The following is a 57,671-nucleotide window of genomic DNA, read 5'->3' as shown; positions in this document are numbered from 1 at the left end:
GATCAAGCAGAAATACGGCCAGAAGATCTCCTGGGCCGACCTGATGATTCTGACCGGCAACGTCGCCCTGGAGTCCATGGGCTTCAAGACCTTCGGTTTCGCCGGCGGCCGCCGCGATATCTGGGAGCCGGAAGAGGACATCTACTGGGGGTCCGAGCGCGAGTGGCTGGCCACCAGCGAGAAGCCCAACAGCCGCTACAGCGGTGACCGTGACCTGGAGAACCCGCTCGCTGCTGTGCAGATGGGCCTGATCTACGTGAACCCGGAAGGCCCGGACGGCAACCCCGACCCGATTGCCGCAGCCCGCGACATCCGCGAAACCTTCGCCCGCATGGCCATGGACGACGAGGAAACCGTCGCCCTGATCGCCGGCGGCCATACCTTCGGTAAAACCCACGGTGCCGGCGATGCCGCCCATGTGGGAGCTGATCCGGAAACCGCCAGCATCGAAGCCCAGGGCCTCGGTTGGCACAGCAGTTTTGGCAGCGGCAAGGGCTCGGACACCATCACCAGTGGCCTCGAAGTCACCTGGACCCAGGCCCCGGCCCAGTGGAGCCACTACTTCTTCGAGAACCTGTTCAAGTACGACTGGGAACTGACCAAGAGCCCCGCCGGTGCCCACCAGTGGGTGGCCAAGGGTGCCGATGCGGTCATCCCGGATGCGCACGACCCGTCGAAGATGCACCGCCCGACCATGCTCACCACCGACCTGTCGCTGCGCCTTGACCCGGCCTACGAGAAGATCTCCCGTCGCTTCCTGGCGGATCCGCAGGCCTTCGCCGACGCCTTCGCCCGCGCCTGGTTCAAGCTCACCCACCGCGACATGGGCCCGCGTGCCCGCTACCTCGGCCCGGAAGTCCCGGCTGAAGAGCTGATCTGGCAAGACCCGATTCCGGCCGTCGACCACCCGCTGGTGGACGCGCAGGACATCGCCCAGCTCAAGGCACGTATCCAGGCCTCCGGCCTCTCGGTCAGCGAACTGGTGTCCACCGCCTGGGCCTCGGCTTCCACCTACCGCGGTTCCGACATGCGCGGCGGCGCCAACGGTGCCCGCATCCGCCTGGCACCGCAGAAGGACTGGGAAGCCAACCAGCCCGCGCAACTGGCTCGCGTGCTCAGCGTGCTGGAAGGCATCCAGGCCGACTTCAACCGCTCGCAAGCCGGCGGCAAGAAGATCTCCCTGGCCGACCTGATCGTCCTCGCCGGTGGCGTGGGCATCGAGCAGGCGGCCAAGGCCGCCGGGCAGGCCCTGGAAGTGCCCTTCACCCCGGGCCGCATGGACGCCTCCCAGGAGCAGACCGACGTCGAATCCTTCGCCGTGCTGGAACCCCTGGCCGACGGTTTCCGCAACTACCAGAAGGCGCGCTTCACCGTGACCGCTGAGGAGATGCTGGTGGACCGCGCCCAACTGCTGACCCTCACCGCCCCGGAAATGACCGTACTGGTCGGTGGCCTGCGGGTACTGGGTGCCAACGTCGGGCAGACCGCCCACGGCGTACTGACCCAGCGCCCCGGCACGCTCAGCAACGACTTCTTCGCCAACCTGCTGGACATGGGGACGGCGTGGAAGCCCACCAGCGAAGCCGCCGAGCTGTTCGAAGGCCGTGACCGCAGCAGCGGCGCCCTGAAGTGGACGGCCACCCGTGTCGACCTGGTGTTCGGTTCCAACTCGCAGTTGCGCGCCATCGCCGAGGTCTACGCCAGTGCCGACGCCCAGGCGAAGTTCACCCAGGACTTCGTTGCCGCCTGGACCAAGGTGATGAACCTCGACCGCTTCGACCTGGCCTGATCCACCGCTCCACGAAAAAGCCCCGCATCTGCGGGGCTTTTTCGTATCAGGCGCGGTCGCGCTCCAGCAACGGCTTGAGGAAGTGCCCGGTGTGGGACTGCGGCATCGCCGCCACCTCTTCCGGCGTACCGGTGGCGATGATCTGGCCGCCCTTGGAGCCGCCCTCCGGGCCCAGGTCCACCAGCCAGTCGGCGGTCTTGATCACGTCCAGGTTGTGCTCGATCACCACCACCGTGTTGCCGTGGTCCCGCAGCCGGTGCAGCACGTCCAGCAGTTGCTGGATGTCGGCGAAGTGCAGGCCCGTGGTGGGTTCGTCGAGGATGTACAGCGTCTTGCCGGTGTCGCGCTTGGACAGCTCGCGGGATAGCTTCACCCGCTGCGCCTCGCCGCCGGAGAGGGTGGTTGCTGACTGCCCCAGGCGGATGTACGAGAGGCCCACATCCATCAGCGTCTGCAGCTTGCGGGCGATGGCCGGCACGGCATCGAAGAACACGCGCGCCTCCTCGATGGTCATGTCCAGCACCTCGGTGATGCTGCGGCCCTTGTACTTCACCTCCAGGGTCTCGCGGTTATAGCGCTTGCCCTTGCACACGTCGCACGGCACGTAGATGTCCGGCAGGAAGTGCATCTCCACCTTGATCACGCCGTCGCCCTGGCAGGCCTCGCAGCGGCCACCCTTCACGTTGAAGGAGAAGCGGCCCGGGCCGTAGCCCCGCGAGCGGGACTCCGGCACGCCGGCGAACAGCTCGCGGATCGGCGTGAACAGCCCGGTGTAGGTCGCTGGGTTGGAGCGCGGCGTACGGCCGATGGGGCTCTGGTCGATGTCCACCACCTTGTCCAGGTGTTGCAGCCCGTCGAAGCTGTCGTGGGGCGCCGCTTCCAGGGTGGTGGCGCCGTTCAGCGCCGTGGCGGTGATGGGGAACAAGGTGTTGTTGATCAGTGTCGACTTGCCCGAGCCGGATACACCGGTGATGCAGGTCAGCAGACCGACCGGAATCTCCAGGTCGACGTTGCGCAGGTTGTTGCCACGCGCGCCCTTGAGCTTCAGCGACTTCTTCTTGTCGCGGGGCGTGCGGGTGGCCGGCACCTCGATCTTCACCCGGCCCGACAGGTACTTGCCGGTGAGCGAATCCGGGTGGGCCATCACCTCGTCCGGCGTGCCTTCGGCGACGATCCGGCCGCCATGCACGCCGGCACCGGGGCCGATGTCTACCACATAGTCGGCCAGGCGGATGGCGTCCTCGTCGTGCTCGACCACGATCACCGTGTTGCCCAGGTTGCGCAGGTGGGTGAGGGTGGCCAGCAGGCGCTCGTTGTCACGCTGGTGCAGGCCGATGGACGGCTCATCGAGGATGTACATCACCCCCACCAGGCCGGCACCGATCTGGCTGGCCAGGCGGATGCGCTGTGCTTCGCCACCGGAGAGGGTGTCGGCGCTGCGGTCCAGGGTCAGGTAGTCCAGGCCGACGTTCACCAGGAACTGCAGACGCTCGCGGATCTCCTTGAGGATCTTCGCCGCGATCTCGCCTTTGCGGCCCGGCAGTTCCAGCACCCCGAAGTAGTCCGAGGCCTCGCCCACCGGCAGCGAGGTCACTGCCGGCAGCGTCTTCTCGCCGACCCACACATGGCGCGCCTCGCGGCGCAGGCGGGTGCCGCGGCAATCCGGGCAGGGCTGGGTGCTGAGGAACTTCGCCAGCTCCTCGCGCACGGTGTTGGATTCGGTCTCGCGGTAGCGCCGCTCCAGGTTCGGGACGATGCCCTCGAAGGGGTGGGAGCGCTTGACGATGTCGCCGCGGTCGTTGAGGTAGCGGAAGTCCACGTCCTCGCGGCCGCTGCCCTGCAGGATCACCCGCTGGTGCTCCGGCGCCAGCGCGTCGAACGGTTCCTCCAGGCTGAAGCCATAGTGCGCGGCCAGGGAGCCGAGCATCTGGAAGTAGTAGACGTTGCGCCGGTCCCAGCCGCGTATCGCGCCCTCGGCCAGGGTCAGCTCGCCGTTGACCAGGCGCTTGGCATCGAAGAACTGCTTCACCCCCAGGCCGTCACAGGTGGGGCAGGCACCGGCCGGGTTGTTGAAGGAGAACAGCTTGGGTTCCAGCTCGCTGATGGAGTGGCCGCAATGGGGGCAGGCGAAGCGCGCGGAGAAGATGATCTCCTCGCCCGGCTCGTCGTCCATCGGCGCCACCAGCGCAATGCCGTCGGCGAGGTTGATCGCCGTCTCGAAGGATTCCGCCAGGCGCTGCTGCAGGTCGCCGCGCACCTTGAAGCGGTCCACCACCACATCGATGGAGTGCTTCTTCTGCTTGTCCAGCTTGGGCAACTCGTCCAGCTCGTAGAGGCGGCCGTTGACCCGTGCGCGGACGAAGCCCTGGGCGCGCAGCTCGTCGAACACCGCCAGGTGCTCGCCCTTGCGCTCGCGGATCACCGGCGCCAGCAGCATCAGCTTGCGGCCCTCGGGCATGGCCAGCACCTGATCGACCATCTGGCTGACGGTCTGCGCCTCCAGCGGCACATCGTGGTCCGGGCAGCGCGGCGTACCGGCGCGGGCGTAGAGCAGGCGCAGGTAGTCGTAGATCTCGGTGATGGTGCCCACCGTGGAGCGGGGGTTGTGGCTGGTGGACTTCTGTTCGATGGAGATGGCCGGCGACAGCCCCTCGATGGTGTCCACGTCGGGCTTTTCCATCATCGACAGGAACTGGCGGGCATAGGCCGACAGCGATTCCACGTAGCGCCGCTGGCCCTCGGCGTAGAGCGTGTCGAACGCCAGAGACGACTTGCCCGAACCGGACAACCCGGTGATCACGATCAGCTTGTCGCGGGGGAGGGTGAGGTCGACGTTCTTCAGGTTGTGGGTACGTGCCCCACGGATGAGTATCTGGTCCACAGCGGCCTCGCATGGCGAGCGGAAAACGCCCGAGTATACGGGCGCCCCCAGGGGCGCGGCAAAGCGGCACGGCAGTGTCCTGATGGGCCGGGACTGTTAGAATGCGCGGCATTTTTCCGGCGCAGGCAGCAGCCGCGCACCCGGGGACCGGGTGCCAGCGCCCGACGCGGGGCATGACGCATTCCCGCACTTCCTGTCACGAGGCATCTATGCACGATCCCCATTCCGAACGCATGAGCGGTCGCGAGACCCGCGCCGCCGGTGGCCTGGCGCTGGTGTTCGCCTTCCGCATGCTCGGCATGTTCATGGTATTGCCGGTCCTGGCCACCTACGGCCAGGACCTGGCCGGCGCCACCCCGGCGCTGATCGGCCTGGCCATCGGCGCCTACGGCCTGACCCAGGCGGTGCTGCAGATCCCCTTCGGCATCGTCTCCGACCGCATCGGTCGCCTGCCGGTGATCTACATCGGCCTGCTGATCTTCGCCGCCGGTGCTGTGCTGGCGGCCAATGCCGACTCCATCTGGGGCGTCATCGCCGGGCGCATCCTGCAGGGTGCCGGGGCCATCTCCGCCGCGGTCATGGCGCTGCTCTCCGACCTCACCCGCGAGCAGCACCGGACCAAAGCCATGGCCATGATCGGCATGAGCATCGGCGTCTCCTTCGCCGTCGCCATGGTGGTCGGCCCCCTGGTCACCCGCGCCTTCGGCCTGGCCGGGCTGTTCTGGATCACCGCCGCCATGGCCCTGGTCGGCATCCTGATCATCGCCCTGTTCGTCCCCCGGGCCGCCTCGCCGCTGCAGCATCGCGAATCCGGCGTGGCCCGCCAGGCGCTGCTGCCGACCCTCAGGCACCCCGACCTGCTGCGCCTGGACTTCGGCATCCTCGCCCTGCATGCCGTGCTCATGGCCAGCTTCGTCGCCCTGCCGCTGGCGCTGGTGGAAAAGGCCGGCCTGCCCAGGGAGCAGCACTGGTGGGTCTACCTCACCGCCCTGCTGGTGGGGTTCTTCGGCATGGTCCCGTTCATCATCTACGCCGAGAAGAAGCGCCAGATGAAGCGCGTGCTGGTCGGTGCCGTCAGCGTACTGGCCGCCTGCGAACTGTACTTCTGGGCCTTCGGCGACACCCTGAGCGCCCTGGTCATCGGCACCATCGTCTTCTTCACCGCCTTCAACCTGCTGGAAGCCTCGCTGCCCTCGCTGATCAGCAAGGTCGCCCCGGCCGGCGGCAAGGGCACCGCCATGGGCGTCTACTCCACCAGCCAGTTCCTCGGCGCCGCCCTCGGCGGCATCCTCGGCGGCTGGTTGTTCCAGCATGGCGGCCTGTCCGTTGTGTTCATCGGATGTGCGGCGCTCTGTGCGATTTGGGTCGCCATTGCTGTTACTATGCGCGAACCTCCGTACGTGACCAGCCTGCGCCAGCCGCTCGATACAGCGGCCCTCGGCGATGCGACGCTGGTCCCGCGTTTGCTGGCTTTGCCCGGAGTGGCGGATGCCGTGGTGGTGGTCGAAGAAGCCGCCATCTATATCAAAGTGGATACCGAAAAACTGGACCGCACGTCCCTGGAGCGCCTGATCAAGTCGGCGCCCGAACGTGCTGAAGCCTAGGAGAACGTTATGGCCCGTGGGGTTAACAAAGTCATTCTGGTCGGCAACGTCGGCGGCGACCCTGAAGTCCGCTACATGCCCAACGGCAATGCCGTGACCAACATCACCCTGGCCACCAGCGAGAGCTGGAAGGACAAGCAGACCGGCCAGCAGCAGGAGCGCACCGAGTGGCACCGCGTGGTGTTCTTCGGCCGCCTCGCCGAGATCGCCGGCGAGTACCTGCGCAAGGGGTCCCAGGTCTACGTCGAAGGCAGCCTGCGCACCCGCAAGTGGCAGGGGCAGGACGGCCAGGACCGCTACACCACCGAAATCGTCGTGGACATCAACGGCCAGATGCAACTGCTCGGCGGCCGTCCCGGCAACGATGGCGACTCCGCCCCGCGCGCCCCGCGTCCGCAGCGCGAGCCGCAACAGTCTGCCCCGCGCGAGTCCCGCCCGGCTCCGCAACCGGCCGCCCAGCCGGCCCCGGACTACGACAGCTTCGACGACGACATCCCGTTCTGAGTCGAGCCGTCCGGCACAGACAAAGGCGCAGCCACCAGGCTGCGCCTTTTTCGTTTCAGGAGGATGAAAAGCGGCGCCCACCGAGGTGGTTATCCACAGCCGCCCGCCGTCCTTTGGAGTGGCCTGCAGCCCGCGTGGGACGGGACTTTGTGAATGCAAAGTCACATTCAGGCCGGGCTCTGGACGCTGGCAAACCGCCTCTATAGGCTTGCCCAGCACTCCATCGACCGCCCTCCCGGAACCCACCATGAAACTCAACGGACTGACCGCCGTTCTGCTTCTGGCTGGCCTGCCCCTGTGCAGCATCGCCAGCCCCTACCAGACCCTCGCCCGTGACGCGGAAAGCAGTGCCCGCTGGGGCCTGCTCGGCAGTGCCGCCGAGCAGTACCGCGCCATCCTCGCCGACCCGAGCCAGAGTGCCAGCCACCCCCGTGCGCGCCTGGCCCTGGCCAAGGTCTATGCCGATGCCCTCGACTACCCCGCCGCCAAGGCCGAACTGGCGCAGCTCAAGCAGGACGCCCCCGACTCCGCGGAGGCCAAGGAAGGCGCCAAGCTGGCCAAGCGCATTACCAAGAAGCTCAAGACCCACACCTTCGGTGGCCGCATCGCCGTGGCCCGAGTGCATGACACCGACACCGCCAACGCCAGCGCCGGCATGACCCAGGACCCCTCGTTCGATGACGAAGACGACGAAGACGACGAGGGCGACGAGGGCATGGACGACATGGCCTTCGAGGACGACGACAGCCTCGACGACCTGCTCGACGACATCGACCTGGACGAGGACGACCTGGCCGACGACGGCGAAGACGAAGACGACGACACCGCGCCCACCCCGGTCGCCAAGCCCAAGTCCACCGTCCACGACAACCGCTGGCAGGCTGCTGGCAGCCTGCGCTACGGCTACGGCTTCGACGACCGTGGCAGCCGCTGGACCCTCGGCGCCAACATCGCCCAGGCCCGCCAGGACGACCGAGACGAACTCAACCGGCAGACCTGGGCGGTCTCCACCGGTCCCACCTTCGTCATCCCGGCCTGGCGCCTGAAGGTCAACGCCGCCGTCACCTACCTGCAGCTCTACAAGGACCACCAGTACGACCTCTCCAGCACCATCTGGACCCTCGGCGCCAGCCACAAACTGAACCGCGTGCTGGAGCTGTACAGCCGCTACAACTACGAGAACCGGGGCCTGGAGAACGACAGCCCGCTGGACATCGAAGTCGACACCTTCAAGCTCGGCACCCGCTTCAAGCCCACCGGCAAGGACAGCTTCGACCTCAGCTACTCGCCCAAGGTGGAAGACAGCGACACGCGCAACAAGGACAAGGAGCAGGAAAGCTGGAAGATCAGCTACGCCCGCAAACTGCCCTGGGACAGTTTCGCCAGCGTCGCCTACAGTCGCCGCCACACCGACTTCAAGCACGACCCCACCGGCAAGGAAGAGGACGAGACCAAGCACGTCGTCACCCTCGGACACAAGCTCACCAAGGACCTGGTGATGACCGTCAGCTACGAGCACAAGGACAAGGATTCCAACCTGCCCGGCCGCGATAAGAACAACGAAAGCACGGCCCTTGGCCTGAGCTACACGTTCTGACCCGCAGCCAAGAGCTGCCTGGGTTTTGGGAAGCATCCTCTACCGGGCGCGGGCCGAGCGATGCTCGCGCCGCCCAGGCGCGGACGAAAAAAAGGGCGGCCCTGCTCGCAGGGCCGCCCTAAATCACGGAGTTGCTTACATCGCGTGGCCGCGATGACTTGCGGCCACGGGTGTTGGATTACTTCTCCAGGATTGCAGTCACACCCTGACCGCCCGCCGCACAGATGGAAATCAGCCCACGCCCCTGGCCTGCCGCGTCCAGCAGCTTGGCCAGGTTGGCGACGATGCGACCACCGGTCGCCGCGAAGGGATGGCCGGCGGCCAGGGAGCTGCCCTTGACGTTCATCTTGCTGCGGTCGATGACGCCCAGCGGCTGTTCCAGGCCAAGGCGGGTCTTGCAGTACTCAGCGTCTTCCCACGCCTTGAGGGTGCACAGCACCTGAGCGGCGAAGGCCTCGTGGATCTCGTAGTAGTCGAAGTCCTGCAGGGTCAGCCCGTTGCGCGCCAGCAGGCGCGGCACGGCGTAGACCGGCGCCATCAGCAGCCCTTCCTTGCCACCGATGAAATCCACCGCCGCCGCTTCGCCGTCCTTGAAGTAGGCGAGGATCGGCAGGCCACGCGCCTTGGCCCACTCCTCGCTGGCCAGCAGCACCACCGAGGCGCCGTCGGTCAGCGGGGTGGAGTTGGCCGCAGTAAGGGTGCCGCGCGGGCCGCGTTCGAACACCGTCTTCAGGGTGCCGAGCTTCTCCAGGTTGATGTCCGCCCGCAGGTTCTGGTCGCGGGTCAGGCCGAGGAACGGGGTCATCAGGTCGTTGTGCCAGCCCTCGGCATAGGCCGCCGCCAGTTTCTGGTGGCTGGCCACGGCGAGCTTGTCCTGCTCGTCGCGGGGGATGGCCCAGGTCTGCGCCATCAGCTCGCAGGACTCGCCCATGGACAGCCCCGTGCGCGGCTCGCCGTTACGCGGGATGTGCGGCGCCAGGTGGCGCGGGCGCACCTTGAGCAGGGTCTTGATCTTGTCGGCGGTGGTCTTGCCGCGATTGGCTTCCAGGAGAATCTTGCGCAACTCCTCGTGCACCCCGATGGGGGCGTCGGAGGTGGTGTCCACGCCACCGGCGATGCCGCTCTCGATCTGCCCCAGGGCGATCTTGTTGGCCACCAGGATGGCTGCCTCCAGGCCGGTGCCGCAGGCCTGTTGGAGGTCGTAGGCGCTGGTTTCCGGCGCCAGGCGCGAGCCGAGCACGCATTCGCGCGCCAGGTTGAAGTCCCGGGAGTGCTTGAGCACCGCCCCGGCGACGAATTCGCCGATGCGCTCGCCGTGCAGGTTGTAGCGCTCCACCAGGCCTTCCAGCGCGCTGGTCAGCATCTGCTGGTTGCTGGCGGTGGCGTACACCGTGTTGGAACGGGCGAACGGAATGCGGTTGCCGCCGACGATGGCGACCCGGCGCAGCTGGGTCATGGGTGACTCCTTGCCTGGGAAATGGATGCGGGGTGCAGCAGGTGGGCACAAGACTAGCCGCCAGGCCATCCCTCGCATTGGCCGCCTTGCCGGCGCGGCGGGCAACGCGGTCAATTGCGGGCCGGCGCTGTCTGCGTAGAGTGGCCCCACTTCTTATGCGTGCAGGAGCCTGCCCCCATGTCCGACCGTTATCTCGCCTTCGCCAACTCCTCCGCCGGCCGACGCCTGGTCGGCGCCCTCGGCCTGCCCGCGCCGCTGCGCCTGGAGCGCTGGACCGCAGGGCGCGTGCGGCCGGTGGACGGTGCCCTGCTGCTGGGCGGCGAGGGGGCCCTGGCCGACGCCGCCAGCGCCGTGCTGAACAAGCTCACCGACCAGTCCTACGCCGCCGAAGAAGGCCGCTTCGGCCTGCCACGCTGGACCGCCGAGCACGGGCCAAAGCTCAAGGCCCTGGTGTTCGACGCCAGCGGGCTGACCCGCTTCGAGCAACTGATCGAGCTGCGCAACTTCTTCCAGCCCACCTTCAAGGGCCTGGGCAAATGCCCGCGCGTGGTGGTGCTGGGGCGCCCGCCGGAAAGCCTCAAGGACCCGATCGCCGCCAGCGTGCAGCGCTCCCTGGAGGGTTTCACCCGCTCCCTGGGCAAGGAGATCCGTCGGGGCGGCAGCGTGCAGCTGGTGTACGTCGGCAAGGGCGCCGAGGACCAGCTCGAAGGCGCGCTGCGCTTCTTCCTCTCGCCCAAGAGCGCCTATGTCTCGGCCCAGGTGCTGCGGCTTGCCGCCAGCAGTGCCCAGGTCAAGGACTGGAGCCGCCCCCTCGGCGGCCAGCGCGCGCTGGTCACCGGGGCCTCGCGGGGCATCGGCGCGGCCATCGCCGAGACCCTCGCCCGGGACGGCGCGGAGGTGGTGCTGCTGGACGTGCCCCAGGCCAAGGACGCCCTCGAAGCCCTGGCCGCTCGCCTCGGCGGCCGCGCGGTGGCCCTGGACATCTGCGCCGAGGACGCCCCCGCGCGCCTGGTGGAGGCGCTGCCCGACGGGCTGGACATCGTCGTGCACAACGCCGGCATCACCCGTGACAAGACCCTGGCGAAGATGAGCGAAGCCTTCTGGGACTCGGTGATCAACGTCAACCTCAAGGCCCCCCAGGTGCTGACCCAGGCCCTGCTGGACGCCGGCAAGCTGCACGACAACGGCCGCGTGGTGCTGATCGCCTCCATCAGCGGCATCGCCGGCAACCTCGGGCAGAGCAACTACGCGGTGAGCAAGGCCGGGGTCATCGGCCTGGCCCAGGCCTGGGCCCCGGCGCTGGCCAAGCGCGGCATCACCATCAACGCCGTGGCACCCGGCTTCATCGAAACCCAGATGACCGCCGCCATCCCGCTGACCATCCGCGAAGCCGGCCGGCGCATGAACTCCATGAGCCAGGGCGGCCTGCCCCAGGACGTCGCCGAAGCCGTGGCCTGGTTCGCCCAGCCCAGCTCCGGTGGCCTCACCGGCCAGGTGATGCGGGTCTGCGGGCAGAGCCTGCTGGGGGCCTGACCCGCCGGCGGCCGCTTCAGGCCGCCTGTGCCGCCAGCGCCGCGCCCCGCTGGGCGTAGCGCTCGGCCATCACCGAACAGACGATCAGCTGCATCTGGTGGTACAGCATGATCGGCAGCAGGATCAGCCCCAGCGCGGGGTTGGCGCCGAAGATGATCCCCGCCATCGGCGCACCGGCGGCGAGGGATTTCTTGGTGGCGCAGAACACCGCTGCAATCTCGTCCTCATGGCTGAAATCCATCGCCCGCGCCGTGCGGGTGGTGGACCAGAGCATCAGCGCCAGCACCAGCGCACTGCCGACGAAGGCGATGGCCAGGGTCTCCGGCCCCTGCTGTTGCCAGATGCCGGCGGCCACCGAATCGCTGAACGAGGCGAACACCAGCAGCAGGATCACCAGCTTGTCGAACACCGAGGTGTAGCGCTTGTAGCGGGCGAAGAAACGCCCCCACAGCGGGCGCAGCCCCTGGCCCAGTACCAGCGGCAGGAGCAGCAGCAGGCTCAGGTCCAGCAGCGTCCTGCCCAGGTCCATGCCGCCGTTGGCATCGGCCACCAGGCTCACCAGCCAGGGCGTGATGAACACCCCCAGCAGGCTCGACAGGCTGGCGTTGAGGATCGCCGCCGGCACGTTGCCGCCGGCGCTGCCGGTCAGCGCCACCGACGAGGAAATGGTCGAGGGCAGCGCACACAGGTAGAAGAAGCCCAGCATCAGCGCCGTCGGCAGGTGGGTGCCCAGCAGGCGGTCCGCCGCCAGCCACAGCAGCGGGAAGGCGGCGAAGGTGAACAACTGCACCATCAGGTGCAGGCGCCAGTTGCCCAGCCCCTTGCGGATTTGCTCGGTGGAGAGGTTGATGCCGTGCAGGAAGAACACCAGGAACACCCCGGCATTGATCAGGTTCTCCGCGTGCAGCACGCCGCCGTGACGGCCCAGGTTGGGGAACAGCCAGGCCAGCGCCACGGCCAGCAGCATGCCGCCGAGGAACCAGTCGGTGACCAGGCGCTTGAGGGGGTTGAGAGCGGACATCGGCGCCTCCGGGGCAGCGGGGGGATTGAGGCGGCAGGGTAGCGGGCGCAGAATCCGACCGTCTAACGACAAAGGATCAATCCATGTCGATAAACGGACAGCAGCGCGGCCCCGCCCGTCTGATCCCCACCCTCGATGCCCTGCCGCGCCCGCTCTACGCCCGCGCCGAGAGCCTGCGCGCCGGCTCCTGGACGCCGCGCCACCGCCACGACTGGGTGCAGTTCTCCTACGCCATCAGCGGCGTGCTCGGCGTGCACACCGCCGACGGCAGCTTCTTCGCCCCGCCGCACTGGGCCGTGTGGGTGCCGGCCGGGCTGGAGCATGAGGTGGTCAGCTCCATGCACGCCGAGATGCGCAGCCTCTACGTGCGCCGCGATGCCTGTGCCTGGGCGCCGGAGCAATGCCGCGTGCTGGAGGTGACCCCGCTGGCCCGCGAGCTGATCAAGGCCTTCTGCCTGCTGCCGGTGGAGTACCCCGAGGGCGACAGCGCCGAGGCGCGCCTGGTAGCGGTGTTGCTGGACCAGTTGCGGGCCCTGCCCGAGGCCGGCTTCTCCCTGCCCATGCCGGCCGCCGGCCGCCTGCGGGTGCTCTGCGACGAACTGGCCGCGCAGCCCGACCTGGCCCACGGCCTGGGCGAGTGGGCAGCCCGGCTCAACACCTCGGAGAAGACCCTCAGCCGCGCCTTCCTGCGGGAGACCGGCCTGAGCTTCCGCCAGTGGCGCCAGCGCCTGCGCCTGCTCGCCGCGCTGCAACCGCTGGAAGGCGGCGCCAGCGTCACCGAAGTGGCCCTGGCCAGCGGTTACGAATCCCCCTCGGCGTTCATCGCCGCCTTTCGCGGGCTGTTCGGCGTCACCCCCGGCGAACTGTTTCGCTGAGCCGCCCGGTCCCCGTCGGCTGGCTAAGCTGAAGCGATCAAGACCGCCATATCAGGGACCGAACATGCTGCAACTGCTCGGCCGGCTGGTGCTGCTCCTGCTGCTGGCGAGCAGCATCTGCCAGGCCGCCGAACCGTTGGAATTCTCCACCGCCGAAGCCCGCTGGCTGCTGGAGCACGGGCGCATCCGCGTGGGCCTGGAGCGCAAGGGCTGGCCACCGTTCGACCTGATGGGCGAGGACGGCAGCTACCAGGGCATCAGCGCCGACTTCCTGCGCCTGCTCGGCGAGCGCCTCGGGCTCGGCGTGGAACCGGTCTACTTCGACGACTGGCCCCAGGCCCGCGAGGCCCTGCGCCGGGGCGAGGTGGACGTGTTGCCCTCGGCTGGCAAGACCCCGGAGCGGGAGCACTGGATGGCCTTCAGCGCCCCCTACCTGACCACCACCAGCCTCATCTATTCCCGCCGCGAAACGCCCTACCGCAGCCTTGACGAACTGGCCGGACGCCGCGTGGCCGTGGAGCGCGACTACGCCATGCAAGACCGCCTGCGCCAGCGTGGCCGTGACCTGCAACTGGTGGAAACGAGCGACACCGAGGCCGCCTTGCGGGCGCTCTCGTCCGGGCGGGCCGATGCCTACATCGGCAACATGATGGCGGCCGGCTACCTGATTCACCGGCTCAACCTCAGCAACCTGGAGGTCAGTGGCGACCCCGGCCTGGCCGGCAGCGCCCTGCACTTCGCCGTGCACGGTGAGCAGGCGATGCTCGCCGAACTGCTCGACCACGCCCTGGCCAGCGTCACCCACGGCGAGCGCGAGGCCATCCTGGCGCGCTGGCTGCCCCCCCTCTACAGCCTCGACTGGCGCGAGCTGCTGGCCCTGGGCTGGCCCTACGGGATCGCCGTGCTGGTGCTGGTGGTCTTCGTACTGGTGTGGAACCGCCGCCTGGCGGTGCAGGTTGTGGAACGCCAGCGCGCCGAAGCCGAGGCCCAGCGCCAGCGCAGCACCCTGCAGGCGCTGGTGGACGCCATCCCCGACCCGATCTGGTTCAAGGACACCGGCGGCCGCTACCTCGGTGCCAACCAGGCCTTCGCCGAACTGATCGGCCAGGACCTCGACGGCCTGGTGGGGCGCACCGATGCCGAGCTGCTGCCCACCGAGCGCGCCCGCCTGCGGCTGATCCAGGACCAGGCCGCGCTGGCCATGAGCCGTCCCATGGAAAGCGAAGACTGGGTGCTCCAGCGCGACGGCCGCAAGCTGCTCTACGCCACCGTGCGCGCCACCTTCGACGATGAAGACGGACACCTGCTGGGGCTGGTGGGCGTCAGCCGCGACGTCACCGCGCGCAAGCAGAGCGAAGAGGCGCTGGAGCGCGCCAAGGAACTGGCCGAAGAGGCCGCGCGGGTGAAGTCGGACTTTCTCGCCAACATGAGCCACGAGATCCGCACGCCGATGAACGCCATCGTCGGCATGACCCACCTGGCCCTGCGCGCCGGTCCCGAACCTCGCCAGCGCGACTACCTGGAGAAGATCCGCCAGGCCAGCCAGCACCTGATGGGGCTGATCAACGACATCCTCGACTTCTCCCGCATCGAGGCCGGCAAGCTGGAGGTGGAGCAGATCGACTTCGACCTCATCCTGGTGCTGGAGAACCTCGCTGCCCTGGTGGGTGAGCGGGCTGCCGACAAGGGGCTGGAACTCATCTTCCGCATCGACCCGCAAGTGCCCCGCCACCTGGTGGGCGACCCGCTGCGCATCGGCCAGATCCTGATCAACTTCGCCAACAACGCGGTCAAGTTCACCGAGCGCGGCGAAGTGGAGGTGGCTGTGCGCGGAGAGGCGCGCGACGGCGGCTGGTTGCTGCAGCTCTCGGTGCGCGACACCGGCATCGGCCTGGACGCTGCCCAGCAGGCGCGGCTGTTCGAATCCTTCCAGCAGGCCGACACCTCCACCACCCGCCGCTACGGCGGCTCCGGCCTCGGCCTGGCCATCTGCCGGCGCCTGGCCGAGGCCATGGGGGGCGACGTGGGGGTCGACAGCCAGCCCGGCGAAGGCAGCCTGTTCTGGTGCCGCCTGCTGCTGCCCATCGCCCCCGAACAGCCCCAGCCGGACCTGCTGCGCCCCGACCTGCTTGGCCTGCGTGCCCTGGTGGTGGATGACAACCCCAGCGCCCGACGTGCCGCCAGCGACCTGCTGGCCAGCCTGGCGCTGCGGGCCGAGCACTGTGGCGACGGCGAAACCGCCCTGGCCCGCCTGCAGGAGGCCGACACCCAGGGCAACCCGTTCAGCCTGGTGATACTCGACCGCCATATGCCCGGGCTCGACGGCCTGGAAACTGCCCGACGCCTGGTAGCCCTGCCCCTGAGCAAGACACCGTGGGTGCTGCTCGCCAGTACGACAGGGGAGAGTGAGCCCAGTGGCGACGGCATCGACCAGCACCTGGAGAAGCCCCTCACCCTGCCGCGTGTGCTGCACGCCATCCACGCCTGTCAACTGCATCGCCGGGTAGACGTGCCGCGCAGCGACGCGCCCCTCATGCCGCAGTTCGACGGCCAGCGCGTGCTGCTGGTGGAAGACCACCCGCTGAACCGCGAGGTGGCCGGCGAGCTGCTGGAGATGGCCAACCTCCAGGTGGACCTGGCGGAGAACGGCCTCGACGCCCTCGACCGCCTGTGCTGGCAGCCCGACGGCCACTACGCGCTGGTGCTGATGGACATGCAGATGCCGGTGCTCGACGGCCTGGAAGCTACCCGCCGGCTGCGCCAGGAAGGGCGCTTCGCCCGCCTGCCGATCATCGCCATGACCGCCAACGCCCTGGTCGATGACCGCGAGCGCTGCCTGGCGGCCGGCATGAACGACCACATCGCCAAGCCCATCGAGCCCCGCGAACTGTGGGGCACCCTGTCGCGCTGGCTCGGCCCCCGCCCGGCAGCCGCGCCCCCCGTGGCGCCACCGCTGCCGGCCTGGCACCTGCCGGGCGTCGACATCGCCGACGGGATACGGCGTGCCCTGGGCCGCGAGGACGCCTACCGCCGACTCCTGGCGCGCTTCGCCGAGGGTCAGCGCGACTGCGGCCGGCACCTGCGCGAAGCCCTGGCCAGCGGCCAGCGCAACCTGGCCGAACGCCAGGCCCACGACCTGCGCGGCCTGGCCGGCAACCTCGGTGCCCATGGGCTCAAGGCCCAGGCGGCCACCCTCGAAAAGGCCCTGGCTGAGGCGGCGGAGCCGGCCCGCATCGAGCACCTGCTGGCCGAGCTGGAACCGCCATTGCAGGCGCTGGTCGGAGCCATCGAGGCCCTGCTGCGCGAGGCAGGCGAGCCGCCCCCGGCCCCCGCTTGGGACGCCGCCGCGCTGGCGCGCACCTGCCGCCGGTTGGCCCGCCTGCTGGAGGAAGACGACCCACGGGCAGCGCGGCTGCTCGACGAGCAGGCCGGAATGCTGCGCAGCGCCTTTAATGAAGGCTACGGGGCCCTGGAATCGGCCGTGCGGGCCTATGACTTCGAGACAGCGCACCAAGCGCTGCGCGCGCTGGCCGACCAGCGCGAAATCACGTTATGACGAGGTGCCGTGATGACCGGGATGCTGGACAGACCCGAGCGTGAAGTGGTGCTGGTGGTGGACGACACGCCCGACAACCTGGCGCTCATGAGCGAGCTGCTGATGGACCGCTACCGGGTCAAGGTCGCCGGCAGTGGCGAGAAGGCCCTGCGCATCGCCGGCGGCCGGCAGCCGCCGGACCTGATCCTGCTGGACGTGATGATGCCGCAGATGGACGGCTACGAAGTCTGCGCCCGGCTCAAGGCCGACCCGGCCACCCGCGACATCCCGGTGGTGTTCCTCACCGCCCGGGGTGAAGCGGCGGACGAGCAGCACGGTTTCGACCTTGGCGCGGTGGACTACATCACCAAGCCCATCAGTCCGCCCATCGTCCTCGCGCGCATCCAGGCCCAACTGCAGCTCAAGGCCAACGCCGACTTCCTGCGGGACAAGAGCGAATACCTGGAACTGGAGGTGCGTCGCCGCACCCGCGAGATCAGCCACCTGCACGAAGCCACCATCGAGGCCCTGGCGAACCTGGCCGACCTGCGCGACAACCCCGCCGGCAACCACCTGGTGCGCATCGAGCTGTACATGCGCCTGCTCGGCGGCGCCCTGGCCCGGCAGCAACCGGCCCTGGCCGACGAACTGACCCCGGACAAGGTGGCGCTGATGGCCAAGTCGGCGCAGTTGCACGACATCGGAAAGGTGGCCCTGCCGGACCGCGTCCTGCTCAACCCCGGCGCGCTGGAGGGCGACGACCTGCGGCTGATGCAGAGCCACACCCGCCTGGGCCGCGAAGCCCTGGAGCGCGCCGACCGGCGCCTGGCGGGCGGCGAGGGCGAGGGTTTCCTGAGCTACGCCCGGCAGATCATCCAGTCCCACCACGAGCGCTGGGACGGCGACGGCTACCCCGACGGTCTGCGGGGCGAGCAGATCCCCTTGGCGGCGCGGCTGATGGCGGTGGCCGACCACTATGACGAACTCACCGCACCGCACCCGTACCGTCCCAGGGTGGGCGGCGACGAGGCGGTACGGCGGATCAGCGCTGCCAGCGGCAGCCACTTCGACCCGCTGGTGGTCATGGCCTTCCTCGAAGTGGCCGACGGCTTCGCCCGCATCGCCGAACGCCACGGCGACGATCAGGCCGCCCTGGAAGGCGAGCTACAGCGCCTGGAAAACTCCCTGGCCGAGACCATCGAGCTGACCCTGCCCGATGTGCAGACGCCGCCGGTGGACGCCTGAGTTCGCCGGCCGCCGGTGTCGGTCACGGAGAGGGGGAGGGGGCGGCGGCCGGCATAGAGCTCGATCTCGCCGTCCCGGGTCTGGTATTCGCCGGGAATCATGGGTCAGGCGTTGAAGAGCGTCTTGTAGTAGATGGCGTTGGCCCGGTAGGTGCCATCCGGGCCGCAGGCGTAGTCGGGCAGGCCGCCGATGCAGGTGTAGCCGAGGCGCTGGTAGAGGGCCTCGGCATCGCTGCCGGCTTCGGTGTCCAGGTACAGCAGGCCGCGCCGGGCGGCCAGGGCCTCGGCCTCCAGGCGCTGCATCAGCGCCTGGGCAATGCCCTGGCGGCGTGCGGTGCTGAGCACCAGCAACTTCTGCACCTCGGCGCGGTTCAGCCCATTGGGCTTCTGGCACAGGCCGAGCTGCACGCTACCGAGTACCTGGCCCTGGCGCTGTGCGATCCACAGCCACTGCGCGCCTGCGTCCAGGGCCTGCTGCACCTGGTCGAAGTAGGTCCCCGCCGCGTCGGCATCCAGGTCGGCGAGGAACCCCACCGAGGCGCCGTGGCCGACACTGTCCAGCAGCAAGGCCACCAGCGCCGGGCGCTGCCGGGCCAGGCCGGCGGCGTCGAGCCGGTCGATCTGCAGGGCCGGCGTCACGGGGTTTCGCCCAACTGGCGCTGCATGAAGGTCAGGTCCAGCCAGCGGCCGAACTTGCGCCCCACCTGCGGCATCTGCCCGGTGACGACGAAGCCGAGGCGCTGGTGCAGGTGGATGGAAGCGCTGTTCTGCGTCTCGATGGCCGCCACCATCACATGCAGCCCGGCCTCCTGGGCGCGGTGCACCAGGGTTTCCAGCAGGTGCCGGCCAATGCCCTGGCCGCGCAGGCCGTCGCGCACGTAGACCGAGTGCTCCACGGTGTGGCGGAAGCCTTCGATGCTGCGCCAGGTGCCGTAGGTGGCGTAGCCGAGCACCTCGCCAGCGGGGGATACCGCCGCCAGCACCGGGAAGCCGGCGGCACGGCGCTCGGCCAGCCAGGCCTGGCGGTTGGCCAGGTCCACCTGGGTTTCGTTCCAGATCGCTGTGGTGTGGGCCACGGCGTCGTTGTAGATGGCGAGGATGCCGGGCAAGTCGGCGTCCCGCGCGTCATGGATGACGTAGGGCATGGCGACCTCAGGCGATGGGCTGGTGGACGCTCACCAGCTTGGTGCCGTAGCGCATCAGTTGGGCCAGGGCCTGGCCGTCGCGGGCACCCTCCAGCCGGACGGCGGTGAAGATCAGCAGCTTGTCTTTCTCGCGGGGCGACAGGTCCATCTCAAGTACTCCAGGTTCGCGGGGGCTTGGCCTCGCGGCCGAGCAGGGCAGGGCGCAGCAGGCGCCAGAGTTCGATGAGCCAGGCACGGGCCTGCAGGGCCTCGGGGCCCAGGCAGCAGGCCGGGACCAGGCCGGGCCATTGGGTGAGGACGCCACGCCCGTCACAGTGGATGTCGAGAGCGGCCTGGTAGTGGCCGTCGCCGAAGCGCTCGCCGGCAGCGGGGCGGCCGAGGGCCACGATGTCCCAGTAAAGCAGACGGACATCGCCGTGCAGGTCGATGCCGCCGGGCGGGTGGACGATGACGGGCTGGCACACCTCCGGGCCTTCTGCATGCAGGTGTTTTTGCACCCTCAGGGGGCCGAGGTGGCGGTCCGGCACCGGAATGGTGCATTCCCCCCGGCGGGCATGGGCCAGTTCCAGTTCGGCGGGCCAGCTCGGCGTGAACGGGGTGGCAGGCAGCTTCATGGGGCGGTGGCGTTTCCCGGAATAGTTGACCGAGTGGGCAAGCAAGAGGCGTGCCCTGAACCGATTCGGTGCAGATTTGACGCTCAAAGAGTCCGGTTGATCTGCGAGTTCTGTGGAGGTTTCTGGTTTCGCCCCGCCGGGGGAGTTTCTTTTTTCAGTCGCGGTGTGTGTCAACGTACCTGTCGCCTTGCTACAGCTCTGGCAGCCCACTGCGCTCGGTCTTCTGAAGGGGCCGTTTCCCCGCCCCACCTTGTGTGCCAGGCACGATCACCGTGTGCGCTTCGGGGGCTCAAGTGACAAGTCACCCATTGCTTTTCAGATGGCCACCAACCCTCTCACCCCTTCGGCCTCCATGTGTTCCCCGCGCCCCTGCTGGATGACTTCGCCCCGGCTCATCACCAGGTACTGGTCGGCCAGTTCGGCGGCGAAGTCGTAGAACTGCTCCACCAGCAGGATGGCCATGTCGCCGCGTTCGGCCAGCGTGCGGATCACCGCGCCGATCTCCTTGATCACCGAGGGCTGGATGCCCTCGGTGGGCTCGTCGAGGATCAGGAGACGCGGCCGGCTGGCCAGGGCGCGGCCGATGGCCAGTTGCTGCTGCTGGCCGCCGGAGAGGTCGCCGCCGCGGCGGTGCTTCATCTCGCGCAGCACCGGGAACAGCGCGTAGATGGATTCGGGCACGGCCCTGGCGTCACGGGCGCTGAAGCGGGACAGGCCCATCAGCAGGTTTTCCTCCACGGTCAGGCGGCCGAAGATCTCGCGGCCCTGGGGCACGTAGGCGATGCCGGCGTGCACGCGCTGGTGCGGCTTGAGCCCGGTGATGGCGCGGCCCTCCCAGTTCACCGTGCCTTCCCTGGCCGGGATCAGGCCCATGAGGCATTTCAGCAGGGTGGTCTTGCCCACGCCGTTGCGCCCGAGCAGGCAGGTGACTTCGCCGATCCGGGCTTCGAAGGAGAGGCCGCGGAGGATGTGGCTGCCGCCGTAGTACTGGTGGAGCTGGTCGACTTTGAGCATGTCGATGTCCTTGTCTTTGCGTGGGGAGGATCGCGCTTCATCGATCCACCGTGCCTTGCCGGGGGGATGGGAAAAGCGTCATCCCCCCTGGGTTCGTTCCTCAGCGGCCGAGGTACACCTCGATCACCTGTTCGTTGGCCTGGACCTGGGCGAGGGAGCCTTCGGCCAGGACGTGGCCCTGGTGGAGCACGGTGACGTGGTCGGCGATGCTGCCGACGAAGCCCATGTCGTGTTCCACCACCATCAGCGAGTGCTTGCGCGCGAGGCCCTTGAACAGCTCGGCGGTGAATTCGGTCTCGGCGTCGGTCATGCCCGCCACCGGCTCGTCGAGCAGCAGCAGTTGCGGGTCCTGCATCAGCAGCATGCCGATCTCCAGGAACTGCTTCTGGCCGTGGGAGAGCAGGCCGGCAGGGCGCTGGCGCGCGCTGTCCAGGCGGATGGTGGCGAGCACCTCGTCGATGCGGTCCTGCTGCTCGCCAGTGAGGCGGGCGCGCAGGCTGGCCCACACCGACTTGTCGGTCTTCTGCGCCAGCTCCAGGTTCTCGAACACGCTGAGCGCCTCGAACACCGTGGGCTTCTGGAACTTGCGGCCGATGCCGGCCTGGGCGATCTCGACTTCGCTCATGCGGGTGAGGTCGAGGGTTTCGCCGAACCAGGCCTGGCCGGTGTCAGGGCGGGTCTTGCCGGTGATGACGTCCATCAGCGTGGTCTTGCCCGCGCCGTTGGGGCCGATGATGCAGCGCAGCTCGCCGACGCCGATGTACAGGTTGAGGTCGTTGAGCGCCTTGAAGCCGTCGAAGCTGACGCTGATGTCTTCCAGCGTGAGGATGGTGCCGTGGCGGGTGTTCAGCCCCTGCCCGGCAGCCTGGCCGAGGCCCAGGGCATCGCGACTGCTGCCGGCGTCGCGGTTGGGGTCGTAGGCGGGTTCGAGCATGAAGTTCGGGGTGGCACGCATCACTTGCCCTCCTTCTTCAGCAGGCCGATCACGCCCTTGGGCAGGTACAGGGTGACGAGGATGAACAGCGCGCCGAGGAAGAACAGCCAGTACTCAGGGAAGGCCACGGTGAACCAGCTCTTCATGCCGTTGACCAGCCCGGCGCCCAGCAGCGGGCCGATGAGCGAGCCGCGCCCGCCGAGGGCGACCCAGACGGCGGCCTCGATGGAGTTGGTGGGGGACATTTCGCTGGGGTTGATGATGCCCACCTGGGGCACGTACAGGGCGCCGGCCAGGCCGCAGAGCACGGCCGACAGCACCCAGATGAACAGCTTGTAGCCGCGCGGGTCGTAGCCGCAGAACATCAGCCGGTTCTCGGCGTCGCGCAGGGCGGTGAGCACCCGGCCGAACTTGCTCTTCGACAGGCGCCAACCGAGCACCAGGGCGCTCACCAGCAGCGCCACCGTGGCCAGGAACAGCACGGCGCGGGTGCCCGGCGCGGTGATGTCGAAGCCGAGGATGCGCTTGAAGTCGGTGAAGCCGTTGTTGCCGCCGAAGCCGGTCTCGTTGCGGAAGAACAGCAGCATGCCGGCGAAGGTCAGGGCCTGGGTCATGATCGAGAAGTACACGCCCTTGATCCGCGAGCGGAAGGCGAAGAAGCCGAACACCAGGGCCAGCAGACCGGGGGCGAGCACCACCAGGCACAGCGACCAGAGGAAGCTGGAGGTGCCGGTCCAGTACCAGGGCAGTTCGTTCCAGACGAGGAAACTCATGAAGGCCGGCAGGCCGTCACCGGCGCTCTGGCGCATCAGGTACATGCCCATGGCGTAGCCGCCGAGGGCGAAGAACAGCCCATGGCCCAGGGACAGCAGCCCGGCATAGCCCCAGACCAGGTCCAGGGCCAGGGCGACGATGGCGTAGCAGAGGATCTTGCCCACCAGGGTCAGGGTGTAGGCGGAGACCTGCAGCGGGCTGTCGGCCGGCAGCAGGTGCAGCAGCGGCAGGGCGATCAGCACGGCGAGCACCAGGGCGCCGACGCCCAGGGTGACTTTCGGGCCGGCCTTCTGCGCGGCGGTGAGGGTCAGGGGCTGGTTCATCAGTCGATCACCCGTCCTTTGAGTGCGAAGAGCCCTTGGGGCCGCTTCTGGATGAAGAGAATGATCAGCGCGAGGATCAGGATCTTGCCCAGTACGGCGCCGATCGAAGGTTCGAGGATCTTGTTCGCCACCCCCAGGCCGAAGGCCGCCATCACGCTGCCGGCCAATTGGCCGACGCCGCCGAGCACCACCACCAGGAAGGAATCGATGATGTAGCCCTGGCCGAGGTCGGGGCCGACGTTGCCGACCTGCGACAGGGCCACGCCGCCGAGCCCGGCGATGCCGGAGCCGAGGCCGAAGGCGAGCATGTCCACGCGGCCGGTGGGCACGCCGCAGCAGGCGGCCATGTTGCGGTTCTGGGTGACGGCGCGGACGTTGAGGCCCAGGCGCGTGCGGTTGAGCAGCAGCCAGGTCAGCGCCACCACGAACAGGGCGAAGCCGATGATGACGATGCGGTTGTACGGCAGCACCAGGTTGGGCAGCACCTGGATGCCACCGGAGAGCCAGGCCGGGTTGGCCACTTCGACGTTCTGCGCGCCGAACACCACGCGCACCAACTGGATCAGCATCAGGCTGATGCCCCAGGTGGCCAGCAGGGTTTCCAGCGGGCGGCCGTAGAGGTGGCGGATCACCGTGCGCTCCAGGGCCATGCCGATGGTGGCGGTGACGCAGAAGGCCACCGGCAGCGCCACCAGCGGGTAGAGGGCAAGCAGGTCGGGGGCCAGGCGCTGGAAGGCGAGCTGCACCATGTAGGTGGTGTAGGCACCGAGCATGAGCATTTCGCCGTGGGCCATGTTGATCACCCCGAGCAGGCCGAAGGTGATGGCCAGGCCCAGGGCGGCCAGCAACAGGATGGAGCCCAGGGACAGGCCGCTGAAGGCTTGGCCGAGCACTTCGCCCAGGGCCAGCCGACGCTTGACCTGGGCCAGGCTGGTTTCGGCGGCGGTGCGCACGGCAGCGTCGGTTTCCACGGCCGGGTCGAGCAGCGCCTCCAGGCGGGTGCGGGCCAGCGGGTCGCCGGTCTCGCCCAGCAGGCGCACGGCGTTCAGGCGCACCCCTGGGTCGGGGTCGACCAGTTGCAGGTTGGCCAGGGCCAGGGACAGGGCGTCGCGCACGGCGCCGTCCGCTTCGGCCACCACGCGGGCATTGAGCAGGGCGAGCTGCGCGGGCTTGGCGCTCTTTTGCAGTTCGCGGGCTCCGGCCAGGCGCAGGGTCGGGTCGCTGGCGAGCAACTGGTGGCTGGCCTGGGTGGTGATCAACAGGCCGCGCAGGCGGTTGTTCAGGCGCAGTTTCTTCGGCGTGGCGGCGGGGGCGGTGTCGCCCTCGGCGGCCTGCCAGGTGCCGTCCTGTTCGAAGTAGGCCAGCTTGGCGTCGATGGCGAAGCGATTCTGTTGCAGGGCATCGAGCAGCGGTTGGCGCGCGGCGTCGGGCTCGGCGGCCCAACGCTCCAGCAGCCGGGCCTGCTGGCTCGGATTGGCGGCAGCGAAGTCGTTGGCGTCACCGGCCCGGGCCGCCAGGGGCAGCAACAGTGCCAGGGACAGGAAGATTCGGAGAAGGCAGTTGGGCATGGAGAGGGAGGCTCCGTATCGGCGGGGGAGGCCGAAAGCCGGAAGCCCGAAGCGGGAAGTGGCGCGCGTGGACGTCCAGCTTCCGGCTTCAGGCCGCCAGCTTTTGGGTTAGTTCTTCACCGCGTAGTCCGGCTTCTTGTCGTTACCGGAGATGAAGGGGCTCCAGGGCTGGGCGCGCAGCGGGCCTTCGGTCTGCCAGACCACGGAGAACTGGCCGTCGTCCTGGACCTCGCCGATCATCACCGGCTTGTGCAGGTGGTGGTTGGTCTTGTCCATGGTCAGGGTGTAGCCGGAGGGGGCGGCGAAGGTCTGGCCGGCCATGGCTTCGCGGACCTTGTCGACGTCGGTGGTGCCGGCCTTCTCGACCGCCTGGGCCCACATGTGGAGGCCGACGTAGGTGGCTTCCATCGGGTCGTTGGTCACGGCGGTGCTGTAGTTGGGCAGGTTCTTGGCCTTGGCGTAGGCCTTCCACTGCTCGACGAATTTGCTGTTGACCGGGTTATCCACCGATTCGAAGTAGTTCCAGGCGGCCAGTTGGCCCACCAGCGGCCTGGTGTCGATGCCGCGCAGTTCTTCCTCGCCCACGGAGAAGGCCACCACCGGGATGTCGGTCGCCTCGATGCCCTGGTTGGCCAGCTCCTTGTAGAAGGGCACGTTGGAGTCGCCGTTGACGGTGGAGATCACCGCGGTCTTGCCGCCGGCGGAGAACTTCTTGATGTTGGCGACGATGGTCTGGTAATCGCTGTGGCCGAAGGGGGTGTAGACCTCTTCGATGTCCTTGTCGGCCACGCCCTTGCTGTGCAGGAAGGCGCGCAGGATCTTGTTGGTGGTACGCGGGTAGACGTAGTCGGTGCCCAGCAGGAAGAAGCGCTTGGCGCTGCCACCGTCTTCGCTCATCAGGTATTCCACCGCCGGGATGGCCTGCTGGTTCGGTGCGGCGCCGGTGTAGAAGACGTTGGGCGAGAGTTCTTCGCCTTCGTACTGCACGGGGTAGAAGAGCAGGCCGTTGAGCTCCTCGAACACCGGCAGCACGGACTTGCGCGACACCGAGGTCCAGCAGCCGAAGACCACGTCGACCTTGTCCTTGGTCAGCAACTGGCGGGCCTTCTCGGCGAACAGCGGCCAGTTGGACGCGGGGTCGACCACCACCGGTTCGAGTTTCTTGCCGTTGATGCCGCCCTTGGCGTTGATCTCGTCGATGGTCATCAGCGCCATGTCCTTGAGCGAGGTCTCGGAGATGGCCATGGTGCCGGACAGCGAATGCAGGATGCCGACCTTGATGGTCTCGGCGGCCTGGATCGTCCAGGACAGGCCCATGGCGGCGATGGACGCGGAAAGGGTGAAGGCCTTGATCAGGCTGCGACGTTGCATGTGGCGATCTCCATTCTTTCGAGTATGTGAGTCACTGCGTTTATCGGTCTGTTGTCTGGGCAGTTTTCAACGGGTCCTGCTCGTCACCCTTGGGCGGGCTGCGGCCGTTGCCGAGCGCTGTGCAACATGTGCAGGGTGATCTTGCGTACTTCAGCCTTGCTGACCTCGATGTGGCTCTTCAGCAAGTGCTGTGCCTCTTCGCAGCGGCGCGACAGGATCGCGCCGAGGATGCGTGCGTGCTCTTCGTAGGTGATCTCCACGCGGGGGCTCTGGGTGAAGTCCAGGCGGCGGATGATCCGGATCTTTTCGCTGACTTCCGCGTGCAGCCTTGCCATCTCGCGGTTGCCGGCAGCCTGCAGCAGCAGGCAGTGGAAGGCCTCGTCGAGCTGCGAAACGGCGCGGCCGTCCTGCAGCCGCTCCTGCGGCAGCACCATCCAGGTGCGCTGGAGCTGTGCGAGGGCCTCGGGCAGCTCGTCCTGGGGGCGGCCGCTGAGGCGGCGCACCGCTTCCAGCTCCAGCAGGATGCGCACTTCGTAGAGCTCCTCGAAGTGGGTGAAGTCGAAGGGCCGGACCTGCCAGCCGCTGCGGAAATACACCTCCAGGTAGCCTTCGCGCTCCAGGCGGTACAGCGCCTGGCGCACGGGCGTGCGGCTGACCGCCATGCGTGTGGCGATCTCGCCTTCGGAGAAGCGGTCGCCGGGCAACAGGCGGAACTCGAAGATGTCGTCCTTGAGCTGGGCGTAGATGCGTTCGGCGAGATTCTCCGGGCGCTCCTTGCCGCGTTTGTCCGGGTCGACCAGTTGCATCTCAGGCGGCCTCGCTGGGGTCGAGCAGCAGCAGGGCGTCGCCCGGGGTCACCGCCTTGCCCGGCTGGCAGCGCACGGCCTTGACCCGCCCGGCCACCGGTGCGGTGACCGCCAGCTCCATCTTCATCGCCTCCACCACCAGCAGCGGGGTTCCCGCCTCGACGTGCTGGCCGGGCTCGACCAGTACCTTCCAGACGCTGCCGCACATGTCGGCGCTGACCAGGTGGCCGTCGAGGTCGGCCTCGTCGTCCTGGGGGGCGGCCAGCGGCGTGGCGGCTGCAGGGTCGTCGTCGCGCCAGAGCTGCACCTCGGCGTCGAAGGCGGCCTTCTGGCGCGCCTGGAAGGCCTGGATGTCCTCGGCGTTGGCGGCGAGGAAGCGGTTGTATTCGGCGAAGTCGAACAGGCCGTGCTCGATGCGGATCTCGGCGCGACCTTCGCGGAAGGCCTCGCGGAAGGTGTCCAGCTCGGCCTCGCTCACCGGGTAGAAGCGCACCTGGTCGAAGACGTGCAGCAGCCAGGGCTGGCCATGCTCGAACTGGGCGTTCTTCACGTACTTGTTCCAGATCGGCAGGGTGCGGCCCACCAGTTGGTAGCCGCCGGGGGAGTCCATGCCGTAGATGCACATGTACAGGCCGCCGATGCCCACGGTGCCCTCGGCGGTGTAGGTGCGTGCCGGGTTGTACTTGGAGCTGAGCAGGCGGTGGCGCGGGTCCAGCGGCACGGCGCAGGGGGCGTCGAGGTAGACGTCGCCCAGGCCGAGGATCAGGTAGCTGGCGTCGAAGAGGATGTCGCGCACCGCCTCGCGGCTGTCCAGGCCGTTGATGCGCTGCAGGAAGTCGACGTTGTTCGGCAGCCAGGGCGCTTCGGCGCGCACGGTTTCCCGGTAGCGCTCGACGGCGCCGAGGGTGGCGCTGTCCTCGAAGGCCATGGGCAGGTGGATGATGCGGGTCGGCACCTGGAGCCCGGCCACATCGCTCAGGCGCTGTTCCAGGCGCAGGAGGTGCTGCAGCAGCGTCTGCTGGTGCAGCACGCGGCTGTCATAGCGCAACTGCAGGGAGCGCACGCCGGGGGCCAGTTCTTCCAGGCCAGCCAGGGGTTCGGCCTTGAGGGCCTCCATCAGCAGGTGCACGCGCAGGCGCAGGGCGAGATCGAGGACGTTGTCGCCGTACTCCAGCAGCAGGTAGGCATCACCGGCCTGGCGGTACACCACCCGTGGCCGCGTGCCTTCGGCGGGCAGTTCGGCGAGCACGGTGGCCGAGACGGTAGCGCCCGGCTGCAGGCTGGGCGCCGGCAGGGGCATGGCGCTGATGGCGGCCAGCGCTTCGAGGCTGCCCAGTTGCGCCTGCTCCAGGCTCTGGGCCTGCTGGAAGCCGATGGGGTGGAAGCGCAGCCTGTCGCCGGGCTTCACCTGGCCGACCTTCCACAGTTCGGCCTTGGCGATGGTCACCGGGCAGACGAAGCCGCCGAGGCTCGGGCCGTCCTTGGTGAGGATCACCGGGAAGTCGCCGGTGAAGTTGATTGCGCCGATGGCGTATTCGCAGTCGTGCACGTTGGAAGGGTGCAGGCCGGCTTCGCCGCCGTCGGCACGGGTCCAGCTCGGCTTGGGGCCGGACAGGCGCACGCCGAGGCGGTTGGAGTTGTAGTGCACCTCCCATTCGGCGGCGAAGAACGCCTCGATGGCCTCGGCGGTGAAGAAGTCCGGGGCGCCGTGGGGGCCGTAGAGCACACCGATGTCCCAGGTGCTGCCGTAGCGGGGGATGAGGCTCGGGTCGGCGGCCTGGGGTGGCGCCACCGGGGCCGGGGTGGTGCAGGCCGGCAGGGCGGGCTGGGAGATGGCCAGCATGTCCGCCGGGCGCAGGGTGCGGCCGGCGTGGCCGCCGAACTGGCCGAGGGCGAAGGTGGAGCGGCTGCCCAGGTAGAGCGGCACGTCCAGGCCGTTGCGCACCGCGAGGTAGGTGCGGCAGCCGTGGGTGGCGCGGCCGAGCTTGAGCACCTGGCCGGCCTTGATGGCGAGCGGTTGCCAGTAGTCCACGGGCTCGCCGTCCAGTTCGGCCGGGCAGTCGGCGCCGGTCAGGGCGATCAGCGCATCGCAGTGGAAGCGCAGCGTCGGTCCCTGCAGGGTGAACTCCAGGCCGGCGGCACTGGCGTGGTTGCCGACGATGCGATTGGCCAGGCGGAAGGCGAAGTCGTCCATCGGGCCGGAGGGCGGCACGCCGATGTCCCAGTAGCCGAGGCGGCCGGGGTAGTCCTGCACGCTGGAGTAGGTGCCGGGCTCCAGCACTTCGATGGCGCTGGGGCGGAAGGCGAAGTCGTCGAGCAGGCGGGTGGAAACCTGGCCGCTGGCCAGGCGCGGGTCGGCCACCACCTGGCGCAAGTAGTCGAGGTTGCTGGCGATGCCATGCAGGCGGGTTTCGCCGAGGGCCTTGCGCAGCTTGCCCAGGGCTTCGTCGCGGTCACGGCCGTGGACGATCAGCTTGGCGATCATCGGGTCGTAGAAGGCCGAGACCTCGCTGCCGGTGCTGACCCAGCCGTCGAGGCGGACGTCGTCGGGGAAATGCACGTCGGTGAGCACGCCGGGGCTGGGCATGAAGTTCTTCAGCGGGTCTTCGGCGTAGATCCGCACCTCCATCGCGGCGCCTTGTGGCGCGCGTTGCAGGGTGGGCCAGTCGAGTGCGTCGCCGGCGGCCACGCGGAGCATGCATTCGATCAGGTCGAGGCCGGTGACCATCTCGGTGACCGGGTGTTCCACCTGCAGGCGGGTGTTCACTTCGAGGAAGTAGAAGGCGTCGCGCGCGGCGTCGTAGATGAATTCCACGGTGCCGGCGCTGCGGTAGCCCACCGAGGCGCCCAGCTCGATGGCGGCGGCGTGCAGGCGCTCGCGGGTGGCCTGGGGCAGGTTGGGGGCGGGGGTTTCCTCCAGCACCTTCTGGTTGCGCCGCTGCAGCGAGCAATCGCGTTCGCCCAGGGCGACCACGCGGCCCTGGCCGTCACCGAAGATCTGCACTTCGACATGGCGGGCCTGGTCGACGAAGCGTTCGAGGAAGACCCCGGCATCACTGAAGAACTGCTCGCCCATGCGCTTGACGCTTTCATAGGCATCGCGCAGTGCCTGGGCGTCGGCGCAGCGGGTGAGGCCGATGCCGCCACCGCCGGCGGTGGTCTTGAGCATCACCGGGTAGCCGATGTGCTCGGCGGCTGCCAGGGCGTCGTCCAGGCCCGGCAGCAGGCCGGTGCCGGGGGCCATGGGGACGCAGGCGGCAGCGGCCAGTTCGCGGGCGCGGTGCTTGAGGCCGAATTCGCGGATCTGCCCGGGGGTGGGGCCGACGAAGGCGATGCCGGCGGCTTCGCAGGCCTCGGCGAACTCCGCGCTTTCGGAGAGGAAGCCGTAGCCGGGGTAGATGGCCTGGGCGCCGCTTTGCGCGGCGGCGGCGAGGATCTTGTCGATGCGCAGGTAACTGTCGGACGGCTTGTCGCCACCCAGGGCGATGGCCAGGTCGGCCTCATGGACGTGCTGGGCGTTGCGGTCGGCGTCGGCATACACGGCGACGCTCTTCACGCCCAGGCGCTTGAGGGTGCGAATGGCGCGGACGGCGATCTCGCCGCGGTTGGCGATCAGTACGGTGCTGAACATGACGGTCTCTCCCTAGTGTTTGTCGGTTGGCTGGCTGGCGATGAAGGCGCGCCAGCCGCCGAAGGCGGTGATGTCGCGGGCGCCTTCCAGAGCGTAGGGCTCGCAGATGAACCCCTTCACCCAGCGGCCGTCTTCCAGTTGCAGGTTGCCGATGCCCAGCGGTGGCGGGATCTCCGCGACGAACTCGCCGAAGCGCGCCAGGGGGATGTCCCAGAGCTCGACGATCAGGGGCGCGCCACCCTGGCTGCGGACCAGGCCCGGCTTGGGCGGCACGGTGCCGGGCAGGGCGAACAGGCGGTAGTCGGCCGTGGTGCGGGTCTGTTCCACCCGCACGGCGTCGCGGCTGGTGAGCTGGGCGTTGAGGGGCATGCCGGTGAGGTGCGCGCCCACCACTGCGACGCGGACGCAGCCAGGGGCCTGGGTCGGTGCTGCCTGGGGCGGCAGGGCGCGGCCGGTGGCGCCCAGGGGCAGGCCGAGGGCCGCCTGCCAGCGCTTGCCGAAGTCGGCCAGGGCGCTGTCGTGCCAGGCCGGGGCGAGCAGGGTGATGCCCGCCGGCAGGCCGTCGGCACGCAGGCCCGCGGGCAGGGCCAGGGCGCTGAGGTCGGCGAAGTTGGTGAAGTTGGTGTAGGTGCCGAACTGGGCGTTGAACCGCACCGGCTCCTCGGCCATCTCGGTGATGCGGCGGAGGGTGGGCGCGGTGGGCACCACCAGGGCGTCGAAGGGCGCGAGGGCGTCGTTGATGCGCCGTGCCAGTTCGGCGCGCAGGTACTCGGCGCGGTAGGCGTCGCAGGCGCTGTAGCCCAGGCCCTGGCCGAGGATGCTGCGCACCACCGGGTCCATGGCCTCGGGCTGGTCGCTGAGGATGGCGCCTGCGGCGACGGTGCGTTCGGCCACCCAGGGGCCCTGGTAGAGCTGTTCGGCCAGTTGGCGGAAGGGGCTGAAGTCGATCGGGGTGATCGTGCTGCCGAGGGCGCGAAGGCGCTCCAGGGCCGCGTCGAACACGGCACGGTTCTGTGCGTCGCCGAAGAACTCCAGGCTGTCCGGCACCGCCAGCTTGGGTGCGGCGGGCATGCCCACCGGGGCGCTATGGGGGTTCTGCCGCGAGTAGGGGTCTCGGACGTCGTAGCCGCCGGCGATGTGCGCCACGGTCTCGGCGTCGGCCACGGTCAGGGCGAACACGGAGATGCAGTCGATGCTGCGGCACGCCGGCACCAGGCCGGTGTTGGGCAGGCGGCCCTTGGTGGGCTTCAGCCCGACGATGTTGTTGAAGCCGGCGGGTACCCGGCCGGAGCCGGCGGTGTCCGTGCCCAGGGCGAAAGGCACCAGGCCACGGGCGACTACGCTGGCTGAGCCGGAGCTGGAGCCGCCGCTGACATAGGCGGGGTCGAAGGTGTTGGCTACTGCGCCGTAGGGCGAGCGGGTACCCACGAGGCCGGTGGCGAACTGGTCGAGGTTGGTCTTGCCGATGAGGATGGCGCCGGCTGCACGCAGGCGCTGGACCACGGTGGCGTCCTCGGTTGCCGGGTAGGCGAAGGCCGGGCAGGCGGCCGTGGTGGTCCAGCCGGCGGCGTCGATGTTGTCCTTGATGGCGAAGGGCACGCCGTACAGCGGCAGGTGCTCCCGGTCGCCGTCGACGGAGGCCAGCAGGGCGCTGAGTTCGGTGAGCTGGGCGTCCAGTTGTTCGGCGCTGGCGAGGCTGATCCAGGCGTTGTCTTCCCCGGTGAGGTGCCGGCGCAGGGTATGCAGCAGGTCGGCGGGTTGCAGCAGGTCGCGGTAGGCCTGTTGCCAGTCGGCCAGGGTGAAGGCGATGGGGGCGTCGGACATGTTCTGGGGTTCCATCTTGTATCCAAGTTGGAATTCCCTAGAGCAAGGGCGGTGCCAGGTCCGCCAAAGGCCCGTGGCTGCTGGCGTCCGGGGCTTTCAGCGGGGGCGCGGTGCGTGCGGTGGCGCACTGCGCTGGGGCGCGGCGGGCCGCTCCGGCAATGGGGTGGTGCACGCCGGGCTGCGGCTGTCACGCATTGCAGGACGGGTCGACCCCGCCCTGCGGATGGCCTGGTGGTGGCCGGTGCGCGGTCAGGGCACCAGGTAGTTCTTCACCCCGGTGAAGATGATCTGGGCGGCGAGGGCGCAGACGAACAGGCCCATCAGGCGGCTGACGATCTGCAGGCCCTGCTCGCCGAGGATGCGTTCGATGCGGTTGGAGAGGTAGAGCACCACGCCGACGGTGACACTGGCGAGGGCGATGGCGGCGAGGGCGGTGAACTTGTCGTTCCAGTGCACGTGGCCGGCGCCCATCACCAGCATGGCGCCGATGGTGCCGGGGCCGACGGTGAGGGGGATGGTCAGCGGCACGATGGTGACGTCCTGCTGGACGTTGTCGGCCTGCACCGCCGGCTTGCCCTGGGCCATGCCGAGGGCGGAGATGAACAGCACGGCGCCGGCGCCGATGCGGAAGGCGTCGATGGTGATGCCGAAGACGTTGAAGATGCTCTGGCCGAACAGGTAGAGCAGGGCGCTGGCCACCAGGGTGCCGAGGGCGACCTTCCAGGCGAGCTTCTTGCGCTCCTTCACCGTGTAGCCCCGGGTGAGGCCGATGAAGCAGGAGAGGACGAAGAAGGGGCTGTAGAGCACCAGCATCTTCAGGTACAGGCTGAACATCGTGGAGAGCATCGGACGGGCTCGCGAGGCAACGGTGGTGTGAGTGTAGGAGGCGCCGGGGGCCATACCCGTTGATCCGGGTCGCCCTGGCGAGGGGCAATCATACGCCGGCACGCCGCCGGATGTGGGGTGCGCGTCGTGTCAGCGCGGTGTGGGTACCGGGCGTGGCGCGGGGCAGAAGCAGGGTGGGCGTAGGGTGGGCGTAGGGTGGGCTTCAGCCCACCGCTCTCCCGGAGCCAGGCACATCGGCATGCCAGGCCCGACCCCACCTGGTGGATGAAAAGAGCGTCATCCACCCTGCGCAGCGGTCATGTCCGCGCGCGGGCGTGAGGCCTTCGTAGGGGCTACTTCAGTCGCCAAGCGGCGCGCAGCGCCGCCGAGCGAATTCATTCGTGATCGGAATCCCGGGCTACGGGAGCCTCAGGAATGCAGGGCGCTTCCCGGTTCGCGCAGGCGGCGCATTTCCTTTTCGGCGACCCAGTGCTCGATGAGTTCGCGCAACTGTGACAGTTCCACCGGCTTGGCCATGTGGCCGTCCATGCCGGCCTGGCGCGCGCGCTCCTTGTGCTCGTTGAGGATGTGCGCGGTGAGGGCGACCACCGGGGTGCGCGGGCGCTGGGCGTCGCGCTCCCAGTCACGGAGCATCTCGGTGGCGGAGAAGCCGTCGAGCACCGGCATCTCGCAGTCCATCAGCACCAGGTCGTACTGGCGCTCCTTCATGGCGCTGAGGGCCTCCTCGCCATTGCTGGCGGTGTCCGGCTGCAGGTTGAGCTTGCTCAGCATGCCGCGGATGACCTTGGTGGAGATGCTGTTGTCCTCGGCAACGAGGATGCGGAAGTCACCGGGGACGTTGAGCGGCGAGCTGACCTGGGAGCCGGGGAGGGTGGCGGCGCCGCCGGCGGCGCGCTGGACCAGCTCGTCGGCCAGGGTGGTCTTGAGGGTGTAGCCGGCCACCGGCTTGGCGAGGATGCGCTTGATGCCGGCGTTGCGGGCGATGATCTTGCTCGGCGCGTTGCTGATGCCGGTAAGCATGATGATCAGGATGTCGTGGTTGAGGCTCGGGTCTTCCTTGATCTTGGCGGCCAGTTGCATGCCGGTCATGCCGGGCATGTCCTGGTCCAGCAGCACTACGTCGAAGTATTCGCGCAGGTGGGCCTTGGTGCGCAGCAGGGCCAGGGCCTCCTTGCCGGAGGGCACGGCGCTGACCTGCAGGCCCCAGGCGCTGCATTGCTGCACGAGCACCTTGCGGCAGGTGTCGTTGTCGTCCACCACCAGCAGGCGCGCGCCCTGCAGCGGGCCGTCGAGGTCGGAGGCGGGCTGCTCCAGGCGTTCGCTGTCCAGGGGCAGGGTCAGCCACAGGGTGCTGCCCTGGTTGCCGCCGCTCTGGATGCCGAAGTCACCGTGCATCAGGCGCACCAACTGGCGGGCGATGATCAGGCCAAGGCGGCCACTGAGCTTGGTGGCGGAGAGGAAGTCCTTGCTGTGCAGTTCGGCGTTGAGCAGGGCGTCGCGCTCGCCGGCTTCCAGGGGACGGCCGCTGTCCTGCACGGCGATGCGCAGGCGTGGCTCGGCGCCGCTGGTGTCCAGGGCCACCACCAGCAGGATTTCGCCTTCGTCGGTCTGCTTGAAGGCGTTGTCCAGCAGGCTCAGCAGCACCTGGCGCAGGCGCGTCGGGTCGCCGCCCACCACGCGCGGCACCTGGGGCTGCATGAAGCTGATGAGTTCGACCTTCTGCTGCTCGGCCTTGGCGCGGAAGATGTCCAGGCAGTCGTCGATCAGGGCGTTGAGGTCGAACTGCACGTCGTCCAGTTCGATCTGCCCGGATTCCAGCTTGGAGATGTCGAGGATCTCGTTGATCAGGGTGAGCAGCTCGTTGCCGGAGCTGTGGATGGTCTGCACGTAGTCACGCTGCTTGGCCGACAGCGGGGTGCCCAGCAGCAGCTCGGTCATGCCCAGCACGCCGTTCATGGGGGTGCGGATCTCGTGGCTGATCTTGGCCAGGAACTCGCCCTTGGCCTTGAGTTCGGCGGAGCTGGCGGCCAGTTCGCGGCTGACCACGAAGTCGTCGAGGAGGATGCGCCGCTGGCGCTCGCTCATGGCCATGCTCATCAGCACGCCACTGACGCTGGTGACGCTGAGCAGGCCGAAGGCCAGCCACTCCGACCGCACGGCCCAGTAGCCGAACAGCGCTGGCAGCGAACCGAGGAAGGCCACGCAGAACACCAGCAGCGCCAGGGTGAACAGGCGCGCCGGACGGTAGCCGGCCCGCCAGTGGTGCACAGCGACGCCGAAGATGCTGAGCCCGGTGACGGCGCCCATGCCGTAGACCAGTTGGTTGAACTGCAGGTCGGTGGCCACCAGCAGGAGCAGACCGGTGATGCCGATCACCACGGCTTCGCTGATCAACAGGCCGTTGAGCGGGGTGTCGGGGCAGACGCGGCGGAAGAAGCCGCCAGCGAAGACCAGGGCGCAGACCATGGCAGCCAGCATGGAGAGGTTGGCCAACTGCGACTGGGCGCCGGGCCAGAAGTCCAGCCAGGGGCTGCTGATGCCCAGCAGCGTCAGCGCGGTGGCGATGATGCAGAGCTGGGTGGCGGCCAGCCACAGGCTGCAGCCGGCACGGGTGTAGGCGAAGCGCAGGACGTTGTGCAGCACCAGCATCACCAGGCTGCCCAGCAGCAGGCCGAAGAGCAGCGGGCGGCTGTCGTCGGCGGCCATCAGCGCGGCGCTCTGCAGGCTGATGGTGGGGCGCAGGGCGTGCTCGGAGGAGAGCCGCAGGTAGAGGTCCAGGGGCTCGCTGCGCTGGGGCAGCGGCAGCAGGAAGTCACGGCTGGGTAGCGGCCGCTCGGCGTAGGGCAGGCGGCTGCCGGTGCGGATGTGGTCGATCACCTCGCCGCCCCGTACCACGTACAGGTCGAGGTAGGAGAGGTAGGGGGCGAAGACCCGCAGCAGCCGTTCGTGCTGGCCGGCCGGCAGCGGATAGTGCAGCCAGAGGGCACTTTCGCCGCCGGGGGTGTAGAGGCGGTCGAGGTCGACGGGGCTGAACTGGGCGATGGATTGCTGGGCGCGCACGTCGTCCAGTTGGAGGCTGGCGGCGGGGTCGAGCAGGGCGCTCCAGCGCGGCGCCTCTGCGGCGTGCAGGGGATGCAGGCACAGCAGGGTCAGCAGCAGGCTGACGCAAAGTCCTATGGCATTCCTGAGCCGGTGCACGGCGAGGTCCCTTCATGAATGAGTGGCCGGATTATAGCCAAGGCCCAGCCGGCGGAATATGACAAAGGCGGCCACTTGGGCCGCCTTTGCGAGGTTTTACCGGAACTTTACCTACCTCAGCCTTCGCCGCGTTCGCGGGCGATGGCGCGGTAGCCGATGTCCTTGCGGTAGAAGCAGCCGTTCCAGCGGATCTTCTCCGCCAGGCGGTAGGCCTGCTGCTGGGCGTCGGAGACGCTGGCGCCGATGGCGGTGGCGCAGAGCACGCGGCCGCCGGCGGTGACTACCTGGCCGTCCTTGAGGGCGGTGCCGGCGTGGAACACCTTGCCGTCGAGGGCGGCGGCGTCGGCCAGGCCTTCGATGGCATCACCCTTGGCGTAGTCGCCCGGGTAGCCGCCGGCGGCGAGGACCACACCCACTGTGGGGCGCGGGTCCCAGGTGGCTTCCACCTTGTCCAGGGCCTTGGCCAGGGCGGCCTCGACCAGCAGGACCAGGGAGCTTTCCAGGCGCACCATGATGGGCTGGGTTTCCGGGTCGCCGAAGCGGCAGTTGAACTCGATGACCTTGGGCGCGCCGCTCTTGTCGATCATCAGGCCGGCGTAGAGGAAACCGGTGTAGACGTTGCCTTCCTCGGCCATGCCGCGAACGGTGGGGTAGATCACCTCGTCCATCACGCGCTGGTGCACGGCGGGGGTGACCACCGGGGCGGGGGAGTAGGCACCCATGCCGCCGGTGTTGGGGCCGGTGTCGGCGTCGCCGACGCGCTTGTGGTCCTGGCTGGTGGCCATGGGCAGCACGTTCTGGCCGTCGACCATGACGATGAAGCTGGCTTCCTCGCCGTCGAGGAACTCTTCGATCACCACGCGGGCACCGGCGTCGCCGAAGGCGTTGCCGGAGAGCATGTCACGCACGGCGTCCTCGGCATCGCTCAGGGTCATGGCGACGATCACGCCCTTGCCGGCGGCCAGGCCGTCGGCCTTGACCACGATGGGGGCACCCTTCTCACGCAGGTAGGCGAGGGCCGGTTCGACTTCGGTGAAGTTCTGGTAGTCGGCGGTGGGGATCTTGTGGCGGGCGAGGAAATCCTTGGTGAAGGCCTTGGAGCCTTCCAGTTGGGCGGCACCGGCGGTGGGGCCGAAGATGGCCAGGCCACGAGCGCGGAACAGGTCGACCACGCCTTTCACCAGCGGGGCCTCGGGGCCGACGATGGTCAGTTGCACGTTGGCGGCGGCGAAGTCGGCCAGTTGCTCGATGGCCAGCACGTCGATGGCGACGTTCTCGCACTTGGCTTCGGTGGCGGTGCCGGCGTTGCCCGGGGCGACGAAGACCTTGGCGACGCGCGGGTCCTGGGCCACTTTCCAGGCCAGGGCGTGTTCACGACCGCCGCTGCCGATGATCAGTACATTCATTGCGTTCTCCTCGAGGAGGCGGGCCGGGGGCCCCGATGGTGGATGAGAAAAGCGTCATCCACCCTACAAAAGCTTGTTCCTGCAGATCTTTGGGGCGCGATGGAGCGGGTAGATGCAAGGCGTCCGGGCCCTCACCAAGCGGAGTTGCCTTCTGGCAATGAGCATTGGGGAGGGGGCGGACAACGCAGCAGATGCCTGCTTCAGTGCGTCCCTGTCACTCAGTGCCGGAAGTGGCGCATGCCGGTAAATACCATCGCAATGCCGGCCTCGTCGGCGGCGGCGATGACTTCGTTGTCACGCATGGAGCCACCCGGCTGGATCACGGCGGTGATGCCGGCCTTGGCGGCGTTGTCGATGCCGTCGCGGAAGGGGAAGAAGGCGTCGGAGGCCATGACCGCGCCCTTGACCTCGAGGCCGGCATGCTCGGCCTTGATGGCGGCGATGCGGGCGGAGTTGACGCGGCTCATCTGGCCGGCGCCGACGCCGACGGTCTGGCGGTTCCTGGCGTAGACGATGGCGTTGGACTTGACGAACTTGGCCACTTTCCAGGCGAAGATCAGGTCGTGGATCTCCTGCTCGCTCGGGGCGCGCTGGGTGACGATCTTCAGGTCGCTTGCCGCGATCATGCCGATGTCGCGGCTCTGCACCAGCAGGCCGCCGTTGACGCGCTTGAAGTCCCAGCCCGGGGCACGCTCGGCCGGCCACTCGCCGCATTCCAGCAGGCGCACGTTGGCCTTGGCGGCCACCACGTCACGGGCGGCGGCGGAGATTTTCGGGGCGATGATCACTTCGACGAACTGGCGCTCGACGATGGCCTTGGCGGTTTCGCCATCCAGCTCGCGGTTGAAGGCGATGATGCCGCCGAAGGCGGATTCGGTGTCGGTGGCGTAGGCCAGTTCGTAGGCCTTGCGGATGCCGCCTTCGTCTTCCGGTACCACGGCGACGCCGCAGGGGTTGGCGTGCTTGACGATGACGCAGGCCGGCTTGACGAAGCTCTTCACGCATTCCAGGGCGGCGTCGGTGTCGGCCACGTTGTTGAAGGACAGTTCCTTGCCCTGCAACTGGACGGCGGTGGAGACGCTGGCTTCGCCCTTCTTCGCTTCCACGTAGAACGCCGCGCTCTGGTGCGGGTTCTCGCCGTAGCGCATTTCCTGGGCCTTGACGAACTGGCTGTTGAAGGTGCGCGGGAAGGCGCCACGGCCTTCGGTGGAGAGGGTGTCACGGGCCTGGTCGATGGTGCCCAGGTAGTTGGCGATCATGCCGTCGTAGGCGCTGGTGTGCTCGAAGGCCTTGAGGGCCAGGTCGAAGCGCTGGGCGTAGGTCAGGCCGCCGGCCTTGAGGGACTCGACGATGCCGGCGTAGTCGCTGGCGTTGACCACGATGGCGACGTCCTTGTGGTTCTTCGCGGCGCTGCGGACCATGGTCGGGCCGCCGATGTCGATGTTCTCGATGGCGGTGGGCAGGTCGCAGTCAGCCTTGGCGACGGTGGCCTCGAAGGGGTAGAGGTTGACCGCTACCAGGTCGATCGGCTTGATGCCGTGCTGCTCCATGACCGCGCCGTCCAGGTTGCGACGACCGAGGATGCCACCGTGGATCTTCGGGTGCAGGGTCTTCACGCGGCCGTCCATCATTTCCGGGAAGCCGGTGTAGTCGGCGACTTCCACGGCGGCGACACCGTTGTCCTTGAGCAGCTTGTAGGTGCCGCCGGTGGAGAGGATCTCCACGCCCAGGGCAGCCAGTTCACGGGCGAACTCGAGGATGCCGGTCTTGTCGGAAACGCTGATCAGGGCGCGGCGAACGGGGAGGCGGGTGGTCTGGTCGGTCATGTCGATGTCCATCGGAGCAGGGGAATCAGTAAAAAAGGGCGGCCTTTGATGTTCTCGGGGGCCGCCCTTTCTTTATCGAATACGTGCTTACAGGAGGTCGTACTGCTTGAGCTTCTTGCGCAGCGTGCCCCGGTTGAGGCCGAGCATTTCGGAGGCCTTGGTCTGGTTGCCCTTGACGTAGTTCATCACGGTTTCCAGCAGCGGGGCCTCCACTTCGGAGAGCACCAGGTTGTAGACGTCCGTGACCGTCGCGCCCTCCAGATGGGCGAAGTAGTTGTGCAGTGCCTTCTCGACGCTGCCGCGCAGGGTCTGGCCCTCGGCGGTCGGTGTGGTCAGGTGCTGTTTCAGGTTGGCGTTGTCGCTCACGGGTGTTGCCCCATCAAAAAAATTCTCGGTCATCGTCGTCATGCGGCCTTATCCCCTTCGTTGTGACGCTCGGCGAAAAATTGCCGAACGCTGGCGCACTGCGCGTCCGTGGACTCCAAACGATTGAACTGGGCGCGAAATTCCCTGGCGCCCGGCAGGGTTGCGAGATACCAGCCGACATGCTTGCGGGCGATGCGTACGCCCATCACTTCGCCGTAGAAGGCGTGCAGTGCGGCCAGGTGCTCCAGCAGGATCTGTTCCACCTCTTCCAGCCCCGGTACCGCCAGCAGTTCGCCGGTGGCCAGGTAATGCGTGATCTCGCGGAAGATCCAGGGTCGCCCCTGGGCCGCTCGACCGATCAGCAGGGCATCGGCACCGGTGGCGTCGAGGACCTGTCTGGCTTTCTGTGGCGAGTCGATGTCGCCGTTGGCAAAGACCGGGATCGACACCGACTGCTTGATCGCAGCGATGGTGTCGTACTCGGCTTCGCCGGTGTACAGGTCGGCCCGGGTGCGACCGTGAACGGCCAGCGCCTGGATACCCGACTCTTCGGCGATCCTCGCCACGGCCATGCCGTTCCTGTTGTCGCGGTCCCAGCCGGTACGGATCTTCAGCGTGACCGGGACATCGACGGCCTTCACCACCGCCTCGAGGATGCGTGCCACCAGGGCTTCATCCTTCATCAGCGCGGAACCGGCCGCCTTGTTGCAGACCTTCTTCGCCGGACAGCCCATGTTGATGTCGATGATCTGCGCACCGAGTGCCACATTGGCCCTGGCCGCCTCGGCCAGCATCTCCGGGTCGCCGCCGGCAATCTGCACCGAACGGGGCTCCGGGTCACCCTCGTGTAGCAGGCGCAACCGGGACTTGCGGCTGTTCCACAGGCGCACGTCGCTGGTGACCATTTCGGAGACTACCAAGCCGGCGCCCAGGCGACGGCAAAGCAGACGAAACGGACGATCGGTCACGCCCGCCATGGGAGCGAGTATCACCTGGTTGGGTAGTGCGTATGGGCCGATGCGTACCGCCGACATGGGTCTTCCCTGCCTGTGGGGGCCGGATCTGGGTCTTCGAAAAAGGGTGGGCATCATACCCGCTCTCGATGACCGGATAAAGGTCGTTTTGAACAAATTCTGAACAGTGCCGAGCTTATCGCCAGGGGTTCTGGCCAGGCCCCGGAGCGGCGTCCGATGGGCCTGTCGGGCTATTCCGGGGAATGGAAGCTTAGGCTGTAATTGACCGCTTTGGCACCGGGATCAAGGATGTCCAGCGAGATGTGGATCGGCGTCTGCGGCGGCATCTCGGTCTGCCCGGCCAGCTCTCCGCCGAGGTACTCCCCGGGCTTGAAGCGACGGCTGGCGAGCAGTTGCCCGTTGATGTCGGCAAAGCGCAGTTCCAGCAGCGGGAAGGGCTGGGAGAAGGCCGCGCGGTTGTAGATGATCGCGTCCACCACCAGGGCGCCGGCGAAGTCCGGGTGGCTGCGCACCACCAGGTTGCTGCTCTTGATCAGGTTGACGTCGACCTTGGAGGGCAGGCGGCAGCCGATCTCGGGGCAGAGCTGTTCGAACCAGGGCCGGTATTGGTCGGTGCGGGCCAGTTCGTCGAAGTGGTACCAGACGTACTGGAGGCCCAGGGCGAGGCCGCCGATCAGGTTCAGCAGGCCCCAGCCGATCCAACGGCCCCAGGGTGTGCGCGGGGCCTGCCATTCCAGTTGCAGGGGTTCGTCGTCCAGGTCCAGCAGGCCCTTGTCGCGCAGGCTCGGTTCGTTGCGCGGGGCGCTGCGGGGCACGGCAGGCTCGGCCGGTGCGTCGTCCAGCGGCTCGTCGTGGTTGTTCTCGCTCCGTTCCCGGGGGGGCGTGCGGCCGGGTGCAGGGAGATCCGGCTCGTCATCGGGCTCGGCAACGCGGGCCGAGCCGATGTTCGGCAGCGGGTCGTTTTCGTCCTCGACGGCGGCCAGGTTCAGCGCGGGTTCGCGGCGTTCCGGCTCGGCCGGGCGCGGCGGCGGCACCGGTGCCTGGGGGGCGGAGGCGGTGGGGCGTTGCTCGGCGTGCAGCAGGGCCTCGGCCCAGCCTTCGTCGTAGCGTTGTTCGGGGTCGTCACGCTGGCCCAGCAGTTGTTCGCCTGGCTTGGGGGCGGCCTGCAGGGCCATGAATTCGCGGGAGAGCTTGAGTTCTTCCTGCTCCAGCTTGGCCAGTTCCTCGTCGAGGTCGAGGCTGTCCAGGTCCAGGTCGTCGTGGATCCACAGGGTGTTCTTGTCGCCGCTCTTGCCGCTGGGAGCCGGCGTTGCGGCAGCCTGGGGCTTGAGCACGGTGGCGACGCTGGGCACGCTCGGAGCCGGAGCCGGAGCCGGAGCCGGAGCCGGAGCCGGAGCCGGAGCCCGGGGCGCGGGTGGCGTCGGGCTCGGGGCTGCCTGGCGAGCGGGTTGTGGTGCCGCAGCCGGGGCGGTCGTCGTCGAGGCGGTGGCCTCTTTTGCCGCCAGGCTCCCCAGCAGTTGCTTGGCCGCGTTGAACACGTGCAGGCACGCGCCGCAGCGCACCGCGCCATGGGCCGCCGCCAGCTGGGCGCGGGTCACGCGGAAGCTGGTCTGGCAATGGGGGCACTGGGTGACGAAGCTATCGGTCATGCGGCGGTCCGGGCAAAACGACGCGCTAGTCTACCAACTCGCCACGTTACTGGCGCATTCCTGCTGTGCATCCTTTGCGGGCCTCAGCGACGAACGCCGCTGATGCGCACCCAGCCATCCTTATCGGCGGTCGGGTCCAGCTCGAAGGCATCGGCATAGGCCGCGCGGACCTCCTCGGCCTGCTCGGCGAGGATGCCCGAGAGCGCCAGGCGGCCGCCGGCCTTGACCAGTGCGGTGATCTGCGGCGCCAGGGACACCAGCGGGCCGGCGAGGATGTTGGCCACTACCACGTCGGCCGGCTGTTGCGGCATGTCGGCGGGCAGGTAGACGGGGAACAGGGCCGGGTCGATGCCGTTGCGCGAGGCGTTGTCGCGGGAGGCCTCCAGGGCTTGCGGGTCGATATCGGTGCCCACCGCCTGGCGCGCGCCCAGCAGCAGACCGGCGATGGCGAGGATGCCGGAGCCGCAGCCGAAGTCGATCAGGTCGCAGCCGCCCAGCTCCTGGCCGTCGAGCCACTCCAGGCATAACGCGGTGGTCGGGTGGGTACCGGTGCCGAAGGCCAGGCCCGGGTCCAGCAGCAGGTTCACCGCGTCCGGTTCGGGGGCGTCGTGCCAGCTCGGGACGATCCACAGGCGGCGGCCGAAGCGCATGGGCTGGAAGTTGTCCATCCAGCTGCGTTCCCAGTCCTGGTCTTCGATGCGCTCGATCTGGTGCTGCGGCAGGGCGCCGCCGGTCAGCAGTTCGAGGTGCGCCACCAGCGCCGTCTCGTCGGTGTCGGCCTCGAACAGGGCCAGCAGGTGGGTGTGGGACCAGAGCGGGGTGGTGCCGAGGTCGGGCTCGAAGATGGGCTGGTCTTCGGCATCCATGAAGGTCACCGAGACGGCACCGACTTCCAGCAGGGCGTCTTCATAGGTTTCCGCCTGATCCGGGGTGATGGCGAGACGGACTTGTAACCAGGGCATGGCGAAACCTCGATGCGGCGTGAAAAGGGCCTCTCATGGGCACCTCTGAAAACGTGGGCGAGGCGGTCAGCGCAAGGCAAAAACAGGCGAAAGAGCGCAGTTTACGCGGTGTAAATGAGCATCTTGAGCCGGTTTTTAACGCCGCGATGACAACGCAGGTCGTTTTCAGGGGCGCCCTTATGGGGCGGGCAAGCTTACTTGAGGCATGGGTGCCATGCCAGCCGCGGCGTCCAGGCGGTCGAGGCCGCGGTAGGCGAGGTGGCAGACGCCACCGCCGAGCAGGGCCGGGAGCAGCAGATTGAGCACGGGAACCACCGCCAGCATGAGGATCAGCAGGCCGAAGGCGATGAGGGCGCCGCGCTGGGCCCGCACCACGCGCATCTGTTCGGCGCCACTGGCCAGTCCGGCGAGGGCGGCGGGCACCAGAAAACGCACGTTCAGGTAGGCCAGCAGCATCAGCATCAGGATGCCGTTGACCACGGGGATCAGCAGGCAGAGCAGCGGGCCGATTCCGATGCCGATGCCGAGGCCCAGCCAGGGGCCGAGGTGGTAGCGGCCGGCGCGCAGCAGGTCGGTGGTGGCGGGTTGGCGCTGGAGCAGGCTGGGGTAGTGGCTGCGGGTACGTGTCTTCAGGCGCCCCATCAGCACCCAGCGCAGGCTGAGGCGGATGCTGAGCACCACGGCGCCAGCGTAGAGCACGACCACGATAGCCACTGCCAACAGCGCGGCGTAAACCGCCATCAATGCCAGGGCCGGGGCGATGTTGGCCATGGCGCTGATGGTTGCCGGGCCACCACTGACGCTCGGGAGCAACCCGAGGGCGGCAGCGCCCATTATCACGAAGGAGGCGATCAGCCCGGCGGCCTTGGCGATGAACTCGAAGTGGGCGTAGAACAGCCAACCCCAGAAGCTGGTCATCAGCAGGCAGAGGCCCGCCGAGCCGATGAGAATGCCCGGCCGCAGGCTGGAGCGCAGGGCCAGCCCCAGGCAGATGAAGGCTTCCAGGAAGGCCAGACCGATAGACTTGAATCTCGCTTTCATGGACAGGGGCATTCCTTTGCACGGCGGAAATGAAGAAGGGCCGCATTATGCGGCCCTTCGGGGTTCACCAGGCTTACTTCTTGCCCAGTTTGTGCTCGAGGTAGTGAATGTTCACGCCCCCTTTGCAGAAACCCTTGTCGCGGGTGAGGTCGCGGTGCAGCGGGACGTTGGTCTTGATCCCGTCCACCACGATCTCGTCGAGGGCGTTGCGCATGCGCGCCATGGCCTCGTCGCGGTCCCTGCCGTAGGTGATCAGCTTGCCGATCAGCGAGTCGTAGTTCGGCGGTACCGAGTAGCCGCTGTACAGGTGCGAGTCGACACGCACGCCGTTGCCACCCGGGGCGTGGAAGTACTTCACCTTGCCCGGGGAGGGCATGAAGTTGTCCGGGTCTTCGGCGTTGATGCGGCACTCCAGAGCATGGCCGCGGATGACCACGTCTTCCTGCTTGATCGAGAGCTTGTTGCCTGCGGCGATGCTGAGCATCTCCTTGACGATGTCGACGCCGGTGACCATCTCGGTGACCGGATGCTCCACCTGGACGCGGGTGTTCATCTCGATGAAGTAGAAGCGGCCGTTCTCGTAGAGGAACTCGAAGGTACCCGCACCGCGGTAGCCGATTTCGATGCAGGCCTGGACGCAGCGGGCCAGCACTTCGGCACGGGCCTTCTCGTCGATACCGGGGGCGGGGGCTTCTTCCAGCACCTTCTGGTGGCGGCGCTGCAGGGAGCAGTCGCGGTCACCCAGGTGGATGGCATTGCCCTGGCCGTCGGAGAGGACCTGCACTTCCACGTGGCGCGGGTTGGTGAGGAACTTCTCCAGGTAGACCATGGAGTTGCCGAACGCGGCACCGGCTTCGGTGCGGGTCAGCTTGGCCGACTTGATCAGCTCGTCGGCGCTGTGCACCACGCGCATGCCGCGACCACCGCCGCCGCCAGCGGCCTTGATGATCACCGGGTAGCCGACTTCCTCGGCAATCGCCAGGGCGGTCGCTTCGTCTTCCGGCAGGGGGCCGTCGGAGCCCGGCACGGTCGGTACGCCGGCCTTCTTCATGGCGTCCTTGGCGGACACCTTGTCGCCCATTAGGCGGATGGTGTCGGCTTTCGGGCCGATGAAGGCGAAGCCGGAGTTCTCCACCTGCTCGGCGAAGTCGGCGTTCTCGGCGAGGAAGCCGTAGCCCGGGTGGATCGCGGTGGCGCCGGTCACTTCGGCGGCACTGATGATGGCCGGGATGTTCAGGTAGGACTGGGCAGCGGGTGCCGGGCCGATGCAGACGGTCTCGTCAGCCAGGGACAGGTGCATCAGCTCACGGTCGGCCGTGGAGTGCACCGCTACCGTCTTGATGCCCAGCTCCTTGCAGGCGCGCAGGATGCGCAGGGCGATCTCGCCACGGTTGGCGATCAGGACTTTTTCCAGCATCACAGGCTCTCCGCGGTTCAGACGATGGTGAACAGCGGCTGGTCGTACTCAACCGGCTGACCGTTTTCCACGAGGATGGATTCGATCACGCCACTGGCTTCGGCTTCGATGTGGTTCATCATCTTCATCGCTTCGACGATGCAGAGGATGTCGCCTTTCTTAACGGTCTGGCCGACTTCGGCGAAGTTGGCCGAGGTGGGGGAGGCGGCGCGGTAGAAGGTGCCGACCATCGGCGAGCGAACGACGTGGCCGTTCAGCTTCGCAGCAGCCGGGGCAGCGTCGGCTGCCGGAGCCGGGGCAGCCGCCGGCGCGGCGGCAACGGGGGCCGCGACCGGGGCCGGGGCAGCGGCGTAGACCGGCTGGGCGGCCATGGCCTTGTTGCTGTGGCGGCTGATGCGTACGGACTCTTCGCCCTCGCGGATCTCCAGCTCGTCGATCCCGGACTCTTCCAGCAGTTCGATCAGTTTCTTGACTTTACGGATATCCATTAATCATCAACTCCCAAGGGTAAGGTCAGGGGCGTTCAAGGTGTTCCAGTGCCGCGTCCAGGGCCAGGCGGTAGCCGGTGGCGCCCAGACCGCAGATCACTCCCACGGCTACGTCGGAGAAGTAGGAGTGATGGCGGAAAGGTTCTCGCTTGTGCACGTTGGAGAGGTGCACTTCGATGAATGGGATGCTCACTGCGAGCATCGCGTCACGTAGCGCGACACTTGTATGCGTGAAAGCGGCCGGATTGATCAGGATGAAGTCCACACCCTCGTTGCGCGCAGCGTGGATCCGCTCGATCAGTTCGTACTCGGCATTGCTCTGCAGGTGCATCAGGTGGTGCCCGGCTTCGCGGGCGCGGCGCTCCAGGTCCTGGTTGATCTCGGCCAGGGTGGTGGCGCCGTACTTGTCGGGCTCGCGGGTCCCCAGCAGGTTGAGGTTGGGACCGTGCAGGACGAGCAGGGTGGCCATGGGCTGTCTTCCTTATTGGGGCCAGGCGGGACCGTGAAGGATAGTCGTGACTGTCCCTGTGTCGCCAGTAGTCGACACGATGCCCGCAGATTGCGGCAGATTTATGAAGTTCCGCTTATTGACGCGAGCCGGCGCGGGCCAGGTGGTCGGCGAACGCGGCGGCGTGGATCTCTCCTACGACACGCAGATCGGCCCATTCGTCACCGTTCGCCCCGAAGAACAGCAGGGCCGGCGGGCCGAACAGCTTGTAGCGGTCCAGCAGGGCGCGCTGCTCGGCGGTGCTCTCGGTCATGTCGAAGCGCACCAGGCGATAGCGGCCCAACTGTGCGGTGACCTCCGGCGCGGTGAGCACCTCGCGTTCGATCACCTTGCAACTGATGCACCAGTCCGCGTACCAGTCCAGCAGCAGCGGTTGCCCGGCGGCCTTGGCCTCGGCCTGGGCGGCCTCAAGCTCGGTCGGCGTCTTCACGGTGACCCAGGCTCCGGCGGCTGCCGTGGCCTGGGGGGCGCCGGCCACGCCGGCGCGACCCAGCGGGCGCAGCGGATCGGCTTCGCCCTTGAGCGCGCCGACCCAGGTGGCACCGGCGTAGACCAGCAGCACCAGCCCGGCGAGTTGCGCCAGGCGCTGGCGCGGGGATTTGGGGCCGAACTCCAGGGTGCCGAGGAACAGCGCCACCCCGGCAGCCAGCAGGCCCCACAGGGCCAGGCTCAGCGAGCCCGGCAGCACGCGCTCCAGCAGCCACACCGACACCGCCAGCAACAGCACGCCGAAGGCATTGCGCACCGCCACCATCCACGGGCCGGAGCGCGGCAGCAGCGCGCCGCCACCGACCGCGAAGAGCACCAGCGGAGTGCCCATGCCGAGGCCCAGCAGGAACAGCTTCAGGCCGCCGCCCAGGGCATCACCGCTGGCGCTGATATAGAGCAGGGCACCCGCCAGCGGGGCGGAGACGCACGGCGAGACCAACAGGCTGGACAGCACCCCCAGCGCTGCCGCGCCCCAGATCGAGCCCCCCTGGGTGCTGCCGGCCAGGCGGTCCAGCGGGCCGGCGAGGAAGCCCGGCAGGCGCAGCTCATACAGGCCGAACATGGCCAGGGCGAACACTGCGAAGAAGGCCGCGAAGGGCACCAGCACCCAGGCCGACTGCAGGCGTGCCTGCAGGTTCAGCTCGGCGCCGAACACGCCCATCAGCGCGCCCAGCACGGCGAAGCAGGCCGCCATCGGCAGCACGTAGGCCAGCGATAGCACCAGGCCCCGGCCGCCGCCCACCTGCCCGCGCAGCACCACGCCGGAGAGGATCGGCAGCATCGGCAGCACGCAGGGGGTGAAGGTCAGGCCCAGCCCGGCGAGGAAGAACAGCGCCAGCTCGTGCCAGCTCCAGCCCTGCCCGTTGCTCGGCAGTGCACCGTCCGGCGCGGCGGCGGATGCGGCGCCGATCTGCAGCGTCTCGGTTTCCGGCGGGTAGCACAGGCCCTTGTCGGCACAGCCCTGGTAGGTCACCAGCAGCTTGAAGGGGCGCTGTTGCGGGTTGTTCAGCGGCAGGTCGACGTCGAGGACCTCGTAATACACCTCCACGTCGCCGAAGTAGTCGTCGGTCTTGTGCTTGCCCGCCGGCAGTTGCGCCGCGCCCAGGCCGACATCGGCCGGCTCGGTGCGGAACTGGAAGCGGTGCTTGTAGAGGTAGTAGCCCTCGGCGTTGGTGAAGCGCAGCTTGATCGCCGTGGGTGAACTCTCCACCAGGCTGAGGCGGAAGGCCTCGCGCACCGGGAGGAAGTCCTGACTGTTGTTCAGCGGGGCGCCCAGGGTGGCGCTGGGGCGGCCATCCAGCAGCCCGGCAACGGCGGGCAGGGTGGCCAGTAGAAGGATGAGGGTCAGCAGACGACGCATGGGACACTCGGCAGGAAAAGGTGCCGGGCATGATAACGGAGCCGGTCCGCGCCCGGCAGGCCGATCCTGTAAGCGGCTTTCTCATCACGCCGAAAGGTCATGCGCCGTCCCCTTGAGCGCGTTGCCTGCGCCGGGGCGCGACACGTCGCCGCAGGGCGGCGGGTCTCAACCGCCTGCTAGACGCGGAAGGCCTGCACCGCCTGGTTCAGCTCACCGCCCAGTTGCAGCAACTGCTCCGCCTGGTCGCGGCTGCGGCCGATGTGGCGGAGGTTGTCATCGCCCTGCTGGTGGATCTGCTCGCTGTAGCCACGGATTTCGCTCACCGCGCCGCTCTGGTTGGCGGTGGCTTCGGCGATCTGCCCGGCGGTGCTGGCGATGGTGCGGATGGCGTCGACGATCTCGTCCAGCGCCCCGTCCGCCGCGGCAGCGCGGGTGGCGGTGGCCTCGGCGTGCTCCACCTGGGCGCGCATGCCCTGCACCGACTGGTGAGCGGCGGTCTGCAGGCGGCCGATCAGCTCCTGGATTTCGCCAGTGGCGCCGGCGGTGCGTTGCGCCAGGGTGCGCACCTCGTCGGCGACCACGGCGAAGCCGCGGCCTTGCTCGCCGGCGCGGGCCGCTTCGATGGCCGCGTTCAATGCCAGCAGGTTGGTCTGCTCGGCGATGCCACGGATCACCACCAGCACGCTCTCGATGGTGGCCGACTCCTGGGCCAGACGCTCGATGGCGCTCGCGTTCTTCTGCACCTCGCCCACCAGCGTGCGCATGCCGGTCAGGCTCTGGCCGATGATGCGCTGGCCCTGCTCCACCGCACGGCCGGCGGCGTGGCTGGCGTCGGCGGCGTGGGCAGCGTCCCCGGCCACCTGCTGAATGGTGGCCTCCAGTTCGCCCAGGGCATCACGGATCTGCCCGGTGCCCACCGCCTGGCGTTCGGCGCCGTCGTGCAGGCCGCCGTTGAGGCCAGCCAGGGTGTGGCTGCTGCTGAGCACCTGCTCGGCGTGGTGGCGGATGGTGCCCACCAGGTCGCCCAGGTAGTCCCGCAGGCGCGCCAGTGAGCCCTCGATGCCGCGCAGGTCGTCGATGCGCGAATCGAGGTGGATGGGTTGGCTGAAGTCCCCGGAGGCCCAGTGGGACAGCGCCTGCATCAGGCGCCCGAGCAGTCGCGTGAGGTTGCGCTGGATGCGGTCCACCGCCAGGGCGATGAGCAGGATCAGGCCGATCATCAGCCCCTGCATCAGCCGCACCTCGCCCTGGATGCGGCCATGCTCGGCGCGCACCTGGGGCTCCAGGGCGGCCAGGGCCTGGCGCAGGTCGTCGAGGCGGGCGCGGGTGGCCTTGGCCAGTTCCGCACGGTTGGCGATCAGTTGGCGGGTGCGCTGCAGTTCGGCCGGGTAGCGACCGACCAGGCTGGCCAGTTCGCGCTTGAGGGCGATGCCACGGTCCTCGGTGGTCTTCTCCTCGTCCTGGTTGGCCAGGCCCATCATCGCGGCGAAGTCGTCGGAGGCGGACTGGGTCTGCTCGGCCACGCCGAGCAGGGGCAGGGCGTCGAGACGGGCGGACTCCTGGCCGAGGGCGGCCAGCTCGCGCTCCACATCGGCGGCCAGTTCGTCACGGCCGCTCTCCACCAGCTTGGCGCGGGCGTGGACCAGGCGCGTCAGGTGCTGGGAGGCCGCCAGCAGCGGCGCCCGGTAGTCTGCCGCGAGGGTCGGGTCGCCGGCGTCTGCATAGCGCGCCAGTTGCTCCAGTACACCGTCCAGTTCGCGCTCGGCCTGGATCAGCAGGCCCTGCGGGTCACCGGCCAGCTTGCCGGCGGCCAGGAGCTGGTCGGCTGCAAAGGTGCGCAGCGGGTCGATGCCGCCGCGCAGGGTACTGGCCAGCTCCGGCGGCAACTCCTGCATGCGCTGGTCCAGATCGTCCAGGCCCTGGGTGGCGGCGCTGTGGCGCAGGGCATCACCGCTGGCCAGGTAGGTCTCGATGTTGTCGCTGACATCCCGTTGCACGCGCTGCGCCAGGTCCAGGTACAGCTCCATCACCTGGTAGGGGCGTTCCAGGGCGCGCTGGGACCACCACAGCGTGGCGCCCAGGGCCAGGCACACGGTGACCAGAAGAAGGGTATTGAGGTTGGTGAGCTGCTTAAGGCGCATGGGGGCCTCGACCTACAACGGACAGGACGGCGGACCCCGACGATATTTCGTTTCGATTGCAGCTTGATGACAGCGTGACCTGCGTCACGCTGTGGAATGCTTCAGCGGAACAGCTCGACGCGGTTGCGGCCGCTGCGCTTGGCCTGGTAGAGCGCCTCGTCGGCGCGCTTGGAGAGGGTGTTGCTGTCGATGTCGCCGCTCAGCTCGGCGATGCCGCAACTGAAGGTGCAGGACAGGTCATGGGGCTGGGCCGGGTAGCGGATCTCGGCGAAGCGCTGGCGAATCTCCTCCAGCACCCGCTGGGCGGCCGCCAGGTCGGTGTCCGGCAGCACCACGGCGAACTCTTCGCCGCCGTAGCGACCGATGTGGTCGCTCTTGCGCAGGCGCTGCTTGAGGAACAGCGCCAGGCCCTTGATCACCCGGTCGCCCATGGGGTGGCCGTAGGTGTCGTTGACCTTCTTGAAGTGGTCGATGTCCAGCATCGCGAAGCACAGCGGGCGGCCGTCGCGGCGCGCGCGGGAGCGGGCGTCTTCCAGCAATTGCAGGGTGTGGGTGTGGTTGAACAGCCCGGTGAGGCTGTCGCGCACCATCCGCGCCTTCAGACTGCGGGCGCGCTTGGCGCGGGTGCGCACCGTGGCGATCAGGTGACGCGGCTTGATCGGCTTGGTGAGGAAGTCGTCGCCCCCCTCGCTCATCGCGTCGAGCTGCTTGTCCAGGTCGTCCTCCGCCGACAGGTAGATGATCGGCACGCTGACGTAGCGCTCGTTCTGGCGGATCACCTTGGCCAACTCGGTGCCCAGGCACTCGGGCATGTACATGTCGAGGATGATCAGGTCCGGCTGGAACTCCGCCAGCGCCGCCATCGCCTGCACCGGCTCGGTGATGGCGCGGGTGACGATGCCGGCGCTGTTCAGGGTCATCTCGGTATGCATCGCCTGGGCGCGGGAGTCGTCCACCACCAGCACCCGGTAGGGCTCGTAGTGGGCGGTGCGGGTCAGGGTCTCGATGCGCTCCAGCAGGCTGGAGGCGTCCAGGGTGCCGCTGTAGAACTCCTGCCCCCCGGCGCGCACGGCGGCCAGGCGGGTCGGGGTGTCGGTGTCCTCATGGCTGAAGAACAGCACCGGCAGCTTGTGTTCCAGGCCCTTCTGCGCCTCCAGTGCCAGCTCCAGGCCCATGCCGGGGCCGGCGAAATCCACTTCCATGACGATGGCCGACGGGTGCCGCTCGGCCATGGCCGCACGGAAAGCGTTGGCGCTGTCGCAGGTCTGTGCCGAGAGGCCGAAGAACTCCATCTGCTGGGCCAGGCGTGCGGCGCGCTCACCGTCCTGCAGAGCCAGGTAGACCGGCTTGCGCAGGGGCGGCAGGAAGGTCTGCTCGAGCTGGTCGCCTTGGCGCAGGCCGGTGCGCGACAGGCGCTGCATCAGTTGGCTCAGCTCAGTGATCAATTCGCTGGACAGGCGACCGCGGTTGGCCTGGATGCCCACCAGGCTGGCTTCGATGCTCTGCGCCAGTTGGCTGTGCTCGGGCTGCTCGAAGCGCTGGGCATAGCGCTGCAGGAGGGCATTGGCCTCGCTCAGCTCGGTGAGGTCGGACTCCCGCCACTCGCTGCGCTGCAGCCGCTGCCAGACCTCCAGAAGATGGCGCGCCTGGTGGATCACCCGTTGGGCGAAATAGGTCTTCAGGCGATCGCGGCTGGGATCTTCGGGTTCGTTCATGACGGGCTTCTGGGCTTCTGGTCGTTTTCTGGACGAAAGCCGACCTGGATGGTGGCGCTATGCTAGCACCTCGTTGCAACCGCGCCAGTACCGCCGATCCCTTGGCGTCAACCTTTTCTCCGGGAGTGCCACTGGGTCACAGCGCGAATGTGCGCATCGTCTCAACCCGCCGTTACCGGCCCACTCTTGGTTTGGCCATCGGACGCTGGCAAGGTCGCTCGCTTCACTTATAGTGCGAGGCCGACGGCACCCTTGCGTAAGGGCGCTGTCGAAACTTGCCGAACGGATGAGTGAAGGACATAGCCATGCTGGACTGGAAGAAGCGTGCGGGCCAGGCACGAGATCGCGTCGATGATTCGGTGGACGATGTCCGCAGCTACCTGGGAGGCATCTGGGTCAGCCGCGCCCTCGGCGCCCTGCTCGGTGTCTACCTGGTGGGAGCGGGCGTGGTGGGCTGGTACTGGAGCCAGGAGCCCGAGCTGTTCCCCGTGCAGCAGAACGCCCAGGCGGCGGCCGAGCGCGCCCAGCGCAAGCTGGTCACCGGCTACACCACCGTCGAAACCCTCAAACAGGTCTCCCAGACCCTGCTGGACAAGCCCGGCGGCTACCTCTCCAACGACCTGGCCCCGCCCGGCCTCTGGCTGGACAACATGCCCAGTTGGGAATACGGCGTGCTGGTGCAGGTCCGCGACCTGACCCGCGCCCTGCGCAAGGACTTCGCCCGCTCCCAGTCGCAGTCCACCGAGGACGTCGACCTGGCGCGCGCCGAGCCGCGCTTCAACTTCGACAACAAGAGCTGGGCCCTGCCAGCCTCCGAGACCGAGTACCAGGGAGGCATCCGCGCGCTGGACCGCTACCTGGCCCGCCTCTCCGACCCGAATCAGCCCGGTGCTCAGTTCTATACCCGTGCCGACAACCTCAACAACTGGCTGGGTGACGTCGCCACCCGTCTGGGCTCGCTGTCCCAGCGCCTGTCCGCCAGCGTCGGCCGGGTGCGCCTGGACACTGACGTGAAGGCCCAGGAGGGGCAGGAAGGCGTGGTGCCCAAGGTCAGCGAAGAGTTCGTCGAGACGCCTTGGTTGCAGATCGACAACGTCTTCTATGAGGCCCGTGGCCAGGCCTGGGCGCTGTCCCACATCCTGCGTGCCATTGAAGTGGACTTCGCCGACGTACTGGCCAAGAAGAACGCCACCATCAGCGTGCGCCAGATCATCCGTGAGCTGGAGGCCGCCCAGGAGCCCCTGTGGAGCCCCATGGTGCTCAACGGCAGCGGCTACGGCGTACTCGCCAACCACTCGCTGGTGATGGCCAACTACATCTCCCGCGCCAACGCCGCCGTGATCGACCTGCGCCAGCTGCTGGAGCAGGGCTGATGGCCCTCGACCCGCGCGAAGCGGCCCACCGCGCTGCCTCCGATGCCGAGCGGGTGGCCTGGGTCGACGAGCAGGACCGCCTCCTCGGCGGCCTGCCCCGGGCCGAGCTGCGCGAGCGCGGGCTGGTTTCCCGTGGCACCTTCATCCTCCTGTTCAACAGCGCCGGCCAGCTCTGTGTGCATCGCCGCACCCTGAGCAAGGCGCTGTACCCGGGCTACTGGGACGTCGCCGCCGGCGGCATGGTCCAGGAAGGGGAGGACTACGCCCTCTCCGCCGCCCGTGAACTGGAGGAAGAGCTCGGCATCGCCGGCGTGCCCCTGCGCGAGCATGGGCGCTTCTACTTCGACGAGCCGGGCAACCGGCTCTGGGGCGCGGTGTTCTCCGCCGTGTCCGACGCGCCCCTGCGGCTGCAGCCGGAAGAGGTGATGGAAGCGCGATTCATGAGCCTCGACGAGGCCCAGGCGCTGGAGAACTGCTGCCCGGACTCGCTCAAGGCGTTGCGTCTTTATCTGGCGTCGCTCTAAGACGTGTTAGGCAACTAGACGGGGATATCGGAGCCCAGCTGCTTAGCGAGTTTTGCTGTTGTCTTATGTTTCGCCTTCCCAGGCGAGTTTCTTTTTTCAGTCGCCAAAAAAGAAACCAAAAAGGCTCGCCCCTGCATCCGGGTCCCGCTTCGCGGGACTCCCCTCGCTCCATCGTTGCTACGGGGGCCGGCGCGATGGGCCATCCATGGCCTGGCGCGCCTCTCACGGCATCCATGCCGTTCGTCCCCCTTCGCAACGACTGCGCTCGGCCTCCTGAAGGGGCGTTGTCCCCGCCTTGGCATTCGAGCCCTGTTCAGTTTCAGCGTGCGCGCAGAGTCTGCTGCTTTCTTCCTTAGGGACGTGGTTGAAACCCCCGCCCGGCGCGGGTTTGTGCAATATCCCGGACCCTTTCGTGCACGATGCCGAACAGGGTCGCCAATCTGACGATCAATGGCGCAAATTCGCACTTAGCATTCGCCGCGAATGCTGCTAAATTGCGCCGCCTTTCAACCCCGGCTTCCCGGCCGGGGCTGCGCTGCCCCTGCCAGAGTGGGGCTTCGCGGTCGGCCCCCCGCCGACCAGTCGCTATCCTGACCCCTACGAGGAAAGCCGGTGGTCAAGAAAGCTTCGTCCTTTGCCGCCCTCGGCGGCCTGGTGTACTCCACCGACAGCGGCCGGCACTGCCCGGACTGCGCCCAGCCCATCGACGCCTGCACCTGCAAGCAAGCCACCGTGCCCGCCGGCGACGGCATCGCGCGCGTTCGCCGCGAAACCAAGGGCCGGGGTGGCAAGACCGTCACCACCGTCAGCGGCGTACCGCTGGCTGGCGACGAGCTGAAGGAGCTGGCCAGCGCGCTCAAGCGCCGATGTGGCACCGGCGGTGCGCTCAAGGACGGCGTGATCGAGATCCAGGGCGACCACGTGGACCTGCTGCTCGACGAGCTCGCCAAGCGCGGCTTCAAGGCCAAGAAATCCGGCGGCTGAGCCACGGCTTTCTAAACTGACCGTCATCGCCACGGTCAACACTCCAACGTCATACGACCGCATTAACCTGCCCACGCCTGCCCGGCACGTCCCGGCGGGTTCGGCCTTTTTCATCCCACAGGGGGAACACGATGTCTGCACGACGCACGCGCAAGGACGATGGCAGCCGCTGGACCGTGGCCGATAGCCGCAGTGTCTACGGGATTCGCCATTGGGGGGCCGGCTTCTTCGCCATCAACGAGGCCGGTCGCGTCGACGTGCGCCCCAGCGGCCCGTCCAGCGAGCCGGTGGACCTGCACGAACTGGTCGGCAACCTGCGCGAGGCGGGTCTGTCCCTGCCGCTGCTGGTGCGCTTCCCCGGCATCCTCCAGTCGCGCGTGCGCCAGCTCACCGGCGCCTTCGACGCCAACATCGCACGGCTGGAATACCAGAACAGCTACACCGCCCTGTACCCCATCAAGGTCAACCAGCAGGAAGCGGTGGTGGAGAACATCATCGCCACCCAGAACGTCTCCATCGGCCTGGAAGCCGGCTCCAAGCCCGAGCTGATGGCCGTGCTGGCCCTCGCCCCCAAGGGCGGCACCATCGTCTGCAACGGCTACAAGGACCGCGAGTTCATCCGCCTGGCGCTGATGGGCCAGAAGCTCGGCCACAACGTCTTCATCGTCATCGAGAAGGAATCGGAGGTGGAGTTCGTCATCGAAGCCGCCGCCGAGCTGAAGGTCGCGCCCCAGGTCGGCCTGCGTGTGCGCCTGTCGTCCCTGGCCTCCTCCAAGTGGGCCGACACCGGCGGCGAGAAGTCCAAGTTCGGCCTCTCCGCCGCCCAACTGCTGTCGGTGGTCGATCGCTTCCGCAAGGCCGGCCTCGACCAGGGCGTGCGCCTGCTGCACTTCCACATGGGCTCGCAGATCGCCAACCTGGCCGACTACCAGCACGGCTTCAAGGAAGCCATCCGCTACTACGCCGAACTGCGCAGCCTCGGCCTGCCGGTGGACCACATCGACGTCGGCGGCGGCCTGGGTGTGGACTACGACGGCACCCACTCGCGCAACGCCAGCTCCATCAACTACGACATGGACGACTACGCCGGCGTGGTGGTGGGCATGCTCAAGGAGTTCTGCGACGCCCAGGGCCTGCCGCACCCGCACATCTTCTCCGAGAGCGGCCGCGCCATGACCGCGCACCACGCCGTGCTGGTCATGCAGGTTACCGACGTCGAGCGCCACAACGACGCCGTACCGGTGGTGGATGACCGCGAGGAGCAGCCGGAGATCGTCCGCTGGCTGCTCGACCTGCTCGGCCCGACCGACACCGAGATGGTCACCGAGACCTATTGGCGCGCCACCCACTACATCGGCGACGCCGCCGCCCAGTACGCCGAAGGCAAGCTGACCCTCGCGCAGAAGGCCCTGGCCGAGCAGACCTACTTCGCCATCTGCCGCCGCCTGCACAACCAGCTCAAGGCCCGCCAGCGCTCTCATCGCCAGGTGCTCGACGAGCTGAACGACAAGCTGGCCGAGAAGTACATCTGCAACTTCTCCGTGTTCCAGAGCCTGCCGGACACCTGGGCCATCGGCCAGGTGCTGCCGATCATCCCGCTGCAGCGCCTCGACGAAGAGCCCCTGCGCCGGGCCGTGCTGCAGGACCTGACCTGTGACTCCGACGGCAAGATCAAGCAGTACGTCGACGAGCAGAGCATCGAGACCAGCATGCCGGTGCACGACGTGCGCGAAGGCGAGGACTACCTCCTGGGCGTGTTCCTGGTGGGCGCCTACCAGGAGATCCTCGGCGACATGCACAACCTGTTCGGCGACACCGACTCGGTGAACGTCTACCAGCGCGAAGACGGCAGCGTGTACCACGCCGGCATCGAGACCCACGACACCATCGAGGACATGCTGCGCTACGTGCACCTGTCCCCCGAGGAACTGATGGCCCTCTACCGCGACAAGGTGGCCAGCGCCAAGCTCAGCCCCCGCGAGCGCACCCACTACGTGGACGCCCTGCGCCTGGGCCTGACCCGTTCCTCCTACCTCTCGTCCTGATCGCCCCGCGCCCCGAAAAGCCCCGGCCCATGCCGGGGCTTTTCATTTCCGCCACCAGCCAGTACGAATCCAACGTAGCCCGGGCTTCAGCCCGGGAGCGGAGTCATCCCCAAGGCCCATGCGCCAGTAATCGGTGGATGAAAAGAGCGTCATCCACCCCGACGCGAGCCTCCACCCCCGCCGCCCCGCAGGGCGTATCGCGCTTCACCGATCCACCGTCTCGACGCCGGAGCGGTGTGAGCCCGTAGGATGCGGTGAGCTCGGCGAACCGCATCGATCCACGCCCAGCCCGCGTTGATGTGCTTCGCACAGCTCA

The 57,671-nt window shown here is 68.2% G+C and carries 42 protein-coding genes (1 of these 42 running past the window's edge); 12 read left to right on the top strand and 30 right to left on the bottom strand.

Annotated features, from left to right (window positions below):
* On the top strand, positions 1 to 1,789 hold the 3' portion of the coding sequence (gene katG / locus A9G05_RS19105) for a catalase/peroxidase HPI (RefSeq protein ID WP_069562474.1). The gene continues 434 nt to the left of window position 1, outside the view; 1,789 of the gene's 2,223 nt are visible here — the last part of the coding sequence; its start codon lies off the left edge, out of view; the stop codon is at positions 1,787 to 1,789.
* 46 nt (positions 1,790 to 1,835) lie between these two features.
* Here katG and uvrA read toward each other — a convergent pair whose 3' ends face one another.
* Complete coding sequence (uvrA, locus tag A9G05_RS19100) at positions 1,836 to 4,670, bottom strand: excinuclease ABC subunit UvrA (RefSeq protein ID WP_069562473.1); 2,835 nt, start codon at positions 4,668 to 4,670, stop codon at positions 1,836 to 1,838.
* A 209-nt stretch (positions 4,671 to 4,879) separates the two neighbouring features.
* Between uvrA and A9G05_RS19095 the strand changes: the two genes are divergently transcribed.
* The 3 genes from A9G05_RS19095 to A9G05_RS19085 all read left to right on the top strand — a co-directional run bounded on the left by A9G05_RS19095 (position 4,880) and on the right by A9G05_RS19085 (position 8,375).
* Positions 4,880 to 6,274 carry an MFS transporter gene (locus A9G05_RS19095; RefSeq protein WP_069562472.1) on the top strand — a complete coding sequence of 465 codons (1,395 nt, stop codon included), beginning with the start codon at positions 4,880 to 4,882 and terminating at the stop codon, positions 6,272 to 6,274.
* A 9-nt stretch (positions 6,275 to 6,283) separates the two neighbouring features.
* Positions 6,284 to 6,778, top strand: a complete 495-nt coding sequence (locus A9G05_RS19090; protein WP_069562471.1) for a single-stranded DNA-binding protein — start codon at positions 6,284 to 6,286, stop codon at positions 6,776 to 6,778.
* A 247-nt stretch (positions 6,779 to 7,025) separates the two neighbouring features.
* Positions 7,026 to 8,375: a tetratricopeptide repeat protein gene (locus A9G05_RS19085; RefSeq protein ID WP_069562470.1), complete on the top strand. Its 1,350-nt coding sequence runs from the start codon at positions 7,026 to 7,028 to the stop codon at positions 8,373 to 8,375.
* Positions 8,376 to 8,553: 178 nt separating this feature from the next.
* Here A9G05_RS19085 and A9G05_RS19080 read toward each other — a convergent pair whose 3' ends face one another.
* On the bottom strand, positions 8,554 to 9,831 hold the full coding sequence (locus A9G05_RS19080) for an acetyl-CoA C-acetyltransferase (protein WP_069562469.1): 1,278 nt from the start codon (positions 9,829 to 9,831) through the stop codon (positions 8,554 to 8,556).
* 177 nt (positions 9,832 to 10,008) lie between these two features.
* Here A9G05_RS19080 and A9G05_RS19075 point away from each other — a divergent pair, with 177 nt between their 5' ends.
* Positions 10,009 to 11,364, top strand: coding sequence for a 3-oxoacyl-ACP reductase (locus tag A9G05_RS19075; RefSeq protein ID WP_069562468.1), 1,356 nt, complete (start codon positions 10,009 to 10,011; stop codon positions 11,362 to 11,364).
* Between the two features lie 16 nt (positions 11,365 to 11,380).
* Here the strand turns inward: A9G05_RS19075 and A9G05_RS19070 are convergent, their stop codons facing one another.
* Complete coding sequence (locus A9G05_RS19070) at positions 11,381 to 12,385, bottom strand: bile acid:sodium symporter family protein (RefSeq protein WP_069562467.1); 1,005 nt, start codon at positions 12,383 to 12,385, stop codon at positions 11,381 to 11,383.
* An 83-nt stretch (positions 12,386 to 12,468) separates the two neighbouring features.
* On the opposite strand from A9G05_RS19070, the gene A9G05_RS19065 reads away from it, so the two are divergent.
* From A9G05_RS19065 to A9G05_RS19055, 3 genes are all read left to right on the top strand, one after another.
* A complete protein-coding gene (locus tag A9G05_RS19065) occupies positions 12,469 to 13,260 on the top strand; it encodes a helix-turn-helix transcriptional regulator (RefSeq protein WP_069562466.1) in 792 nt (263 codons plus the stop codon).
* A 64-nt stretch (positions 13,261 to 13,324) separates the two neighbouring features.
* Positions 13,325 to 16,816 (top strand): response regulator, encoded by a 3,492-nt coding sequence (locus tag A9G05_RS19060; protein WP_069562465.1) that lies wholly within the window; start codon positions 13,325 to 13,327, stop codon positions 16,814 to 16,816.
* Between the two features lie 12 nt (positions 16,817 to 16,828).
* Positions 16,829 to 18,040 (top strand): two-component system response regulator, encoded by a 1,212-nt coding sequence (locus A9G05_RS19055; protein ID WP_069562464.1) that lies wholly within the window; start codon positions 16,829 to 16,831, stop codon positions 18,038 to 18,040.
* A 104-nt stretch (positions 18,041 to 18,144) separates the two neighbouring features.
* Here A9G05_RS19055 and A9G05_RS19050 read toward each other — a convergent pair whose 3' ends face one another.
* The 27 genes from A9G05_RS19050 to A9G05_RS18925 all read right to left on the bottom strand — a co-directional run bounded on the left by A9G05_RS19050 (position 18,145) and on the right by A9G05_RS18925 (position 52,429).
* Positions 18,145 to 18,678, bottom strand: coding sequence for a GNAT family N-acetyltransferase (locus A9G05_RS19050; RefSeq protein WP_069562463.1), 534 nt, complete (start codon positions 18,676 to 18,678; stop codon positions 18,145 to 18,147).
* On the bottom strand, positions 18,675 to 19,184 hold the full coding sequence (locus tag A9G05_RS19045; protein WP_069562462.1) for a GNAT family N-acetyltransferase: 510 nt from the start codon (positions 19,182 to 19,184) through the stop codon (positions 18,675 to 18,677). The genes A9G05_RS19050 and A9G05_RS19045 overlap by 4 nt, the downstream gene beginning before the upstream one ends.
* A gap of 7 nt (positions 19,185 to 19,191) precedes the next feature.
* Complete coding sequence (locus A9G05_RS27355; protein ID WP_371850577.1) at positions 19,192 to 19,332, bottom strand: hypothetical protein; 141 nt, start codon at positions 19,330 to 19,332, stop codon at positions 19,192 to 19,194.
* 1 nt (position 19,333) lies between these two features.
* The gene (locus A9G05_RS19040; RefSeq protein WP_069562461.1) at positions 19,334 to 19,798 is read right to left on the bottom strand and encodes an urease accessory protein UreD; all 465 of its coding nucleotides are present in this window, start codon (positions 19,796 to 19,798) and stop codon (positions 19,334 to 19,336) included.
* Positions 19,799 to 20,113: 315 nt separating this feature from the next.
* On the bottom strand, positions 20,114 to 20,812 hold the full coding sequence (urtE, locus tag A9G05_RS19035; protein ID WP_069562460.1) for an urea ABC transporter ATP-binding subunit UrtE: 699 nt from the start codon (positions 20,810 to 20,812) through the stop codon (positions 20,114 to 20,116).
* A 100-nt stretch (positions 20,813 to 20,912) separates the two neighbouring features.
* Entirely contained in the window at positions 20,913 to 21,767 is an 855-nt protein-coding gene (gene urtD / locus A9G05_RS19030; protein ID WP_069562459.1) for an urea ABC transporter ATP-binding protein UrtD, read from the bottom strand.
* Entirely contained in the window at positions 21,767 to 22,843 is a 1,077-nt protein-coding gene (urtC, locus tag A9G05_RS19025; protein ID WP_069562458.1) for an urea ABC transporter permease subunit UrtC, read from the bottom strand. The genes urtD and urtC overlap by 1 nt, the downstream gene beginning before the upstream one ends.
* Positions 22,843 to 24,411 (bottom strand): urea ABC transporter permease subunit UrtB, encoded by a 1,569-nt coding sequence (gene urtB / locus A9G05_RS19020; RefSeq protein ID WP_069562457.1) that lies wholly within the window; start codon positions 24,409 to 24,411, stop codon positions 22,843 to 22,845. Before urtB ends, urtC begins: the two co-directional genes overlap by 1 nt.
* Before the next feature lie 108 nt (positions 24,412 to 24,519).
* A complete protein-coding gene (gene urtA, locus A9G05_RS19015; protein WP_069562456.1) occupies positions 24,520 to 25,782 on the bottom strand; it encodes an urea ABC transporter substrate-binding protein in 1,263 nt (420 codons plus the stop codon).
* An 83-nt stretch (positions 25,783 to 25,865) separates the two neighbouring features.
* The gene (locus tag A9G05_RS19010; RefSeq protein ID WP_069562455.1) at positions 25,866 to 26,588 is read right to left on the bottom strand and encodes a GntR family transcriptional regulator; all 723 of its coding nucleotides are present in this window, start codon (positions 26,586 to 26,588) and stop codon (positions 25,866 to 25,868) included.
* A gap of 1 nt (position 26,589) precedes the next feature.
* A complete protein-coding gene (gene uca, locus A9G05_RS19005) occupies positions 26,590 to 30,219 on the bottom strand; it encodes an urea carboxylase (protein ID WP_069562454.1) in 3,630 nt (1,209 codons plus the stop codon).
* 12 nt (positions 30,220 to 30,231) lie between these two features.
* A complete protein-coding gene (atzF, locus tag A9G05_RS19000) occupies positions 30,232 to 32,043 on the bottom strand; it encodes an allophanate hydrolase (protein WP_240924823.1) in 1,812 nt (603 codons plus the stop codon).
* 249 nt (positions 32,044 to 32,292) lie between these two features.
* Positions 32,293 to 32,889: a MarC family protein gene (locus A9G05_RS18995; RefSeq protein ID WP_069562482.1), complete on the bottom strand. Its 597-nt coding sequence runs from the start codon at positions 32,887 to 32,889 to the stop codon at positions 32,293 to 32,295.
* 408 nt (positions 32,890 to 33,297) lie between these two features.
* Positions 33,298 to 36,087, bottom strand: a complete 2,790-nt coding sequence (locus tag A9G05_RS18990) for a hybrid sensor histidine kinase/response regulator (RefSeq protein WP_069562452.1) — start codon at positions 36,085 to 36,087, stop codon at positions 33,298 to 33,300.
* Positions 36,088 to 36,203: 116 nt separating this feature from the next.
* The gene (gene purD / locus A9G05_RS18985; protein ID WP_069562451.1) at positions 36,204 to 37,493 is read right to left on the bottom strand and encodes a phosphoribosylamine--glycine ligase; all 1,290 of its coding nucleotides are present in this window, start codon (positions 37,491 to 37,493) and stop codon (positions 36,204 to 36,206) included.
* A 218-nt stretch (positions 37,494 to 37,711) separates the two neighbouring features.
* Complete coding sequence (gene purH / locus A9G05_RS18980) at positions 37,712 to 39,319, bottom strand: bifunctional phosphoribosylaminoimidazolecarboxamide formyltransferase/IMP cyclohydrolase (RefSeq protein WP_069562481.1); 1,608 nt, start codon at positions 39,317 to 39,319, stop codon at positions 37,712 to 37,714.
* Positions 39,320 to 39,406: 87 nt separating this feature from the next.
* Positions 39,407 to 39,727, bottom strand: coding sequence for a DNA-binding transcriptional regulator Fis (gene fis, locus A9G05_RS18975; protein WP_044411145.1), 321 nt, complete (start codon positions 39,725 to 39,727; stop codon positions 39,407 to 39,409).
* The gene (dusB, locus tag A9G05_RS18970; protein WP_069562450.1) at positions 39,724 to 40,719 is read right to left on the bottom strand and encodes a tRNA dihydrouridine synthase DusB; all 996 of its coding nucleotides are present in this window, start codon (positions 40,717 to 40,719) and stop codon (positions 39,724 to 39,726) included. The genes fis and dusB overlap by 4 nt, the downstream gene beginning before the upstream one ends.
* A 170-nt stretch (positions 40,720 to 40,889) precedes the next feature.
* Positions 40,890 to 42,308 carry a DUF3426 domain-containing protein gene (locus A9G05_RS18965; RefSeq protein WP_069562449.1) on the bottom strand — a complete coding sequence of 473 codons (1,419 nt, stop codon included), beginning with the start codon at positions 42,306 to 42,308 and terminating at the stop codon, positions 40,890 to 40,892.
* Between the two features lie 83 nt (positions 42,309 to 42,391).
* Positions 42,392 to 43,270 carry a 50S ribosomal protein L11 methyltransferase gene (gene prmA / locus A9G05_RS18960; protein ID WP_069562448.1) on the bottom strand — a complete coding sequence of 293 codons (879 nt, stop codon included), beginning with the start codon at positions 43,268 to 43,270 and terminating at the stop codon, positions 42,392 to 42,394.
* 177 nt (positions 43,271 to 43,447) lie between these two features.
* Positions 43,448 to 44,311, bottom strand: coding sequence for an EI24 domain-containing protein (locus tag A9G05_RS18955; RefSeq protein WP_069562447.1), 864 nt, complete (start codon positions 44,309 to 44,311; stop codon positions 43,448 to 43,450).
* A gap of 73 nt (positions 44,312 to 44,384) precedes the next feature.
* Positions 44,385 to 45,728: an acetyl-CoA carboxylase biotin carboxylase subunit gene (gene accC, locus A9G05_RS18950; protein ID WP_069562446.1), complete on the bottom strand. Its 1,344-nt coding sequence runs from the start codon at positions 45,726 to 45,728 to the stop codon at positions 44,385 to 44,387.
* A gap of 17 nt (positions 45,729 to 45,745) precedes the next feature.
* Positions 45,746 to 46,216: an acetyl-CoA carboxylase biotin carboxyl carrier protein gene (gene accB / locus A9G05_RS18945; RefSeq protein WP_044411158.1), complete on the bottom strand. Its 471-nt coding sequence runs from the start codon at positions 46,214 to 46,216 to the stop codon at positions 45,746 to 45,748.
* 25 nt (positions 46,217 to 46,241) lie between these two features.
* Entirely contained in the window at positions 46,242 to 46,685 is a 444-nt protein-coding gene (aroQ, locus tag A9G05_RS18940; protein WP_044411161.1) for a type II 3-dehydroquinate dehydratase, read from the bottom strand.
* A 115-nt stretch (positions 46,686 to 46,800) separates the two neighbouring features.
* Entirely contained in the window at positions 46,801 to 48,573 is a 1,773-nt protein-coding gene (gene dsbD, locus A9G05_RS18935) for a protein-disulfide reductase DsbD (protein ID WP_069562445.1), read from the bottom strand.
* Between the two features lie 176 nt (positions 48,574 to 48,749).
* Positions 48,750 to 49,337 carry a methyl-accepting chemotaxis protein gene (locus A9G05_RS28540; protein WP_371850578.1) on the bottom strand — a complete coding sequence of 196 codons (588 nt, stop codon included), beginning with the start codon at positions 49,335 to 49,337 and terminating at the stop codon, positions 48,750 to 48,752.
* Between the two features lie 1,478 nt (positions 49,338 to 50,815).
* Entirely contained in the window at positions 50,816 to 52,429 is a 1,614-nt protein-coding gene (locus A9G05_RS18925; protein ID WP_069562443.1) for a diguanylate cyclase, read from the bottom strand.
* 305 nt (positions 52,430 to 52,734) lie between these two features.
* Between A9G05_RS18925 and A9G05_RS18920 the strand changes: the two genes are divergently transcribed.
* From A9G05_RS18920 to speA, 4 genes are all read left to right on the top strand, one after another.
* Positions 52,735 to 53,802 (top strand): DUF2333 family protein, encoded by a 1,068-nt coding sequence (locus A9G05_RS18920; protein WP_069562442.1) that lies wholly within the window; start codon positions 52,735 to 52,737, stop codon positions 53,800 to 53,802.
* On the top strand, positions 53,802 to 54,326 hold the full coding sequence (yfcD, locus tag A9G05_RS18915; RefSeq protein ID WP_044411174.1) for an NUDIX hydrolase YfcD: 525 nt from the start codon (positions 53,802 to 53,804) through the stop codon (positions 54,324 to 54,326). Before A9G05_RS18920 ends, yfcD begins: the two co-directional genes overlap by 1 nt.
* 612 nt (positions 54,327 to 54,938) lie before the next feature.
* Positions 54,939 to 55,310 carry a translation initiation factor Sui1 gene (locus A9G05_RS18910; protein WP_069562441.1) on the top strand — a complete coding sequence of 124 codons (372 nt, stop codon included), beginning with the start codon at positions 54,939 to 54,941 and terminating at the stop codon, positions 55,308 to 55,310.
* A 131-nt stretch (positions 55,311 to 55,441) separates the two neighbouring features.
* Positions 55,442 to 57,355, top strand: a complete 1,914-nt coding sequence (speA, locus tag A9G05_RS18905) for an arginine decarboxylase (RefSeq protein WP_069562440.1) — start codon at positions 55,442 to 55,444, stop codon at positions 57,353 to 57,355.
* Positions 57,356 to 57,671 lie beyond the last annotated feature (316 nt).

Source organism: Pseudomonas sp. ENNP23 (assembly GCF_001728945.1).
Classification (GTDB): domain Bacteria; phylum Pseudomonadota; class Gammaproteobacteria; order Pseudomonadales; family Pseudomonadaceae; genus Metapseudomonas; species Metapseudomonas otitidis.
Note: the sequence above shows the minus strand (reverse complement) of the source record. Positions and strands in the feature narration are given on the sequence as shown.

What these genes read in the sequence shown, in the direction of transcription:
- A9G05_RS19065 (WP_069562466.1), top strand. Translation starts at nt 12,469, where the DNA reads ATGTCGATAAACGGACAGCAGCGCGGCCCCGCCCGTCTGATCCCCACC.
- purD (WP_069562451.1), bottom strand. Translation starts at nt 37,493, where the DNA reads ATGAATGTACTGATCATCGGCAGCGGCGGTCGTGAACACGCCCTGGCC.
- A9G05_RS27355 (WP_371850577.1), bottom strand. Translation starts at nt 19,332, where the DNA reads ATGGACCTGTCGCCCCGCGAGAAAGACAAGCTGCTGATCTTCACCGCC.
- A9G05_RS19045 (WP_069562462.1), bottom strand. Translation starts at nt 19,184, where the DNA reads ATGCCCTACGTCATCCATGACGCGCGGGACGCCGACTTGCCCGGCATC.
- uca (WP_069562454.1), bottom strand. Translation starts at nt 30,219, where the DNA reads ATGTTCAGCACCGTACTGATCGCCAACCGCGGCGAGATCGCCGTCCGC.
- A9G05_RS19080 (WP_069562469.1), bottom strand. Translation starts at nt 9,831, where the DNA reads ATGACCCAGCTGCGCCGGGTCGCCATCGTCGGCGGCAACCGCATTCCG.
- speA (WP_069562440.1), top strand. Translation starts at nt 55,442, where the DNA reads ATGTCTGCACGACGCACGCGCAAGGACGATGGCAGCCGCTGGACCGTG.
- prmA (WP_069562448.1), bottom strand. Translation starts at nt 43,270, where the DNA reads ATGCCCTGGTTACAAGTCCGTCTCGCCATCACCCCGGATCAGGCGGAA.
- A9G05_RS18965 (WP_069562449.1), bottom strand. Translation starts at nt 42,308, where the DNA reads ATGACCGATAGCTTCGTCACCCAGTGCCCCCATTGCCAGACCAGCTTC.
- A9G05_RS19090 (WP_069562471.1), top strand. Translation starts at nt 6,284, where the DNA reads ATGGCCCGTGGGGTTAACAAAGTCATTCTGGTCGGCAACGTCGGCGGC.
- A9G05_RS18955 (WP_069562447.1), bottom strand. Translation starts at nt 44,311, where the DNA reads ATGAAAGCGAGATTCAAGTCTATCGGTCTGGCCTTCCTGGAAGCCTTC.
- urtC (WP_069562458.1), bottom strand. Translation starts at nt 22,843, where the DNA reads ATGAACCAGCCCCTGACCCTCACCGCCGCGCAGAAGGCCGGCCCGAAA.
- urtE (WP_069562460.1), bottom strand. Translation starts at nt 20,812, where the DNA reads ATGCTCAAAGTCGACCAGCTCCACCAGTACTACGGCGGCAGCCACATC.
- yfcD (WP_044411174.1), top strand. Translation starts at nt 53,802, where the DNA reads ATGGCCCTCGACCCGCGCGAAGCGGCCCACCGCGCTGCCTCCGATGCC.
- A9G05_RS19085 (WP_069562470.1), top strand. Translation starts at nt 7,026, where the DNA reads ATGAAACTCAACGGACTGACCGCCGTTCTGCTTCTGGCTGGCCTGCCC.
- A9G05_RS18925 (WP_069562443.1), bottom strand. Translation starts at nt 52,429, where the DNA reads ATGAACGAACCCGAAGATCCCAGCCGCGATCGCCTGAAGACCTATTTC.
- fis (WP_044411145.1), bottom strand. Translation starts at nt 39,727, where the DNA reads ATGACGACGATGACCGAGAATTTTTTTGATGGGGCAACACCCGTGAGC.
- atzF (WP_240924823.1), bottom strand. Translation starts at nt 32,043, where the DNA reads ATGTCCGACGCCCCCATCGCCTTCACCCTGGCCGACTGGCAACAGGCC.
- A9G05_RS19095 (WP_069562472.1), top strand. Translation starts at nt 4,880, where the DNA reads ATGCACGATCCCCATTCCGAACGCATGAGCGGTCGCGAGACCCGCGCC.
- purH (WP_069562481.1), bottom strand. Translation starts at nt 39,319, where the DNA reads ATGACCGACCAGACCACCCGCCTCCCCGTTCGCCGCGCCCTGATCAGC.
- A9G05_RS19010 (WP_069562455.1), bottom strand. Translation starts at nt 26,588, where the DNA reads ATGCAACTGGTCGACCCGGACAAACGCGGCAAGGAGCGCCCGGAGAAT.
- accB (WP_044411158.1), bottom strand. Translation starts at nt 46,216, where the DNA reads ATGGATATCCGTAAAGTCAAGAAACTGATCGAACTGCTGGAAGAGTCC.
- A9G05_RS19075 (WP_069562468.1), top strand. Translation starts at nt 10,009, where the DNA reads ATGTCCGACCGTTATCTCGCCTTCGCCAACTCCTCCGCCGGCCGACGC.
- urtD (WP_069562459.1), bottom strand. Translation starts at nt 21,767, where the DNA reads ATGCGTGCCACCCCGAACTTCATGCTCGAACCCGCCTACGACCCCAAC.
- A9G05_RS19055 (WP_069562464.1), top strand. Translation starts at nt 16,829, where the DNA reads ATGACCGGGATGCTGGACAGACCCGAGCGTGAAGTGGTGCTGGTGGTG.
- A9G05_RS19070 (WP_069562467.1), bottom strand. Translation starts at nt 12,385, where the DNA reads ATGTCCGCTCTCAACCCCCTCAAGCGCCTGGTCACCGACTGGTTCCTC.
- A9G05_RS28540 (WP_371850578.1), bottom strand. Translation starts at nt 49,337, where the DNA reads ATGCGCACGCTGGTGGGCGAGGTGCAGAAGAACGCGAGCGCCATCGAG.
- A9G05_RS18995 (WP_069562482.1), bottom strand. Translation starts at nt 32,889, where the DNA reads ATGCTCTCCACGATGTTCAGCCTGTACCTGAAGATGCTGGTGCTCTAC.
- aroQ (WP_044411161.1), bottom strand. Translation starts at nt 46,685, where the DNA reads ATGGCCACCCTGCTCGTCCTGCACGGTCCCAACCTCAACCTGCTGGGG.
- A9G05_RS19060 (WP_069562465.1), top strand. Translation starts at nt 13,325, where the DNA reads ATGCTGCAACTGCTCGGCCGGCTGGTGCTGCTCCTGCTGCTGGCGAGC.
- urtB (WP_069562457.1), bottom strand. Translation starts at nt 24,411, where the DNA reads ATGCCCAACTGCCTTCTCCGAATCTTCCTGTCCCTGGCACTGTTGCTG.
- dusB (WP_069562450.1), bottom strand. Translation starts at nt 40,719, where the DNA reads ATGTCGGCGGTACGCATCGGCCCATACGCACTACCCAACCAGGTGATA.
- accC (WP_069562446.1), bottom strand. Translation starts at nt 45,728, where the DNA reads ATGCTGGAAAAAGTCCTGATCGCCAACCGTGGCGAGATCGCCCTGCGC.
- dsbD (WP_069562445.1), bottom strand. Translation starts at nt 48,573, where the DNA reads ATGCGTCGTCTGCTGACCCTCATCCTTCTACTGGCCACCCTGCCCGCC.
- urtA (WP_069562456.1), bottom strand. Translation starts at nt 25,782, where the DNA reads ATGCAACGTCGCAGCCTGATCAAGGCCTTCACCCTTTCCGCGTCCATC.
- A9G05_RS18920 (WP_069562442.1), top strand. Translation starts at nt 52,735, where the DNA reads ATGCTGGACTGGAAGAAGCGTGCGGGCCAGGCACGAGATCGCGTCGAT.
- A9G05_RS19040 (WP_069562461.1), bottom strand. Translation starts at nt 19,798, where the DNA reads ATGAAGCTGCCTGCCACCCCGTTCACGCCGAGCTGGCCCGCCGAACTG.